Origin of the sequence: Ideonella paludis, from assembly GCF_018069865.1 — a bacterium.
In the GTDB taxonomy this organism is placed as follows: domain Bacteria; phylum Pseudomonadota; class Gammaproteobacteria; order Burkholderiales; family Burkholderiaceae_C; genus Ideonella; species Ideonella paludis.
In genome coordinates this window covers 678,428-731,559 of the sequence record NZ_JAGQDG010000001.1, presented here as the reverse complement: position 1 = coordinate 731,559, position 53,132 = coordinate 678,428, and the positions used below count along the sequence as shown (strand labels likewise).

Genomic DNA, 53,132 nt, shown 5'->3' with positions numbered 1-53,132 from the left:
CCCAAGACATTGCCCGGATTGCTGGCCACCAAGGTCTCGGCGCCGGTGCGGACATGCACGCGGTAGAGATCCATGGCTTGCTTGTCACGCTTGTTGTGCTGTACCAGCACATGGTCCGGGTCGTCTTCCAGGTTGTCGACGATCTCGGCGCGGGCACCCTCATGAGGTGTCAGGTCGACCACCTTGCCCGTGGCCACATCCACCGCCACGACGTGGAAGTTCTCATCGCCGCCAAAGTCCTTTTGGTAGAGCAGGGTGCTGCCGCCCTTCCAAAAGTAGTTGTTAATGTCGCGCGCGCTTTCGCGAGTCATCTGTTTGGGGGAGGCGGTGGGCTTGCTGCCCTCCAGCGCTTGCACAAAAATGTTCATGCGGGGCGTGCTGCCCCCTTCTCCCACGGCCGGCTGCATCCATGACAGCCAGCGACCATCATCACTGATGCGAAAAAAGGCCTGGGCTGGGTTGGCGAAAAAGTCTCGCAGTGGCACCACCGCCGGCACACCTGGCTTAGGCGGGGACACCGCTTGCGCCAAACCGGGCACGATGGCCGCCAACGCTACCGCCGCAGCGGCCACCCCTGAAGCGCCTATCGGCGCTGAGCGACGAAGTCTCATGCACACCTCCAATGATTCGAAGCGCTGATGGTGGCAGAGCCCTACCCAGCGCAACAGGACGCTGCGACCAAATGCAGCCCCAGCGGTATGAACGGTTGTCACACAGGATGGTAGTGAATTAAGGCTCACTCTGATGCACCTAAACCACAACAATGATCTCAACCAGAGGAGTTGACAGCATGGGAGACGTGACCGTGCTGCTGAACGCCGCTCGCCAAGGTGAACCCTTGGCGATGGGGCATTTGTTCGACCTGCTTTATCCAGAATTGCAGCGCATTGCACATGCCCGCTTGCGCTGGCAAGACGATCGCCTGCTGATGGACACCGGCATGCTGGTGCACGAAGCCTTCTTGCGTCTGCACAGCAAGGAGCGCCTGGAGGCCCAAGACCGCGGCCACTTCCTGGCCTATGCCGCACAGGTCATGCGCTCGGTGGTCGTGGATACGGTCAGGCAACACTCGGCGCAGCGGCGCGGCGGCGGCTTGGCTGCCCGTGTGACCCTCAACACCGAAGCCATGAACGCCCTGCCGCAAGGCGAGGACGAAATCCTGGGGGTGCACGAAGCGCTGGAAGCCTTGGGGGAGATAGACCCGCGCTTGGTCCAGGTGGTGGAAATGCGCTACTTCGTGGGGCTGTCCAACCAAGAGATTGCCGACGCGCTGGGCGTGACCACCAAGACGGTGGTGCGCGACTGGAACAAGGCACGAACCTTTTTAAGCATGGCCTTGCGCAAAGACTGAATGTCCCTTCTGTCCGGCACTTTGCGTGTCCTGCCACAAGACCATGAAGCCCCTTGATACCTCAGGGCTCAAACCCAGCCAGTGGCGTGAGTTGCTGGAATTGGCTGAGCAAGCCCAAGAACTCCCCCCCGAAGACCTGCAGCCTTGGCTGGACAAGCTGCGTCTGGACGCCTCGGCGCACCAAGTGCTGCAGCATTTGATGAGTGAGCGGGCGGCCGTTGAAACACAAGACTTTCTTGGCCGGCTGCCCACGGCCTTGGCCGATGCTGCCAGCACCACCGGGCGACCGCAGGCCGGGCAAATGATCGGGCCCTGGCGCTTGCTTGAGCCCCTGGGTGAGGGCGGCATGAGCACCGTCTGGCTGGCCGAGCGCGCCGACGAGCAAGTCCAGCGCCAAGTCGCGCTCAAGCTGCCGCATGCCGGCCCGGGCCAAGACGTGCTGGCCGCGCGCTTGCTGCGCGAGCGCAACATCCTGGCCAGCCTGGAGCACCGCAACATTGCCCGGCTCTATGACGTCGGCCTGAGCGACAGCGGATTGCCCTACTTGGTGATGGAGTACGTGCAAGGCCAAACCTTGCTCGAGCATGCAGACGCCCAACAGCTCACGCTGCGCCAACGCTTGGCCCTGTTCCAACAAGTGCTGCGGGCCGTGCAATACGCCCACGGCAAACTGGTCTTGCACCGCGATCTCAAGCCCAGCAATATCTTGGTCAACGAGGCGGGCGACGTGAAGCTGCTGGACTTTGGCATTGCCAAGCCCTTGCAGCTCGACACCCCCCAGACGGAGCTGACCCAAGCCATGGGGCGGCACCTCACGCCAGGCTATGCCAGCCCAGAGCAGTGGCGTGGAGAAGCCCTGGGCACCACCAGCGACATCTACGCCCTGGGCATCGTGTTCTACGAATTGCTGGTGGGCCAGCATCCGTTTCACCATCACCTGCTGGGCAGAGCTGGCGCCGCCATCAACCTGCCTTGGGACGACGTGCGCCCTCCAAGCAAATGCGTCCCCCCTGCCGCTGCAGTTCGCCAACGCAGTGCGGACCCCGCCGCTCTGCGGCGCGCCCTGCGTGGCGACCTCGACACTTTGTGTCTCAAAGCCTTGGCGCCACAGGCCGAGCATCGTTATGCCTCCGCAGAAGCCTTTAACGCAGACATCACACGCTGGCTGGCGGGCGAGCCGCTGAGTATCCGCCCCCCCAGCGCCGGATACTTGTTCAGCAAGCTGGTGCGACGCCACCCCTGGGCCACAGCACTGGGCAGCTTGAGCGTGCTGGCCTTGACGAGCGTGTCTTTGGTGGCCACCGCGCTGGGCCTGCAGGCCCGGGAAGAAGCAACCCGCGCGCAGTCCGCCTACCGCTTCATGACGGACCTGTTCTCCAGCGCCGACCACGATGCCTCGACCGACCAAACCTTGTCGGCCAGCGACATCTTGCGCGCCAGTGGCGCCAAACTCCGCGCACTCAAGACAGAGCAAGATCGACACTTGGCCATTGAGCTGTTGAGTGGGATCGCGATGGGCCAGCGCCGCCTTGGAGACTATGAAGGGGCCGCAGACAGCCATCTCCAACGCCTGAACTACCTCTCACCTCATGAGCAAGCGACAGAGCGTGTCATGGCCCTGCTCGACCTGTGCATCGGCCATGTGGATCTGGGCAAGTACCAGGAAGCCCGGCACTTCCTTAGGCAAGCGCTAGATGAAAGTCCGCGTGCTGAACCCAGCCGCCGTCTGTTCAGACAGATGAGTGCCGCCGCTGGCTATCTGGCCCAGCACACCCAGCAATTGACCTTGGCCCAGCAGGCTCTGAACGTCTACCTCGAACTGGCCGCCAAAGACCCGGAGGACGTCGACGCTGAAGCCCTGATGCAAACCCATCTGGACATCGCCCAGATTGAGACACTGCGTCAACAGCCTGAATCGGCCCGTCGCCACCTTGCCGCCGCCGAGCAATTGGCGCAGGTCCATACGCAGGACTTTCCTTGGGCACGCTTCAACCCGGTGGCCATCTACCGCGTCAACATCGAGATGAATGAAGGCCGCTATGCGCACACGGTCGCTTGGCTGGCGCCCACCGTCAGTGCCTGCGGCGAGGCCATGGGCGCCTCCAGTGCAACGTGCAGCATGCTGCGCGCAGAGCTGCTGGCTGCCTACCAAAAAATGGGCCATATCGACCTGGCTGCCCAAGCCAGACCGCTGCTACTCAACCTGGACCGCAGCAAGGTCACGCCCGCCTTTTTCCGCGACATCTTGGCCTCATTGGCCAAGCTGGCCGGCATGCAAGGTGCGCCCGCCCACCATGAAGACCTGCTCGCTCTGGCCCAAGCCGCCAAAGATGCGGCCGAAAGCTCTGTAGACGCCAGCCTTGAACTGCCCTTGTTCAACGCCCTGGCAGAAGCCCATCTCTGGGCCGCTCGGCCGCAGGAGGCCAAACCTTGGGTCCAACGCGCACGCCAACTGCTGCAACAGCATCCTGGGCTTTCCGCCAGCCGCGAGTCCCTCAAGACCGGCCTGTACGAAGGTCTGATCCTGCAGGCTCAGGGCCGCTATCAAGAGGCACTGAGCGCGATGGGGCCGATCTGCCAGCCCTCGTGGCTGAACACGCCTACACCCCACCGTGTTCTGACCCATCTCAACAGCCTCAACTGCGTGCCCACCCTCGCGGCCCTGCAGCGCAAGGACGACGCCATGGCACTGGTCAATGCGGCGCTGCCGCTGCTGGAGCAAGCGATGGGCGCTGACAGCCCCGTCATGCAAAGGGTTTCGGCCCTGAAGGCAGATCTCGACAAAGTGCCAACGATTGCCCCCAAGCCGCGGCCCACCCTACCCTTCTTTTAACCGTGAGTAACTGAACATGCCCCAAGACTCCAAGCCCAGCGCCAAAGGCAAAGTCGGTGGCCCGCTGCGGCCGCGCACGCCGCCCAATTCGCCAAAGGGCATGCCCACCACGGTGAGCGTGGTCACGGAGGGTGCACGCTGGTCCGTGCCACCGGCGGCGGCCAACGGGGCCTACCTCTTTGTGCGCTCCAGCAATGGCGTCTTTATCACCAAGGCCGCACGCCAGAACGTAGGCTCGATCAACCCCTGGCCCCAACCAACCCCCAGCACGGCAGAGATTGGCCCAAGCAACGTCGCCATCGGTAGCCTGATCGACCCCGCTGCACTTCCGAACCCAACGCCAGAGGGAATGGTCTGGACCTACCTCGCACTGCCTGCGGGTGCCACCATCACCTTGCCCAATGACCCTTCTGGGCAGATACCAGGGGATGCATTGTTCTGGTTCTCGGCAGCCTGAGTCCCCTCAAGCAAATCGTTACATGCCTCTTTCAATGCCTGATGTCTCTTGCACGCGTCTCTTAACGTGTCAAAGAAGAGGCCCGCTGTGGGTCGCTCATCAAGGAGCTAGAGGCCATGCTGTCCCCCGTCAAACACAGGGTCGCGGACTGGAGCGCATTCGAGTTCGCCGTCCCTCCTGCTGCCAAATCTGCGCTGAACTACGCCATGACCGGCCTGCCTGGCCTCCACGCCGAGCCTTTTGCGGTGGCGACGCGTGACCTGGGGGGCCTGCACTACAGCTTTTTGTGCCGGGTCCAGCAGCGCGGCTGCTCGGGGTCTGAGACCATCAAAAAAGTGCAGGTCTACGCCCCGGAAGCGGGCGCACCCTACCTGACTCAGTTCTTGGATGTTCGGCCCTGAGGCCGGTCAGTCGACAACCTGCACGCCGCGCCCAAAGGCCACTCGGCCTTTGATCTCCGACGCGGCTTCAGTGGGTTCCGGATAGAACCACACCAAGTCAGCGCCCATCTCGCCGTTCACAAACAAGCTCATGTAATGCGCTTGCCCCTTCCAGGCACAGCCCGTGCGGTGGTTGCTGAAAGTGGTGTATTCCTTGCGCAGCGAGGACTCCGGGAAATAGTGGTTGCCCTCCACCACCACGGTGTCCTCACTCTCGGCGATGGTCACGCCCTGCCAAATGGCTTTCATGGTTCATTCACCCCTTGTGTTGCTGCTGTGGAGCCTCACGCCTTGATCACGCCTTCACACACCGATTTTTGCCCACCCTCCGTGGGCAGCTTGGCGCAGACAGGGGTGATCTGCTGGCGCAGGCGCTGGATCACGTCTTTGTGCTCGCCCTTGCCATTCCAAGCGGCCAGCTTCTGGCCCACACGCTGCAATGAACGAGCACTGCGCTCATAAAACGCGCCCTGCTGGTTGGCCGCCTCGGTGATGAGCTGGCTGGCCGTCTGCTCAATGCGCTTGGCATCTTGGGGTGACATGTCGACCAAGGCACTCAGATAGCTGGAACCCCATTGCAAACGCGTGGCCGGGCCTTCGCTCTTGGCAAAGGCTTGGCTGTACCAATCCAGCGCGTCCGCCGTGCGACCCTGCTTTTTGGCATTGCTGCCCAACTGGCTCATCAGGTAGTAAGGAGAATGACTCTTGCTCAAATTGGCCTTGAGCAGGGCATCCGACTCCTTCCACAAGCCTGCTTGCCCCAAGAGGTGCGCGGCCGAGGTGATGACTGCCTGGCGCTCATAGCCATCAGTGATCTCCGTATCGGCCTTGCTGACCTCGGCTTTGACCTGCTGGGTCAAGGCGTCGGCCAGCTTGGGCTGCACCGTGTCTTTGGGCATGTCGATGCGAGCCAGCTCCACCCGACCGATCAAGGCGGACATGCGGTCGGAGCGTGACAAGCTCTTGTCACCCTGCAGACGCTGCAAGGCGGCATCGAAAGCCTCGACCAGTTGCTTGCGTTCCGCACCGGCTTGCGGGGCAAGACCCCGCACCACATCGGCAGAAGCATTCACCACCACATCCATCTGAGCGCGCGTGGCCACGGGGTCGGCGAGCATCTTGCGGACCTTGTCGCGCAGCGCTGCGTCGGGCTTGACACCCTTGCCCTCGTCACTCTCCGCCAGCGACTTCAACAGCAAGCGCATCGCCGTGTCGGCTTCGGCCGGCGGGCAGGCCGCCGCAAGCTGCGCCAACAAGCCCGGCCGCTCCGGCGCGGGCACCAGTTGCGCTTCATCGGTGTCCCAAGAGTAATACGCCAACATGCGCCACTCATTAGCCGTCACGGGCTTGCCCGCCCGCGCCTCAGCCAACACCGTCTTGACGGGCCGCCCACCGGCCAAGCCCATCTGCAGCACATTCATCACCATGGGGGCATCCACCTCGCCGGGCAGGCGGGTGATCTCCGCACCGTCAGGGCTGAACAGAATCATGGTGGGATAACCCCGCACCTTGAAACGTGAGCCCAGCTTCTGGGCCCCTGGCAAGTCACCATCGATATTCACCGCCACAAAGTGCTTGGCCCGCTCGGCAAAGTCCTGGCGGTTGAACAAGGTGGCCTTGAGCTGGTTGCACGGCGGGCACCACTTGGCGCCCCAGTACACCAACACTGGCTTCTTCTCAGCCTTGCCCTGCGCAAAAGCCTTCTCGATGTCAGCATCTCCCGCAGCCGCCAGCCACGTGATGGTGCTGGAAGGCGCGCTATAGCCCGCCGGGGCAGCAGCATGGGCCTCTGGGGCATAAACCCCGGCCCAAAGCGCGACCCCCAAGGCCACAGCAGAAAGCGAGAACGAAGCAGTGCGGGTCAGCATGAGGGTCTCCTTGATCAGGCGGTGACGGTGGCGCAATGGGTAATGGCCACGTCTGAGAACAAGCTAGGATTGTGCGGCCAAGTGGGCCCTCTGTTTTTGACCGGCCCCTATCTCGAAGCCTGGGAATTCCCCGAGCCGACGCAGATGCGGCATCATCCCAATCTTCTCGCTCAGCGACCGACCTCAAGCCTATGTACGCTCTCGCCACCTTTGCCACAGCCCTGTCCTTGTCGGCCGGCTTCATCACTGCTGCGTGGGCCACTCCAGTGGCGGCAGACTGGCAACGCTGCCGCCAAGTCAGCGAGGCCTCCGCACGCTTGGCGTGTTACGACAAACTGGCCGACATGGCCGTTGCACAGCCCGCCGCCCCGGTGGCCGCTGCGATGCCGGCTGTCCCTCTCCCTGTTCAAACGCCTGCTGAGCGCTTTGGCATGGAACAAAAGGTCGCACAAGAAGGCGCCGTCGACACCATCACCAGCATGCTGCCTGGCGACTTTGAGGGTTGGGACGCTAAAACCAAGTTCACCTTAGCCAACGGCCAGGTTTGGCAGGTCACCGACGGCAGCCGCGTGTATTGGCCGGCTAAGAACCCCAAAGTCACCATTCGTCGCGGGGTTTTGGGGGCGTTTTACTTGCAAATTGAAGGCCTGAATACCACGGCCAAGGTCAAGCGTCTGCAGTGAACCCCTAAGGGTTTAGACGATTACCCCGGCGTCCGGCCTCTTTTCTCCTCTTTTCCGGCACCACGTTCGCGCAGACTGCGTGAACTTCGCCGCTGCCTCGCAGGCAGCGGACATTCGGCCCCGAAAGGACTAAAGGCGATGGACGCGACCAACACCCCGACCCGAATTTCAGCTCGGGCAGACCGACTGATGAGTCTCGCCCTCTTGGTCTCTACGGTGATCGCCGTGGCAACCGGCTGGCACTTCAACCAAGTGAATCTCGCCTTGATGGTGGGATTGCCGCTGCTGGTGGTCGGTTTAGGCATCGCCCGGCTCTTTCCCGGTAGCTTGGCCTCCCGCCTGACACTGGCCGCGACCCTGATGGGCAGTGTGGCTTTGCACATTCAATTGGCCCGAGGCATTGTGGAGTTCCACTTTGGCGTGTTCGTGGTGCTGGCGTTTCTGCTGTCCTACCGCGATTGGCGGCCTTTGCTCCTGGGTGCCGGGCTGGTGGCAGTGCACCACATTGCCTTTGACCGCCTGCAAGCAGCGGGCTACGGAACGTACTGCCTTACCGAGCCCGACTTCGCCCGGGTCTTGGCCCATGCCGGCTACGTCGTTGCCCAAACCGCCTTCGAGATTTACATGGCCGTGCTGCTTCGCCGAGATGCCAACCAAGGCGACGAGTTGAGTTTGCTGGTGAGCAAGGTTCAAACCGATGCCCACATCAGCCTGGATGTTCGTGACATCGACACCAGCACGCGTGCGGCCACCGCGCTCAAGCAAGCGCTGCTGCAACTGCATGGCTCTATGGCCGCAGTGCACCAGACCATTGGCAGCATTCAATCGGCTTCCGCCGAGATTGCGGGTGGTAACGCAGACTTGAGTCATCGCACAGAACAAGCTGCCGGCCATCTGCAGCAGACCTCTTCGTCAGTGGTGGAATTGACCAGCACCGTCAAGCAAACCGCCGAGTCCGCGCGCACGGCCAATGACCTGGCCGCCAGTGCCGCACAGGTGGCCGAACGCGGCGGCGAAGTGGTGGCCGCCGTGGTGAGCACCATGCAAGACATTCAACAGAGCTCTCGCAAGATTGGCGACATCATCGGCGTGATCGATGGCATTGCATTCCAAACCAACATCCTGGCCTTGAATGCCGCGGTAGAAGCCGCCCGCGCAGGGGAGCAAGGTCGCGGCTTTGCGGTGGTGGCTGGTGAGGTGCGCTCCTTGGCTCAGCGCTCGGCAGAGGCTGCACGCGAAATCAAATCCCTCATCAGCGCCAGTGTGGACAAGGTCGAGAGTGGGACGCGCTTGGTTCAAGATGCCGGCACCACCATGACCGACATCGTGGGCTCCGTCCAGCGCGTTTCACACATCATCAGCGAGATCACCGCGGCCACGGGCGAACAACGCGACGGCCTGGTTTTGGTCAATGACGCCGTGCATCAACTGGATGCCGTCACCCAACAAAATGCCGCCTTGGTTGAGCAAAGCGCAGCCGCTGCAGAAAGCCTGAAGTCTCAAGCCAACCAATTGGCTCAGGCCGTCTCTTCGATTCGCATTTGAAGCCAGTCTCGGCGGTAGCATGCCGCCATGAGCACCACCTTCGGCACCCAAGAGACACCCCGCCACCGACGCCCTGTCGCCTGGTATTCGCCGCCGGTGCTGTGGCAGGCGGGGCGCGAATTGCTGCAATCCGCCAGCTTTCAGCGCAATCTGGATCGACGCGAAACCTTTTCGCCGGTGCTGCAGCCCTTGGACTTTTCCCAGCGCAGCGCCAGCCGTGAAGAGCCCTTTTGGTTCGACTTCCTGTCCGACACCGGCGACGGGGGTAACGCCAGCTTCACCGTGGCTCAGGCGCTGCTCAAGCGAGAGCTGGAAGTCAGCACCGGTGCGGGCCATGAAGATCGGCTCACTTTGCCGGAGGGAGAGTTGCTGGTCTTGGGGGGTGACCTGGCTTACCCCACCGCCAGCCCTGAGGAGTACCAATACCGCTTCATCGAGCCCTTTGCACTGGCCCGAGACCCACAGAGCCGCTTTGTCCGCCATGACCCGGAGGCCGCCGCAACAGCCCAAGGTCCCCACAAATTCATCGCAGGAATTCCGCAGAACCACGACTGGTTTGACTCCGCCTCCACATTTTGTCGTTACTTTGTGAACTACGACAAAGGCGCTGTGAATGGCGCACGCACACCGCAGCGTCAAACCTGGTTTGCGGCCCGCCTGCCCCAAGGCTTTTGGCTGCTGGGTCTGGACTTCGCCTTGGTGGGTGACATCGACCGTCAGCAGCTCGAAGCCTTCACGGCTCTGCTTCAAGCCGGCCGCGATGGCGGCGGCATTTGTGCCGGCGACGACGTGATGCTGCTCTACCCGGAGCCCTTTTGGACCCGCCCCTTGGGCGATGGTGCCTCTGCAGGCTACCCCAAGCGCTACCAGCGCTTGGAAGCCGCCATCGAGGCCGCAGGCGCACGCATTCGCCTGCGCTTGGCGGGCGACCTGCATCACTATGCCCGCGAGACCTTGGCCTGCGACCCGCTGACCCAGCATGACAGCCACTTGGTGACCTGCGGCGTGGGTGGCGCCTTTGCCCATCCCACCCATTGCCAAGATGTGCAGGCTCCCAAGGTGCTGAACCGCGAGCCCGAACCCCATGCTGTCAGCCCTGACTTGCAGCAGCGCGTCCGAGCCGGGCGGGTGGACATCATCGACCCCACCCTGCCAAAGTTCGAACCCCAAGCCGTGTGGCCCCACCCCGCAAGCAGCCGCCGGCTGGCCTGGGCCAACCTCTGGGCAATGTTTCGCATCGGCTTCAGCCGCTCACCTTTAAAGTTAGGAATGAGCAAGACCCTGGACGAGATTTGGAACTCCAATGTCGGCTTTGCGCTGTGCCTGGGTGTGATCTATGGGCTCAACGCCTATGTCAACTCAGGCGTGTTCCAGGCGAGCTTCGCCCAAGACGGCTTTGCGCCAATGGCCACCCTGCCTTTTGGAGACGCTGCCGTGCTGTGGCTTAAAGCCATGGTCTTCAGCCCCTTTGCAGCCTTCATCAATATGGGCTTGCTGGCAGGCTGCGTGCGCATCGCCTGGGAAGGGCCCGGCCCCCAAGCTTGGCGCCTTATCAGCGGTTTGCTGCATGGCATGGCGCATGGCTTCTTGATCTTTGCGCTCTATTGGCTGAGCTGCGTGGGCTTGCAGCAAGCCGGGCTGGAAGCCCTGGGTGTCAAAGACACCATGGGCCAATGGCTGCCTGGGCCCTGGCTGGCCACCGCCGCCGCCCTGGCCACGTGGGTCAGCGTCGGGCTGATGGGCGTGCTGGGTGGCGGCCTGTTGTTTGGGGCTTATCTGGCGCTGATGTGCGGCGCCTTTGCTCAGTTGCCCAACAACGCCTTTGGCTCGCTGGCCATTGAGGACTACAAAGGCTTTCTGCGCTTTAAGCTCACCGAAGCCGGGCTGGAAGTGTTTCTCATTGGGCTGGACAAAGTACCCGCGCGCCCCAGCTTCAGCGACCCCCTGCCCACGGGCTGGCGGGTCGTGGATCGCTTCGAGATCAAGAAGTAGGCGTTACCGCGACAAAGGGCCGGATGCCGATCAAGGCCGCATGGCCCCACATGGCAAACACAGCCCACGCGCCCACGCCAATGGCCACCGTCAACGACGTTGCTGCGGCGGATGGTGCCTGCGCCGTGGCCAGCGGCTCACGCCGCCGTGCCGAACGGAAGCAGAGGATGGCCCACACCAAGAATCCTCCGAACAGCAGCAGATCGGCCAAGGTGTTGTTGGCCAACAGGTGCGACAAAGCCCACACCTTCACGCCCAAAATCATGGGGTGTTGCAGCCTGGCTTTAAGTGCATTACGCGGCACATAGGCCGCCACCAGCAACACAAAAGACAACAGGGTCAACAAGGCTGCGAAGTGGCGCGTCCAAGTGGGTGTATCCCACAGCACCACGGGGGCCTGTCGGGCCAGACCATAGCCCCAGATGATCAAGCCCAGCCCCACCGCCGAGACCACCGAGTACATGCCCTTCCAGGCGTTCTCACCCATCGCGGCACGTCTGGCAGTGCGCCAGTCTTCGGCAAAGACACGCACCGAATGAATGCCAAGAAACAGCACAAGGCCCAAGATCAACGCCAGCATAAATGCCTTTAAGGGTCAGGAAAGAAGAGATCTTAGCGAGAGGAACACAAGCGAGCCCTCAGGCTTGCCATTACAAAGCGTCAGGGTACTGACAATGATGAGAAGCCCCTCAGGTAGCTCAAGGCTTGCCGATATAGACCAACCCCACCGTCACATTGCCCCCCACCCGTTGCTGGGTCAAGGGGCTGTCCGCAGCCGGCCCCAGCAAGGTGCTCACACCAGCTGCAGCGCCAGCGCGCCAATGCGGCGCAAAGCGCCAAGTCACGCCGACACCCGCCCGCGCACTGTGCAAGCCCGATGACGGTTGGTAGACCGGCCAGGCGCTGGTGGTGCCAGGCGGAATGCCGTGATAACTGTTCATATAAGTAGCGTCTGCTGCTTGCAGGCCCACGCCGGCGCTCCAGCGCCACTGAGGGGCCAAGCTGCCTCCTCGGCCATAGTCCAAGCTCAGCAAAGTGCCACCCCGCTTGTTGGCCACATCAGTCGACAGGTTCAATCCCACTCGCGCATCCTCAGTGAGCCGGTACTCGGCCAGCAGCCGCAGCCTCAAGGTGGGATCAATGTCTGGAAGGCCTTGCAGCTCCGGGGCGTCCTTGGACTTGCGGCCAGCATCGACGCGCAACGCTGCATCAAAACGCCAGCGGTCAATGCTGCCCAATTCCACACTGGCCCCAGGCAAAGCACCCTGGCCGCCACTGCGCTCCACTAAAGAGGCGCGAGAGGTGGCCAGCCTGAATCGCCCATACTGCACGCCCCACACCGGCCGCAACTTGACCGTCTGCTTGGAACTGCCCGAGTAAGAGGACCCCCAAATCATGGCCACGCCCACCTGGTAGTCAAAGCTGGCAGGCTTGTCTTCAGGGCGGGGTGCCTCCCCGGGCTCGGCACTCTGATCAGTTGCGTGGGCTGCCGGCGCTTGTTCTTGCGCTTGGGCCATCGCCCCGCTCCACATCAGCACACTGGCAAACAGCCAAGGTTGAACCCCAAGGTAGCGCTGAGAGACAGAACTGCCCCTCTGACGCCAGGGCTGAAGCCACAAGAACAGCTGGGTGTGAGTCATATCGGCCATGGTGCCTTAAGGTCATGAGCTGCATCTTAAGTACAAGCCATGTTGGCAAGCCAGAAGCCTGCTGCGATCATGGGCTTTCATCCTCGCCCACCTCCAGGAGTTGCCATGCGCTTGTCCGCCAAAGTTGCCATCGTCACCGGAGCCGCCAGCGGCTTTGGCGCCGAAATCGCCCGCCAATACATTGCCCAAGGTGCGGCCGTGGTGCTGGCCGACATCAACGAAGCCGGCGCCCGGGCCCTGGCGCTTGAACTGGGCCCGCGGGCCTTGGCCGTGCGCTGTGACGTGACCCAACGGGCCGACATCGACGCGACAGTAGCCGCCACCCTGGCCCAATTCAAACGCCTGGACATCGTCGTCAACAACGCCGGCTGGACCCACCGCAACCAACCCCTGCTGGAGGTGGACGAAGCCACCTTCGACAAGGTCTATGCCATCAACGTCAAGTCCATCTTCCACATGACCCATGCCGTGGTGCCGCTGATGCGCGAGGCCAAGGGCGGCGTCATCATCAACATCGGCTCCACCGCAGGCATCCGGCCCCGGCCGGGTCTGACTTGGTACAACGGCTCCAAAGGTGCGGTCAACATCTTGTCCAAGTCCATGGCGGCTGAGTTGGGCCCTGACGGCATTCGCGTCAACTGCATCTGCCCGGTGATGGGCGTCACCGCCCTGCTCGAATCCTTCATGGGCCTGCCCGACACCCCAGAGAACCGCCAAAAGTTCCAGGCCAACATCCCACTGGGGCGCCTCTCCACCCCCAATGACGTGGCCCAAGCGGCTGTGTTCTTGGCCAGCGACGAGTCGTCCTTCATCACCGGCGTGGAGTTTCCGGTGGATGGGGGGCGCTGCGTCTGAACGAACTCCCTCAACATCGCCGGGCATTTTCAAACGCACCGGTGCTGCGGGTTTGGCCATGGTGCCGTGTTGTCGAAACGCCAGGCGGTGGAACTCGTTGGGACTCCGGGTAACGCTAAAGCTCCAACGTGAGGGAGTGCCCCACTTTCACGGCCTGCCATTGCATGGTCAGCGCTTCAATGGCTGTGCGAACGGCCTCAATTTCTTTGGCTTCAATGGGTAGCGCCGGGCAAGCTCTTGCAGAGCAAGTCACGGCATACAAGGCCATCATCTCGGCAGCGGCTGTGGTTCCACCGGACCAGGCGTCTCCTTGAAAAACCTCCACCAGGCGTTCGACGGCATCACTCTGCGCCTCGGCCTCCATGTGGAACCCTGCTGCTTCGCCCTCTTTGACTCGGCCCAGAAACCCTCGCTGCTTCAAGGTGTGCTCCACAGCGTAATGGACCATGTCATGCGGAATGATCCCCTGCTTAGGACAATCCATTCGCTCGATCCTGCCACCCGGCCGGACTACATCCAAGGTGTCAAACTTGCCGCTGCCTTTGGTGAACACGAGCTTCATGAATAACGCTGCCAGAAGGATTGCTTTCAATAAAGAACAACGTCAATTCAGCACTCAGGGTCAAACATGAACGGCCTGAGTTCTTGAGCACAGCGGCATCCCGCAGCAATCTTCGCAGCCCAAGCTTCGGCCTCTTCCCGGGTGCTGACTTTGACCACACAAAAGCCGCCGTTGAACTTGGCGGTCTCTGGGTACGTCCCCACAGAAACCTGTCCCTCGCCCGTGACCATCACCGGTGAAATGGACTCGTCAATGCCACCGCCAAACACATACACCCCCGCCGCCTTCGCTTCGCGGATTACCGCATGGGCAGTGTCCGAAACCGCAGGCATCTCGCTTGCCGGAATATGACTCATGGCCGAGGCGGGGAAGGAGATCAGATAGTGTGTCATTGAAGCCTCTCGTCTCAGAGTTCGTTCACCAAACCAGAGAGCATGCTCGCCCGCCGCAGTGTGCTTCTGGCCTTGAGTTTGCGCTCCAGCACCGCATTCGAGAACTTGCTCTGTGATTGCTTGGTTTGGCACAGCCAATAGACCTCTCGCTCGCCCAGCACAAAGTCGTCGATATCGGTCTTCAATTGGTCAAATTCAGCCCGTTGCGCAGCACTCAAGGGGGCTTAAAGAAAGCAGACATTGATGTCGCCCTCATTGCTCACACGAGCCTTCAGATCATTCGCCACAGCAGAGATCGCCTTGACCTCATCCCCGCTGCGCAAAAACACCTCCGACCGAAAGCCGATCAGCGGCTCAAGCTGCTGCTCCAGCGAATTCTGCAAGGTCTGTGCAGAATCACTTGATGCACTGAATATGACGTTACCCGAATTGATAAAGGTTCGCGCATCGGCATGTTCTAGCTGATGAAAGGCCTCAGCCAAGGCGCTCATTTTCAGGAAGCGGCCGGTGACGTTGATGGCGCGAAGGAACGCGACGTAGGTGGGCATGAGATCTTCGTTAACCTTGGCCTGAACGCCGCCGACAAACCCCAGAATCCTTCAGGGTGCGTGCAACAAGCTCCAGCAGTTTTGCTTGCGCTTCCAAGTCGTCGACAGAGAAACGGCTGAACGCCTTTCCATCTAGTTTCACATCAGCAAACAAGCCGCTGGGGTCTTCGTGAAAGTGCAAGAAGGCCGAAGCCCCACGGTAAAAGATGCCAAGCTTTGGCTCCCTCAGGCCGCCAATGGCCCTGATCTCCTCAAGCAGAGGGCTGAGTTGCTGAAGGCTTGCTGGCCCGGCGTGCTTCATGGTGCCATGGTGATGCAGGGAAACAAGCTTGATGTTCAATGCTGTCCAGAAACAGCCGCTTCCAGCAGTCCCCGCAAGCACTGCTTCCTGATCCCAAACTCCCTCATCAGGCTCTCAGCCTCTTGCCAAGCCTGCTCACGTCGCTTGGCTTCGGCAGCGGCTTGGGTGGTACTTGTGCCCACCGTGCGGCGCAGGGCCAAGATCATCTTGTTTTTGCTGGTGGCTTCGGGTGAGATGAACTCGAAGACCTTGGTTTTGTAGCCTTGGCTTTCCAGCAGCAAGGCACGCAGGGTGTCGGTCAGCATTTCGGCCTGTTGGCTTTGGTGGATGCCGTGGCTCAGCAGCGCCTTCAGGGTGGCGGGCGCCACCATTTGTGGCCGCAGCTCTTTATGGCAGCACGGTGAGCTGATGATCACCGCCGCCTGTGCGCGGATGCCGGTGTGCAGCGCATAGTCGGTCGCCACATCGCAGGCGTGCAAGGCAATCATCACGTCGATGCGCTCGGGCACCACGCTGCGCACATCGCCGCACACAAACTCCAAACCTGCCAGCTTCAGACCGCGGGCAATCTGGTTGGTCTGGGCCACCAAGCCTTCGCGCAGTTCTACGCCGGAGGTTCTCAGACGCAAGTGGTGCTGGCGTTGCAGGTGCTGATGGGCCGCAAAAGTCAGATAGCCCTTGCCTGCGCCAAAGTCCACCATGTGCAGCTCGCGCCCTGGGGTGGCCAGCAGGCCGGCTTCGTCCACCGCATGGTCCAGGACTTCGACAAACTTGTTGATCTGCCGCCATTTGCGCGCCATGGCTGGCACGAGTTGGCCCGATTTATCTGTCACGCCCAAGGCTTGCAAAAACGGCTCGCTCTGCTTGACCAAATGCTGCTTTTGGCGGGCGTGGCCAATGCGGTCGTCGTCTTCATCACCAGCGTCTGAAGAAGCAGCATCGTCCTGCAAAGCACCCTCATCTAAAGCAGTTTTGTCGGCTTCGTCGTCGTGGGGCTCTACGCGTGAACGTTGCAGAGCCACTTTGCCGCGCTTGGAGATCAACAACTGAAGGGTTTCATCCCGCGTGAAGAGGTGGGCATGGCTGAAGCTGTCGCCCACCAGGGTTTGCAGTTGCACCAAGGCTTCCGCCAGCGGCGGGTTTTTGGTGATGTCGCGGGTTTTGTGTTGGTACAGCAAAGACAAGCAAGCTTGGCCTTTGATCTGCACCCGCTTTACGTCCACCCGTTGCAGCTGCTCGGCCACCGCCGGTCCTCCACTGCGCGGTTTGGACAACAAGAGCCGCTTGAAGCGGCCGCTCTCCAGGCTTTGACTCACCGCCTCAAAAAACCGCTCGCGACGGGCCAAGTCGGCCAAGGCCTCGGTCTGATCGCCCACATGGCTTGTGGCTGAAGGGCTGGGCGTGGAGGGTGAAGACGGATCGTGCGCTGTCATGCCTTGGATTGTCCGGCAGGGCGCTGTGGGGCTGAGCCCGAAGTTTGGAGCCTGTGGCAACAACGCGCCGCCGTCGAAAAAAAGAGGGACCCTGTTATTCAACTGAATTCTTTAAATTCTTGAATTGGTAGTACTGGTAGAGGGCGAGCGAGTCTGTGGATAAGTGCAAAAACATCAATTTTTTCAAGCGCTTAGGAGATTTTTAACCCTGTGCGTGGAGCCCTTGAATGCGCCCCGCTGATGCGACAACAACTTCGGCTTTGGCCACTCGGCCTGTGGATAAGCCCCTGGATGTTCAAAACTTGTCCACAACTCTGTGCTTTGACAGCGGTTTTGGGGCGGGGTACACCGTCACTTCGCTGCGGTTGGTCTGGCCGTGGCTCAGCTGTTTGCGGCCAAAAAGGAGTGGGTATGAAGAGCTGGCGGGGGTGGATGAGCGTGTGGGCGCTGCTGTGGCTGTGCACCGTGGGGGCGGCTTGGGCGCAGGGCGATGCACGGCCGCCCGCGGACCAACGCTTTGTGGTGTTCCACAAGCCGGGCCCGGCTTGGCAGCCGCAGACGCCGCTGTTTCAGCAGCCGGGCTTGGACAAACACATTGCCCATTACCGCCAGTGGCAGCAACAGGGTAAGTTGAGCCTGGGTGGCCCGTTCATGGACAGCGGCTTTGGCGGCATGATGATCTCGGAGTCGGGCTTGACGGAAGACGAGGTGAAGGCCTTTGCGGTGGCAGACCCGGCCGTCCACAGCGGCTTGTTGACCTTCGAAGTGCGACGCTGGCTGGTGGGCATGAAGAGCGGCAAGTAAGGCTCGCCCATGGCCAGACCCAAGCCCGCTTGGCGGCCGGCGCCCAAAGAGGGGGTGTCCGCCAGTTGCGTGGTCACCCCCGACGGCGCCCAGCCCAGCATGCTGAGTTTTTTGGTGCAGCGCCTGCCGGTGTTGAATGAGGCCGAGTGGCGCGCTCGCCTGCTGCGTGGCGAGGTGCTGGATGCCCAAGGCCAGCCCTTGGCGGTGGACGCACCCTATGCAGCGCGACAGCGGCTTTGGTATTGGCGCGAGCTGCCCGACGAGCCGGACCTGCCGTTTGCCTCACCCCTGCTGTATCAAGACGAGCACCTGGTGGTGGCCGACAAGCCGCATTTCTTGGCCACCGCGCCCAAAGGCCGCTACGCCCGCGAAACCCTGCTGGCTAGACTGCAGCGTGAACTGGGCCTCACCACCCTGGTGCCCTTGCACCGGCTGGACAGAGAAACCGCAGGCGTGGTGGTGTTTGGCGTGCGGCCTGAGGAGCGTCATGCCTATCAAAGCCTGTTCAGGGACCGTGCTGTGCACAAGGTCTATGAGGCGGTGGCGCCGCTGAACCCAAATTTGAATTGGCCGCTGCTGCGAGAGAGTCGCATCGAGACCTCTGCGCAATTCATGCAGATGCAAGAAGTGCCCGGCGAGCCCAATGCCCGCACCCAGATTGAGCTGCTGCGCAGCGATGGCGAGTGGGGCCTCTACCGTTTACACCCAGAGACCGGCCGCACCCATCAGCTGCGCGTGCACATGTTGGGCCTGGGCTTGCCGCTGCGCGGTGACCGCATCTATCCCACCCTGCTGCCCGAAGTGCCTGCGGGCCAAGTGGAAGACTATGACCAGCCGCTCCAGCTCTTGGCGCGCGAGTTGCGTTTTACTGACCCGGTGACCGGCCAAGCGCGCTGCTTTCGCAGCCAACGCCAGCTCACTTTGGCTTGAGCATCGCCTCGACGCGCGCCTTGGCGCGGTTGCTCACCAAGGCCCGCTCCACAAAGTTGGCGTCCTTATAAGTTTTCTGACCTTCACTTTGGCAGGCCTGCAGCAAGGCTTGTTGCTCGTCCGGGCTTTGGGCCTTGAGTGCGGCTTCGGCTTCTTCTAAGAGCTTGTCGGCCTGGGGCTTGCGCAAGCCTTGTTTATAGGCCGTGCCGATCAGCGCAAAGCTCCATTCCGCCAAGCGCACCATGTCCGGCTCAACCTGGCGCTTGCCCGCCTTGTGTTGCTCGGCCAAGCCCACGATCTCACGCTTCATCACGGCCACGCAAGCTGAGGTGCGCTTCCACGAGCCCAGCTTGGGGTCGTCTGCAGGTGTGCTTTGCGCTCTCACCCCAGCGCTGCCGCTGGCCCACAGCACAGCAGCGCAAGCCAAAGTGAGGCTCAAAGCGCGAAGGCGAAGCGTGTGTGGCATGGTCACAGTATCGCCTTGGTCCGTGTGGGGCTTCAACGCCTTAGCGCATGTCCACCACATCTGCTTGGCCCGTGGTTCTCTGCTGCGCATGGGCGCGGATGTGAGCGGGCAGCCTTCTGAGCATCCAGCGGATCACCGCTGGGATGATGATCAAGTCATCCACCACGCCCAAGACGGGGATGACATCCGGGATCAGGTCTACCGGCGAGAGTAAATACAGCAGCAACAAAGCCGTGCCCACCTTGAGCCAGCCAGGGGCTTCGGGGTGACGCAAGGCATGGAACAAGCGCGTGGCATCGCCCCGCACCACCGCCCACAACGCCAACAGTCGCTTCCACATGGCTTCTAGCCCTCCAAGTGCCCACACCATCATCGGCGCGGCCCTCCTTAACTGTGGGGGCGGCTGCGGGGATGACAAGCCTTGGCCAGAACTTGGCTCAAGATTGTTGGGTGAAGACCTTGTAAACCTGCACCCGCTGCCCGTTTTGATCCGCCTCAGCGCACCAAGCCCAGCCTTCACGCTCCAACAGACGCTGGGCGGTGGCCGTGCCGCAGTACAGCGTGTCATGCCCTTGTCGGGCTGCCTCTTGCACCAGGCCGCGCAGCAGGGCCGCGCCCAGGCCTTGGCCACGCAGCGAGGGCGGCACAAAGCCCGCCGCCGCCCAAGGGCCCCAGTGCGCAAATGCATCTATCGACTGGGCTTTGAGTGCCGCCACGCCACACACCTGGCCGGCGCTCAACACCACCACGCCCAAGGGCAGGCCCTCTGAGCGGGCAAAGGCCTGCAGGTCGGCTGTGGCGTCACCTGGGCCACCCGGGCCATACCACTGGGGCCACTGCTGCATAAAGCCCTCTGCCATAGCGGGGATGGCATCGCGGTGGTGGATCAAGAGATCAGTTTGGAGAGGCATGGTCTGATTGTCGCTACAGCCACTGCGCGGCTTCACTGGGCGGATGGCCAAACCACTGTCGATACTCGCGGCTGAACTGGCTGGCGCTGGCATAACCCACCGCAAAAGCGGCTTGGGCCACGCCAAAGCCTTGGAGTGCCATCAACTGCCGGGCCCGCTGCAAGCGCATTTGCTTCAGGTACTGCAGGGGAGAGGCCCCCAACTGCCGCTTGAAGGCTGAGTAAAAGGCGGACTCACTCATGGCCGCTGACTTGGCCAAGCGGCTCATGTCTCGCGTTTGCTGGAGGTTGGCACGCATGTGCTGCACCACCCGCCACAGCGCCCAGGCCTTCGAGCCTGCCTTGGCCATCTGCCTGAGCAGGGCGCCCGCCGGGCTGCACAGCGCGCGATAGTGCAGCTCGCGCCGCAAAGAGGCGCCCAAGACCTGCTGGTCGAGTTCCGACGCCAAGCAGTCCAAGAGGCGAGCCAGGGCAGACTGCTCGGCTGCGCTTTGGGCGGCGACAGTGCTCTCGGTGGCGGGCTCTGCCGGAGGATCTTTGAGCGAGCTGGTGCTGAGAATCAACTCGGCCACCAAGTCCATGTCGATGCTCAAGGCCATGGCCAAAAAAGGATCGCCTTGCAACTGGCTGGTGTCGCAGCTCATCACCTGCGGCAGGTGGATCAACAGCCACTCACCCGCGTTGACTTCAAAGTACTGACTGCCCAACTGTCCGCACTTTTGGCCTTGCAGCACATAGACCAAGGCCGGCTCATGCCACACGCTGCTGGGCGGCGCTGCGGCCACGCTGTGCAACAAGGTCAAGCCCAGTGGCTCATAGCGACGTTCGCCCGGCCGGGGCAGGTGCTGCAAAAACTGAGAAAGGTCGATGGCGCTCATACCCCATCACTGTATCGCCGTGCAGGAGGCACCCCTGGCGCCCGCCGCGTCTGTGGAGGATCAGGCATGTCTGCTGGTCGTTCAGGCATTCACAGCCGCAGGCCGGCTGCGTCCAATCAGGGGCTTCAACCATTCAACCAGGACGTCGTGATGAGCACACCCTCGCGGACCCCAGAGCAAGAACCCAGCCCAGACCGGGCCGAGTACAACGCCTTCTTTCCTTCGCCCTATTCCTTGAGCCAATTCACTGCGTCCCGCACGGGCGCCCAGCCTGTCGTCTACGACAACGCCAACCCCGGCGGCCGCTGGAAGGTGCTGATGGTGGGGACTGATGAGCGCTATATGACCATGGCCAATGGCCGCAAGTTCTCGACAGGCAACCACCCGGTGGAGACACTGCTGCCGCTCTATCACTTAGACCAAGCCGGCTTTCAGGTGGATGTGGCCACCATCAGCGGCCAATCGGTGAAGTTGGAGATGTGGGCCATGCCCAGCGAAGACGAGTTGGTGACCGGCACCCATCAGAAGTATCTGGCCAAGCTGGACAACCCGCTCAAGCTGTCCGACGTGGTGCAAACCGCCTTGGGTCCGAACTCACCCTATCTGGCGGTCTTCTTGCCGGGGGGACATGGCGCCATGCTGGGCCTGCCCCAAAGCCCCGAGTTAGGCCAAGTTCTGCGCTGGGCTGTGCAGCACGACAAGTTGGTCATCGCCTTGTGCCATGGCCCGGCCAGCTTGCTGGCGGCCCAGGTGGGTGCGGAAGGCCAAGCCTTTGCATTCGAGGGCTATGAGATCTGCGCCTTCCCAGATGGCATGGACAAGCAGACCCCCGCCATCGGCTATGTGCCTGGGCCTATGCCTTGGTACATGGGCGAGCGGCTCAAGGCCTTGGGGGTGAAGATCCTGAACACCGACATCACAGGCCGTTGCCACCAAGACGGCTTGCTGGTGACCGGCGACAGCCCCTTGGCCTCGGATGCGCTGGGCCGCCTGGCCGTGCAGGCCCTGCGCCAGCGCGCCGCTTGATCAGGGTACGACGGCCGTCACCTCAATTTCAACTTTAGCCCGGTCTTCCATCAGGCCTGAAACTTCGACGGCCGCCATCGCCGGGTAGTGGGCGCCCATGACCTCGCGATAGGCTTGGCCCACCTCGCGCAGCGCACCCAGGTACTCGGCCTTATTGGTCACATACCAGGTCATGCGGGCCATGTGTTCGGGGCCGGCGCCGGCCTCGCGCAGCACGGCCAGCACGTTTTGCAGCGCTTGGCGGGTCTGGGCGGCAAAGTCGTCGCTGTGGAAGACGCCTTGGGCGTCCCAGCCCACCATGCCCGCCACAAACACCCAGCGGCCCTGGGCCGCAATGCCATTGGCATAACCCTTGGGCCGGGGCCAGCCTTCGGGCAAGAGCGTGGTGTGAACTGTCATGAGATGTCCTTCAGACGGAAGCGTTGCAGTTTGCCGGTTTGGGTGCGGGGCAGCTCGGTCAAAAACTGGAGGGCGCGGGGGTATTTGTAGGGGGCGACTGTGGCTTTCACAAAGTCTTGCAAGGTGCGCACCATGGCCTCGTCAGGGGCGTGGCCTGCGCGCAGCACCACAAAGGCCTTCACGATCTGGCCGCGCTCCTCGTCGGCCACGCCGATCACACCACATTCGGCCACGGCCGGGTGCTGCATCAAGGCCTCTTCGACCTCGGGTGCGGCGATGTTGTAGCCAGCCGAGATGATCATGTCGTCGGTGCGGGCTTGATAGTGAAAGTAGCCATCGGCGTCCATCACATAGGCATCGCCGGTCAGGTTCCAGCCCTCGCGCACATAGTTGGCTTGGCGCTCGTCGTCCAGATAGCGGCAGCCCGTGGGCCCCTTCACGGCCAGCTTGCCCACCTGGCCCACGGGCACCGGCTGCATGTGCTCGTCCACCACACAAGCTTGGTAGCCCGGGATGGCTTTGCCGGTGGCACCGGGCCTGGCACTGGCTTCATCGGCCGAGATGAAGATGTGCAGCAATTCGGTGGAGCCAATGCCGTCGATCATCTCAATGCCCGTAGCGTCCTTCCACAGCGCGCGGGTGCTGGCGGGCAGGGCTTCGCCGGCCGACACACACTTGCGCAAGCTGCCGCCTTGGGGGGCCGAGAGCTTGAGCGCCGCCGCCTGCGGTGCCATCACCCGGTAGCTGGTGGGTGCGGTGAACAGCACGGTGGCTTTGAAGCGCGCGATGGCCTCCAGCAAGTTGGGCGGTGCGGCCTTCTCCAGCAACACCGTGCTGGCACCCACGCTCATGGGAAAGAGCAGCATGCCGCCCAAACCAAAGGTGAAGGCCAGCGGCGGGCTGCCGATGAAGACATCGCTGGCCTCAGCGCGCAGCACATGCGGCGGCCAGCAGGCGCAGATGGCCATCACGTCCCGATGAAAGTGCATGGTGGCCTTGGGCACGCCGGTGGTGCCCGAGGTGAAGGCCAGCAAGCAGGTGTCATCCGCGGCGGTGTTCACGGCCGTGAAGCGGTCGCTGTGGCGCGCCATGTCGGCCTCCAGTGACTGCGGTGTGCCGCCCAGGCCGCGCCCCTCAAAGCTGCGCCACTGGGTCAGCGTGCGGGCGTTGTCTTGGGCCAGCACCAGGCTGAACTCTTCGAGCAAGGCGGCGTCCACCAAGGCATGGCTGATCTGGGCGCGTTCGATCATCACGCCCAGCTCTTTGGCGCGCAGCAGCGGCATGGTGCCCACGGCCACGCCGCCGGCTTTGACCACGCCAAACCAGCAGGCCGCCAGCATGGGGTTGTTGGGCGCGCGCAGCAGCACGCGGTTGCCGGGCACCAAGCCCATCTCGTGCACCAAGACTTGCGCGATGCGGTTGGCTTGAGCCTGCAGCTCGGCATAGCTCCAGGTCAGCGTGCCTTCGGGCGTGGGCGCATGGATGCAGGGGGCCGCACCGCGGCCCTGCTCAACCGCTTTGTCCAGCAGTTCTACCGCACAGTTGAGCTGCTGAGGGAACTGCAGCTCGGGCAGGCTGAACACAAACTCCGGCTGCTGCGCGGGCGGTGGCAGGTGGTCTCGGGTGAAGGTGTCGAGGTGGGCAGTGGGCACAGGTCACTCCTTCAACAGTTCGCGGGCGATGATGAGCTTTTGCACTTCAGTCGCCCCTTCGTAAATGCGCAGGGCACGGATCTCGCGGTAGAGCCGCTCGACGGGCTCGTCGCTGACCACGCCACGCCCACCCCAAAGCTGAACCGCCGCGTCAATCACCTGCTGCGCCCCTTCGGTGGCCGCCATCTTGGCCATGGCCGCTTCTTTGGTGACGGTCTTGCCGCAGTCGCGCAGCCAAGCCGCGCGGTAGGTCAGCAGGGCCGCGCCGTCCAGCGTGGTGGCCATGTCGGCCAGCTTGGCTTGGGTCAGCTGATAGTCGGCCAGCACGCCGCCAAACATGGGCCGGGTCTTGGCGCGGTGCAGCCCTTCTTGCAGCGCGCGGCGGCCAAATCCCAGGGCGGCGGCGGCCACCGAGGTGCGGAACACATCCAGCGTGCGCATGGCCACTTTGAAGCCCTCACCCGCGCCGCCAATGCGGTGGCTCAGAGGGATGCGGCAGTCGCTGAAGCACAGCCGCGCCAGCGGGTGCGGCGCGATCACGGCGATGCGCTCAGCCACCTCAAAGCCGGGGGTGCCCGCCTCCACCACAAAGGCGGAGATGCCCCGCGAGCCCCGCTGGGGCTCGCTCTTCGTTGACTCGCCGGGGGCCTCACCCGTGCGCGCAAACACCACATAAAAATCGGCAATGCCGCCGTTGGAGATCCAGGTCTTCTCGCCATTGATCACCACCGTGTCGCCCTCGACCCGGGCCGCGCACTGCATGGCGGCCACATCCGAGCCGGCGTCGGGCTCAGACAGTGCAAAGGCCGCCAGGGCTTCGCCCCGCGCCACCGCTGGCAGCCAGCGGGCTTTTTGCGCGTCATCCCCGGCTAGGCTGATGGCGCCCGAGCCCAAGCCCTGCATGGCAAACGCAAAGTCGGCCAGGCCGTCGTGGCGGGCCAGGGTCTCGCGCAGCAGGCAGATGCTGCGGGTGTCTATGGTCTCTGCCGCCCCACCCCAGGCCGTGCCGCCCACGGCATGGCGCAGCCAGCCGGCTTGGCCCAGCGCTTTGACGCGGGCGCGGCAGGCCGCATCGGCCGCCCGCGCACCCAGGGCCATGTCTTCATGCGGCAGCGAGGGCAAGGTTTCTGCGGCCCACTGATCGAGAGCGTTAGCCAATTCGCCATGCCGGGCCTCAAAAAAAGGCCAGTCCAGATGCTGCAACCCAGGGTGGCTCATGGCTCAGTTTCCTTGGAAGATGGGCGCTTGCTTGGCCACAAAAGCCTCATACGCACGGCGGAAGTCTTGGGTCAGCATGCACAGGGCCTGGGCTTGCGCCTCGGCCTCAATGGCCTGCTCAATCGTCATCGCCCACTCTTGATGCAGCATGGTCTTGGTGATGCCGTTCGCAAAGGTCGGCCCGGCCACCACACTCTGGGCCAAGGCTTGAGCCTCGGCCAGCAGGCCTTCTGGCTCCACCAAGCGGTTGAAGAAGCCCCAACGCTCGCCTTCCTCACCCTTGAGCGCACGGCCGGTGTAGAGCAGCTCTGACGCCCGGCCCTGGCCGATGAGACGCGGCAAGATGGCGCAGGCGCCCATGTCGCAACCGGCCAGGCCCACGCGGTTGAACAAGAAGGCCGTCTTGCTGCGGGCGGTGCCCAAGCGCAGGTCGGCGCTCATGGCGATGATGGCGCCAGCCCCGGCGCACACACCGTCCACCGCCGCCACAATGGGCTGCGGGCAGGCCCGCATGGCCTTGACCAAATCGCCCGTCATGCGGGTGAACATCAGCAGCTCATGGGTGGGCAGCTGCAGCAGCGGGCCAATGATCTCGTGCACATCACCGCCCGAGCAAAAGTTGCCCCCCGCGCCGGTGACCACCACCGCATGCACATCCGGCGCAAGGCTGAGCGCGCGGAAGTAATCCCGCAGCTCGGCATAGGAGGCAAAGGTCAGCGGGTTCTTGCGCTCCGGGCGGTTCAGCACCACGGTGGCCACGCCGTCTTGGCAGCTCACCGCAAAGTGTTGGGCTTGATAAGCGGCCATGGGGCGGCGGTTGCCCTCTTGCAGCTGAGCGAGGTGAGGGGCGTGGGGTGAAGAGGTGTCTGACATGGTTTCTCGCCTACTCAATAGAGTCGTTATCTTGAAGGTGCTGGCGCAGCGTGCCCAGCAGGCCGTACATCTGCCGCAGCTCCTGGGCTGATAAGCCCGCAAACAGCTCGACGATCCAGCCCTCGTGCTCGGCCGCCATGGCCTCAAAGCTGCGCTGGCCTTCGGGCGTCAGGCGCACCACCCACACGCGGCGGTCGGCCGCATCGGCCAGGCGAGTGACCAGGCCTTCGCGCTCCAGCTCGTCGGTCAGGCCGGTCACATTGCCGCCCGTCACCATCAGCGCTTTAGAGAGCTCGCGCATGCGCAGGCCCTCGGGGCGGCGGTGCAATTGGGCCAGGTAGTCAAAGCGGGCCAGCGACACGCCGTGCTGCTCGCGCAAGCGGCTGCGGATCTCGCCTTCAATCTCGCGCGTGCAGGACAGCAGGCGCAGCCACAGCTTCAGCGCTGCATGGTCGCTGGCTACCACGCGGGCTTCCAGGCCGGTGCCCGGTGGGGCGGCGGGCTTTTTGGCGGTGCTCATGCCATCACCTCGCCACCGCTGACGGACAAGGCCTGGCCGGTGATGGCCACGGCCGCGTCGCTGGCTAGCCAGGCCACCATGGTGGCCACGTCTTCGGGCTGCACCAGGCGCTGCTGCGGGTTGCTCTTGGCAAACTCGGCGCGGGCTTGCGCCGAGCTGCGGCCGGTCTTGGCCACCACATTGGCAATGCTTTCGCGCAGCAGGTCGGTCTCGGTGTAGCCGGGGCACACCGCATTCACGGTGATGCCCTTGCGCGCTACTTCCAGCGCCACCGAGCGCGTCAGCCCCAGCACGCCGTGCTTGGCCGCTGCATAGGCCGCCACATAGGCATAGCCGCGCTGGGCCGCGGTGCTGGCCACATTGATGATGCGGCCCCAGCCGGCGGCCTGCATCGCGGGCAGGGCCTCGCGCGTGCACAAGAACGTGCCCGTCAGGTTGACAGCCAGCATCTGCTGCCACAGCGCCATGCTGGTTTTGCCCAGCGGTGCGCTCTCGGCTTGGCCTGCGTTGTTCACCAACACCGCCACCTCGCCGCGCTCGCTGCGGGCTTTCGCAAACGCGGCGGCCACCGCCGCTTCATCTGCCACATCGGCCACAGCCCAGCCGTGGGCTTGCGGGTTGGGCAATTGCGCCTGCAAGGCCTGCAAGCCGGCCTCGTTTCGACCGACTAAGGTCAAGCTGTAGCCTTGTGCAGCCAAGGCTTGCGCAATGGCGGCGCCAATGCCCCGGCTGGCGCCGGTGATCAGGGCATGTCGGTGGGCGCCCATCTCACAGCCCCGCCGCGCGGTTGGCCTGCTCGGCTGCACTCAAGCCCGGCACGGCAGCCGCTTGCGCCTTCTCGCGGGCGAACAGGCTTTCCATCTGCGACTTGCCCGACACATAAGCGCGTGGCCACTCCACCGGTGTGTAGCCAATCTTGGCGGCTTCGGTCAACGTCCAGGCCGGGTTGGCCAGGTGCGGGCGGGCCACGGCGCAGAGGTCGGCCCGGCCGGCGGCGATGATGCTGTTGACATGGTCGGCCTCGCTGATGGCGCCCACCGCGATGGTGGCAATGCCCGCCTCTTGGCGCACGCGGTCGGCAAACGGCGTTTGGTACATGCGGCCATAGACCGGCTTTTGCGCGGGGCTGACCTGGCCGGAAGACACGTCGATCATGTCGGCGCCGGCCGCCTTGAAGGCGCGGGCCATGGCCACCGCATCATCGGGCGTGATGCCGCCTTCCACCCAATCGTGCGCTGAAATGCGCACCGACAGCGGCAGGTGCGCCGGCCAGGCCGCACGCACCGCACGCAGCACCTCCAGTGGGTAGCGCAGGCGTCTCTCTAGTGAGCCGCCGTAGTCGTCCTCGCGGCGGTTGGTCAGCGGCGAGATAAAGCTGGACAGCAGATAGCCGTGGGCGCAGTGCAGCTCCAGCCAGTCAAAGCCGCACTCGGCCGCGCGGCGGGTGCTGGCCACCAGTGCGTCGCGCACCGCGTCCATGTCGGTGCGCGTCATCGCGCGGGGGACTTGACCGTCGGGTAGGTAAGGCAGGGCGGACGCCGCCAGCAGCGGCCAGTTGGCGTCTGGCCCGCCCGCCGGCAGGGCCTGGTCCATGCCGCCGCCCTGCCAGGGCGCGCAGGTCGAGCCCTTGGGGCCGGCGTGGCCCAGTTGCAGCGCGATCTTGGCGCTGCTGTGCTGGTGCACCCAGCGCACGATGCGGGTGAAGGCAGCTTGCTGTGCGTCGTTCCAAAGCCCAGGGCAGCCGGGCGTGATGCGGCCTTCTGCATTCGGGGCCGTCATCTCCACCATTACCAGCCCGGCGCCGCCCAGGGCGCGCGCGCCCAGGTGCACCAGGTGGTAGTCGCCCACGACGCCGTCCACGGCCGAGTACTGGGCCATGGGTGAGACCATCACGCGGTTTTTCAACGTGGTGCCTCGCAAGGTATACGGCGTAAACATGGGGGGCACGGCTTGCGGGACATCCAGCCCCGCTTGCGCCGCAAACCAGCGCTCATAGCCTTCCAGCCAGGCCTTGTCGCGCAAGCGCAGGTTCTCGTGGCTGATGCGCTGGCTGCGGGTCAGCATGGAATAAACCAACTGCGGCGGCGGCAACTGGTCGCAATAGCGTTCGCCGCAAGCCTCGAACCACTCCATCGCATTCCAGGCGGCGTTTTGCAGGCGCAGCACGTCCACCGCGCGCAGGGCTTGGTAGCGGGCCAGCACTTCGGGGATTTGCGCGGGCGCGTCCCCCAACTCCTTGAACTGCCGGGTCAGCTCAATCGCGTCTTCAATCGCCAGCTTGGTGCCCGAGCCAATCGCGAAGTGGGCGGTGTGCACCGCATCGCCCATCAGCACCACGTGCGAGCGGCCGTTGAAGTGCGACCACTGCGCGCACTTGACCCGCTGAAAGTTCAGCCAAGCCGAGCCGCGCAGGTGGCGCGCATTGGTCATCAGCGCATGGCCTTGCAGGTTTTGCGCAAAGAGCTTTTCGCAAAAGGCAATGCTCTGGGCCTGGTCGGCTTGGTCCAGCCCATGGGCCTGCCACACCTGCTCGGGGCACTCGACGATGAAGGTCGAGGTGGTCTCGTCAAACTTGTAGATATGGGCCTGGAACCAGCCGTGCTCGGTCTTCTCGAACAAGAAGGTGAAGGCGTCGTACAGGCGCTTGGTGCCCAGCCAGATGTAGCGGTTGGGCCGGGTGACGATGTCGGGCTTGAACACCGCCTCATAGCGGCCACGAATGCGCGAATTGATGCCGTCGCTGGCAATGATCAGGTCGGCGTCGGGGAAGTCCTCGTCCGACTGCACATCGGCCTCGAACACCAGCTTCACGCCCAGCGCCTCGCAGCGGGCCTGCAAGATGTTCAGCAGCTTTTTGCGCCCAATGCCCACAAAGCCATGGCCGCCCGAGCGGATGACCTCGCCCTTGATGTGGGTCTCGATGTCGTCCCAGTGGTTAAACGCCTGCTGGATCTCGGCCGCCGAGCTTGGGTCCCACACCCGCATGTTGTCCATGGTGGCGTCCGAGAACACCACGCCCCACCCAAAGGTGTCATAGGGCTTGTTGCGCTCCACTACGGTGATGTCGTGGGCCGGGTTGAGCTTTTTCATCAACAGCCCAAAGTACAGCCCCGCCGGGCCCCCGCCAATGCAGACGATCTTCATGCAGCCTCCGTCCAGGCGCCACCCCACCCACACAACGCGGGCTCAGGCAGCGCAATAGCTGCAATGTAAAAGGTTTAGTTCTAAAGTAATTTGGGGGTTTGTACGGGGTTCCGGGCAGACAAGCCAAAGCGCGGCGAGCCCCGGTGGTCCTGCAGCAGAATCCATCCAAACCCCCTGAGCCTGTCCCCTGGCAGGATTGCCGTGACTCAAGCCCCCCACACCGCCGCCGCTCGCCTGCTCGTCCGCCCCCTGCAGCCCGCCGACCTCCACCCCTACCGCAGCCTGATGCTGCACGCCTATGCCTCGGCGCCCGACGCCTTCACCTCGACACCGGAAGAGCGTGCGCAAGAGCCCGAGGCCTGGTGGTTGCGGCGCATCGCTGACCCGTCGGGGCTGAGCATCGGCTTTGGGGCGTTTGTGGGGGACGCGCTGGTGGGCACGGTGACGATTGAATTTGCCGCCAAGCCCAAGACACGGCACAAGGCGCATGTGATCGGCATGTTTGTCAGCGAGCCGGCTCGGGGTAGCGGCGCGGGGCGGGCGCTGATGGCAGCCGCGCTGGACGCCGCTCAGGCGAGGCCCGGGGTGAAGCTGGTGACGTTGACGGTGACCGAGGGCAATGCGCCGGCCATGGCTTTGTATGAGGCTTGTGGCTTCCAAATCTTTGGCATCGAGCCGATGGCCATCTGGACGGGCAGCGACTACCGGGCCAAGGTGCATATGTGGCGGGCGCTGGGCTGAGGGCAACGCAGGCAGCGCCCCGCGCTCACACCGTCACACCCACCTCATGCCGCCGCATCTGCACCCCCGCCGCACCGGCCTCCACCGTCACCACCGCGCCATCGGGCAGCATTTGCCAGCCGGGCTCGTCCTCGCACAGCGGCTCGCTGGCGATGATGGTGCCGGTCTCGCAGCGGCGCAGATAAAGCGTGGGGGGTTGGGCGTCGCTGGCGATGCGAAAGGCGTGCAGGCGCTCGCCGTCGGCCAGCACGGCGGCAAAGCGCAGCGGGGCGGTGATGCTGCGCTCGCGCATCAAGGCCAGGGTCTCATCCAGGACCTGCAGCACCGCGTCCTGCGCCGGGGTGCCCGCTTGCATGCGCGCCAGCATCAGCAAGAACAGCAGCTCAGAATCGGTGCCACCGCGCCGCTCGCCATACAACTCGTCGGGCAGTTGGGCTTCCAGGCTGCGGCGCAGCAGCGGGTAGCCGCCAATCTGGCCGTTGTGCATGAAGAGGTAGCGGCCCCAGCGGAAGGGGTGGCAGTTTTGCCGGGCAATGCCGCCTGCGGTGGCGGCGCGCACATGGGCAAAGAACAGGCGTGACGAGAGGGTTTGCGAGAGCGCCAGCAGGTTGTCGTCGCTCCAGGCGGGCATCACCTCGCGGTAGACGCCGGGCTGCTCACGCTCGCCATACCAGCCTATGCCAAAGCCGTCGCCGTTGGTGACGATCTTGGCCTCCTCGGCGCGCAGCGACTGCCGCATCAGCGAGTGGCGGGGTTTGGCGATCAGCTCTTCCAGGAAGAGCGGCTCACCGAGGTAGGCGGCAAGACGGCACATGGCGGGGCCCCGAAGTGGTGGGGTGGGTGTTCGGTTTTCGGCCCATTTTGCGGCGAGCTTGAGCCGTGGACGCCCGGAGCGCCTCAGACCACAGGGTCTCCCCTAAAATCCTCGCTCTTTGACGCCACCACCGCCCGCCACATGCCAGGGGCCTTGGACCCCGGCCTGACTGGCACTCTCTGCACCAGCACACACGATAGATAGGAGCGAGCGATGGGCGCGCAATGGAAAGCAAAGCATAAAGACCTGGCGGCCAATGCCAAAGGGCGGCTGTTCGGCAAGCTGGCCAAAGACATCATGATGGCCGCGCGCCATGGGGCGGACCCGGCGGCGAATGCGCGCTTGCGCCTGGTGGTGGAGCAGGCCCGCAAGGTCTCCATGCCCAAGGACACGCTGGATCGCGCCATCAAAAAGGGCGCGGGCCTGACCGGCGAGACCGTGCACTTTGAATACGCGCTCTACGAAGGCTTTGCGCCGCACCGCGTGCCGGTGATGGTGGAGTGCCTGACCGACAACGTCAACCGCGCGGCGTCTGACATGCGGGTGCTGTTCCGCAAGGGGCAACTGGGCACCTCGGGCTCGGTGGCCTGGGACTTTGACCACCTGGGCCTGATCGAAGCCGAGCCCAGCGCCACGGGCGCCGACGCCGAGATGGCCGCTATTGAAGCTGGTGCGCAAGACCTGGAGCCCGGCGAAGACGGCGCCACGCTGTTCCTGACCGACCCGACCGACCTCGACCTGGTGAGCCGCGCCCTGCCCGCGCAAGGCTTCACCGTGCTGTCTGCCAAACTGGGCTACAAGCCCAAGAACCCCGTTGCCGCGAGCAGCCTCACGGCCGAGCAGCTCGACGAGGTGGAAACCTTTTTGGCCGCGCTGGACGCCAACGAAGACGTGCAAAACGTCTTTGCCGGCCTGGCCGACTGAGCCTCTTTCTGACTCTTCATCACCGACACCATGACCGACGCCAACGCCGCTTCCAGCACCTCCGCCACCGACAAGCCCGCCCTGCCCGACCGCCTCTCAGTGGACCCGAAGAGCCCGCATCATGTCGCGGCCATTTTTGAGCACGACATCGGCATCCGCTTCAACGGCAAAGAGCGCTTTGACGTGGAGGAGTACTGCTTGTCTGAGGGCTGGATCCGCGTGCCTGTGGGCAAGACGGTGGACCGCAAGGGCCGGCCCATCACCGTCAAACTCAAGGGCACGGTCGAAGCGTTTTACCGCTGAGCACTGGGCTCAACGCAAACCGTAGCGTGCGATCAGCGCCTCACGCTGGCGCGGGCAGAAGTTGATCCGGCCGGCATCCCGCCCCACCGCCGCCAGCAGGCGCGGGTCCATCACCGCAAACCACAGCGGCGGCACATAGGCCAGCAAGAACATGCCGAAGTAGCCGCTGGGCAGGCGCGGCAAATCAGGAAAGTCGCGCAGCGACTGATAGCGCCGCAGCGGGTGGGCGTGGTGGTCTGAATGCCGCTGCAGGTGGAACAGCGCCCAGTTGCTGAACACATGGTTGCTGTTCCAAGAGTGGTGCGGCTTGCAGGTCTCGGGCTTGCCCCGCGCGTCTGTCTGGCGCAGCAGGCCGTAGTGCTCCACATAATTGGCGCTGGTCAGCTGAAACCAGGCCCACACCGAGCTGGCCAGCAAGTAGGGCCACACGCCCACGCCCAGCCACAGCGCCAGGCCAGCCCACAGCAGCAGCGTCACCGCAGCGGGCTGCAAGATCTGGTTGTGCCACGACCACAGTGCCAAGCCGTCCACCTCCAGCCGCTGGCGCTCCAGCGCCCAGGCGCGGCGGGCGGTGCCGGGCAGCTCGCGCAGCGCAAAGCGCCAAATGCTCTCGCCCATGCGTGACGAGGCCGGGTCTGCCGGTGTGGCCACGTCGCGGTGGTGGCCCCGGTTGTGCTCGATGGTGAAGTGGCCGTAGCCATAAGGCGCCAGGGCCAGCTTGGCCAGCCAGCGCTCAAAGCTGCTGCGCTTGTGGCCCAGCTCATGCGCCAGGTTGATGGCATAGCCGCCCACGGCGCCGCCCGTCAACACCATGGCCAGCCAGCCATGCCAGGGCAGCTCATGCCGCGCCACAAACCACGCGCAACACAGCATGGTGGCCCACAGCACCGGCAGCGTGGCCCAGGTCACCCATTGGTAATAGCGCTCAGCCTCCAGGCGCGGCACCGCCTGCTCGGGCGGGTTGGAGAGGTCTTCGCCCAGCAGCGCGTCCATCAGCGCAATGCCCAGGTAGTTCAAGGCCAGCGGCAGCCACAGCCACGCCGCCTCGCCCGTGGTGAACCAGCCCAGCGGGCCCAGCAATGCCGTGGTGGGCATCAGCACCGACAACAGCCAAGCGGGGCGCTTGCGGTCCCGGTAGGCCGGCGGAGGCGCGCTGGGCAACTCAACAAGAGTGGACATGTGGGTGGATGACAGCGTTGAGGATGACACGCAGTGTGGCCGCGGCGGCGAGGGGCAACCACCGATGCACCTGCCACCGCATCGTCATAAAGTGACAAGACTAAAGCGCCCTCATGCACACGCCCGCCCCCGAACCCACCACCGCCCCCGTGCCCGCCATCTATGCCCGGCTGCTGCGCATGCTGCTGCAGCATGCCGACGTGGACGGCGACCAAGTGCTGGCCGCCGCCGGCCTAGACTGGCCCAGCTTGCTGCAGCGCGAGGCGGGTTTGACACTGGCCACGGTGTCGCGCCTGGTGGAAGCGGCCGTGGCCGCCACGGGCCGGCCCTGGCTGGGGCTGGACTTGGGCGGCCAAGCCCCCATCTCGGCCCACGGCCCCATGGGCTATGCGGCGGTCACCGCCCCCACCTTGGGCCATGCGCTCATGGTGCTGGGCCGCTATGCCGCCCTGCGCAACGACACCCTCATGTGGCAGGCCCAAGCCGGCCCACAGGGCCTGCGCTTGCAAGCCACCGAGCTGCTGCCCTGGGGCGCGGCGCGCGGCGTGATGGCAGACACCATGGCCGCCGCCATGCTGCGCATCGTGGAGGCCGCCGTTGGCCACCTGCCGGTGGGCTTGGTGGTAGACCTGCCCGGCCCACGCCCGCCCTGGGCGGCGCAGTACGAGCGCTTTGCGCCGGTGCGGTGGCGCTTTGAGCAGCCCGCCTTGGCGGTGGAGGCCCCCAGCACCACGCTGGCGCTGCCCGTGCTGGGCGCCGACGCCGCCGCACACGCCGCCGCCACCCAAGCCTGCGAACAAGCCCTGGCCCAACACACCCCGCCCAGCATGAGCCAACAAGTGGCCGCCCACCTGGCCCGGGTCGAGCATGGCCGCTACCCCAGCCTGGTGGACATGGCCGGTCTGCTGGGCATCTCCCCCCGCACCCTGATGCGGCGGCTCGCCGCCGAAGCCACCTCGTTCCAAACCTTACTCGACCAAGCCCGCCAAGCCCAAGCCTTGTGGATGCTGCAACACACGCAATGGACAGTGGACGAGATCGCCGCCCGCCTGGGCTATGCCGACACCTCCAACTTCAGCCGCACGGTGCGGCGGTGGTGGGGGCAGACGCCCAGCGGGTTGCGGGCCAACCCGCCTACGGGCGGCTGACGGCTTGGCGCTGCAGCTTGACGATCACCTGCTGCGTCTTGGGCGTGTGCGTGTCCGCCAGGGTGTGCGCATCCAGCGCGGTGTAAAACGCGTCCAGCGCCTCATCCAACAGCGGCTTGAGCCCGCAGCGGCGGTGCAGCGCGCAAGGCGGCTCGGCACAGTCGATCAGCGGCACATCGCCTTCCAAGGTGCGGATGAGCTGGCCCAGCCGATAGTGGCTGGGCGGCTGCGCCAGCGCCAAGCCGCCGCCCTTGCCCCGGCTGGTCACCACCCAGCCCTGCTGGGCCAAAAACTGCACCACCTTGTTGAGGTGGTGACGCGAGACCTCAAACCGCTCCGCAATCTCCGCCACCGTGACGGCCTGCTCGCGCGCTGGCGCACAGAGGTACATCAGCACACGAAGGCCAAAGTCGGTAAAGCGAGTGAGTTGCATGGTGGGGCTCTGGGGGAGCGAAGGGTTTGAGCATACGGCACGCCACGGCTGAGCTCGGCTATTTGGCCGTGGGTGAGCGCACCTTGCCAACGGCCTGTTGGAGCAGCCAGAATCAGGCCTAGGGAGGGTGCCGCATTTGGCGGCCGGATACGCTGCTTGAAAAATCCGGAATCAAAATGCAAGTCATTGCTGGCGTGTGCTTTGTTGAACAAGGTGCGCCCGGAATTGCATGGACAGGCATTGTTGTTATGCGGCAGTCCTGTCTCCCCAAAACACGGTTAAACGGCATGAAAAGAACTTGCGATTCGTCAATGCACCGAGAGCAGCTACTCGCGAGCGAAGTAGCGGCTTGCTATTACTGCTTGTCTGAGTTTTCTCCACAGACAGTTATCGAATGGTGTGATGGCGATTCACAAGACCAAACTGGAATTTGCCCGCATTGCGGGGTTGACGCTGTTGTCGGATTCAACGGTTCAGTTGACGATACGTGGATGAGGATGGCTCATGAGCGTGGATTCAAATAGCAAGCCCAGTTGCAGCTGTGCTACTGACCGTTTAACAGGCCGCTGCATCGGATTGCCTTCGGCTCTCGCTGAGTGGCGAAGTTGGGTCATTCACGGAGGAAATTGATGTTTGAGACCAGCATAGAAAAAGCGATCATCATTGCCGCGATTGTCCTCTGGTTTGCTCATGGCTGGTATCTGAACGAACGCCTGAAGCACGTACACGAAAAACTAGATCGCGTTCTTGGGGCATTCGAAGGGTTGCGCGACTACCTCTATGAAATAGACCCACAATTCGACGATGAGCGAGAAAGCCGTCAGGCCTTCGAAAACGGAGATTCCATGTTCGCAGGGATGAACAACATGGAACTGATCAGAAGAAAAGAGCAGGAAGGTAAAAGAACACTGAATACGCCACTGGTGCGATGAGTGTTCCCACCATCCATAAACACGGATGGGCTTACAGCGGGCTTCGCCCGCTTCGTGCCAGCCAGTTATGTCAGACGTTGAATCGCAGACCGACACCGACGCAACGCTGACCGGCACTTACGACCCTTGGCCATCCAAGGCTGAGCTGTTGAGCGCTATTCAAGCTAGCGGCTTCCGGGTTGTCTCTACCGATTTTTCGATTCGCGTGAGCGGCTCGGGCAGCATTGTGTTCCGCCACCTTGTCGGTGATGTTTGTCCGCCAGCTATCGACGGTGACGCGTCAACAACTGCGGAGTTTTTGCGCGACGCAGCGGTTGTGTCCTCTGCACTTGCTGCGGCAGGTATTCGCCATCGATTGGAGATTTACGATGATGAACAAAACTGCGCTGGCTGCTTTCATCATCAGTGGCCCTCTGCGGCTTAGTTTGCCACTGCAGCCGACCCGCCCCTCCTTCGTTTTATTGGTCTGATGAATTGAAACGTTATCCGTTATGCCTCTCACCATTGACTATCGTCTCGTTGGCTCCGGCTGGGCCGAATGTACTGTGACGTCGGGTGAAGCAACCTGCGAAATCAGCGCTTCGTATTTGTCAGATGCTCTAGGCAACTTGGTCTTAGCAGCTACCGCCATCCTCGCTGGGGCGCATAGCATCTCTGTCGGTTTCGACGAAGAACCAGGTGAGTACAGGTGGGTGCTCGAATGGTCTGGCAGCAATCAAGTCAAGCTCCGAGTGCTGGAGTTCCAAGAACTCTGGAGCAATCGACCAGACGCAGAGGGGCAGCTGCTGTTTCAAACTGAAGTTCATCCTCTCGTGTTCGGCGAGGCCGTCTCCTCTGCGGCAGGGCGTGTCTTCCACAAATTTGGCGCCGCCGGTTACAAGAAGGATTGGGTGCAACATGAGTTCCCAACTCGCCAGCTCGAACTCCTTGACCAATACATTGATAGCTGGCGAAGAAATGGCGGCTAGCCTTTGAGGCCGGGCTCTTCGTTAAACGCCATGCGAGAAATTGCACCGCTTCCCCCATCGCGCCGGTCGCTGCTGAGCTGCGCGTCACTCACGGTTGTGGCCGGTTTGATCGTCTTTGCGGGGTTGAGCCCAGATGTCAACTGCGGCGCAGGGTCATGGAGTTGTGCAACCTTGAGTGGCGTTGCGGTGGTCTCCGCCATCTTTGGTGTTGGGCTTGGTCTTGGCGCGACGGCATTGCTTGTTCTGCTCTTGTCAGGTCTGAACCGCATCTGAACCTCAGTGCCAACGCTTGAGGTCCACGGCAGAGCTTGGTCGGTGGCTTGTCTGTTGTGGCTCTCTCATATTGGCGTCTTTGCTGTCCTCAATGTGCTGGGCCTGCTACCCCCAGACTGGCCCTGGTGGCTAGGTACGCTTGGAGTGCTGGGTGTTGTACCGAGCGGCACACGGGTCTACTTGATCCAGTAGACCAAGCGCGTCCGTTCACTCAAGCGTTAAGCCAGTAGTGAACCGCCCCAGCCAGAAGGCGCATCAGCGCTGTCAACCCACGCCAAAACTTTCCTGATGCAACTGCTCGCTCGGCAACCCCGCCGCCAGCAAAGCCTCCCGCTGCGCCGCCATAAAGCCCAGCGGCCCGCAGAGGTAAACGTCTGCGCGGGCCAGCAACCCGGGCGGAAGATCGCCCACATTCAGCCGCCCAGCCTGCGCCCAAGGCTCGGCCGGCGCATCGGCTTCAAAGGCCACGCGCCAGTGCGCGTTCGGAAGGTGGGCCAGATGGGCTTGAACCTCGGCCGCAAAGGCTTGATGCCGGGGGCTTTGGCAGGCGTGCCAGAAGTGCAGCTCGCGCGGGCTGCGGGTGGCGGCCAGATGGGCCAGCATGGACATCATGGGGGTGATGCCCACGCCGCCGCTCAGCAGCAGCAGCGGGGTGCTGCGGTCTTCGTGCAGCACAAAGTCGCCCGCCGGGGCGCTGACGGCCAGCACATCGCCTTCTTGTACGCGCTCGTGCAGCGCGGTTGAGACCTGGCCCATGGGGCAGCCGCCTTGGGGCCGCTCGCGCTTCACGCCAATCTCCAGGCAGTCTCCGCCAGCGGCGCCGACCAGGCTGTACTGGCGCCACTGCTGCAGGCCCCAGCTGGGTACCCATTGGCTGACGCTCACATACTGGCCTGGGCGGTAGTGGGGCAGTGGGCCGCCGTCGGCGGGCACCAGCTCAAAGCTGCAGATGGCCTCGCCGTGCGGCGTTTTGCGCCGCACGCGCATGCTGCGTGCGCCACTCCAACCGCCGGCTTGTTGGGCTGCTTGGGCATAGAGCGTGCGCTCCAGGTCGATCAAAACCTCAGCCAGCTGCGCATAGGCCGCACCCCAGGCGGCCAGCAGCTCGGGGGTGGCGGCGTCGCCCATCACGTCGCTCATGGCGGCCAGCAGTTGCTGGCCCACCAGTGGGTAGTGCTCGGGGCGGATGCCCAAAGACACATGCTTGTGCGCAATGTGCAGCAGAGCGGGGTGCAGCGCGCTGGGGTCGTCGATGTGTTGGGCATAGGCCAGCACGGCGGCGGCCAAGGCTTGCTGCTGGCTGCCAGTGTGCTGGTGGCCTTGGTTGAAGACCTCCTTGAGCATGGGGTGGTGGCTGAACAGGCGTTGATAGAAGTGGCGGGTCAAGGCCTCACCGTGGGTAGCCAGGGTGGGCACGGTGGCCTTGACCAAGGCGCGGGTGGTGTCGTCGAGCAAGGGTGTGTTCTCCAAAGCGCATCGCTCCAAATGGCGATGTTGTTTAAACAAGTATTGCAAATACCTATTTAACAGCGCTGGAGTAAGGGCATTGCCTGAAGTTCAGTGACGCCCGGTCAGGCGCGCCAGCGTGCGAGCTTGGGCGTCACCACCGGAATGGTCAGCATGGTGCTGCCCACCGCCATCAGCAGCAGGGCGGTGAAGGTGTCGGCGGTGATGATTTGTTTGTCCAGCAGCACGTTGGCAAAGATGATCATGATCAGCGCCTTGGTTTGCAGCAGCCAGCCAATCAAGGAAGCCTCGCCGGGCTTCCAGCCCAAGATGCGGCCGGCCAGGTGAACGCCGGCCAGCTTGCCCGCCACAGAGGCCAGCAATAGCACGCCGGCCATCAAGAACACGGCCGAGCCGCCCACCCCCCAACTCGTGCGCAGGCCGGTGGAGAGAAAGAACACCGGCATCATCACCAGCAGCACGTGGTGGCGCAGCAGGTCCATCTGATCTTGGTCAAACCACTCGGCGTCCATCACCACACCGGCCAAGAAGGCACCCACCATGTAATGCAGGCCGCACCAGTCGGCGCCGAAGGCGCACACCACCAGCCAGATCAAGGCGACATACCAGCGGTCTTTGGCGGGCAGCTTGAGCATGGCGCGCCGCAGGCCCCAGGCGGCCGCAGCGAACAGGGCCAGAAACAGCGCTTGCTTGCCCACCCGATGCCAGTCCATCAGGATGACGGCCAGCACGCCCCAGATGGCGATGTCGTCCAAGCTGGCATAGCGCAAGATACGTTGGCCTAAAGGCTGGCGCAGGATGGCCAGCTTCTCCATGAACAAGATCAAGATCGGCAGCGCGGTGACGGCGCAAGACATGCCCACGCCCGCCACAAATTGCCAATCCGTCGCTTTGGGGCCCATCCACACGCTTTGCCCCAGCATCAGCGTGGCGGCCGCACTGCCCAGCAGCACGGGCACGCCCAGAGCCAGGCCCGCGGTGATGCCGCTCTCGCGCCTGTCCTTCCAGGCCGCACGCAGGTCCAACTCAATGCCGGCGATGAACACAAACAAGCTCACTGCCCACCACGCAATGCCGTTGAGCGATTGGATGACCGGCGGCGCGAAGACGAACTGGTAGTACTCCGGGAACACCGCCCCTAGCACGCCCGGCCCCAGCGCTATGCCCGTCAAGATTTGCACCACCACCAGGGGCGCAAAGTGCTCGGTGCGCCCCAGCCGCCACACCGCATAGGGCACGGTGAGAATGATGAGCATCGCGATCAGGAAGACTTCGGTGGTGTTCATGGCGGCTCCATTGTCGCCGCCAGGAATTGGCCCCAACAATGCCTTAGGGAATCTGCTGAAGCGCCGCCGCCAAGGCTTCATCCACCGGTGTGGCCGGGGGCAGGGCCAGGGCTTCGTGCATGGCCTGCCCGTCCAGCGCGTGGGGCACGTCCCACAGGTAGGCCATCTCGGCCACCTCGCGCCACATCGGCACCAGCAGCCCGCCCCAGCGCAGCAGGGGCCACGGCATGCCGCCCACCTTCCAGCCCTGGGCAGGGGTGACGCCCAAGCCCGCAGCAGCCCGCTGCAAGGCCCCCAGGCATTCTTGGCCGGTGAGGGTGTGGCCCGCAAAGTGCCAGCGCTGTAGCCCCACGTGGGGCACGGCCAGCGCTTGCCGCGCAGCGGCCACAAAGGCCAGCGCCAGGTCCGGCAAATAGGCCCAGGCATGCGGGCGGTCCAAGGGGCCGGGGTAGACCAGCTTGCCCTGCCGCCACTGCTTGGCGATGACCAAATCCAGCCAGGTGCCTTTGGGGGCGCCGTAAAAATCTCCCGCACAGATCAGCACACTGCGCAGCGTGGCGTGGCGGGCCAGCAGGCCTTCCATCTGGGCGCGAATGGCGCCTTTGCGGGTGCTGGGCTGCACGGGGGTGTCGGGCCGCAGCAGCGGGGGCATCTGCGCCCCAAAGGCATAGACATTGCCGGGGAACATCAGCAGCGCGTGCAGGTGCTCGGCCACGGCCATGCCTTGTTGCAGCCCGGGCAGGGCCTCGGTGGCCCAGCGCGTGTAAGGCGGGTTGACGGCATGCACCACCACCTGCGCCCCCTGGGCCGCACGGGCCAAGTCAGCCGGCTGGGCCAGCGGCGTGGTCACGGGCTGCACGCCTGCAGCTTGCAGGGCGGCGGGCAGCGGCCCACGGGTGTGGCCCAGCACGCGCCAGCCGCTGTGGGCAAAGGCCAGTGCCAGGGCTTGGCCCAAGCGGCCGCGAACGCCCAGGATCAAAACGGTGTGGGTCATGGAGGTGCCATCACAAGGGTCAAGAGAGACCTCAGTGTGGGCGGCTTCATGGCATACGACAATCCACGATCCATTCAACCCAGGTATGCAAAATCGTATGAGCCAGCCTCACTTTGATTGGACCCTGGTGCGCAGCTTTTTGGCGGCGCTGGAAGCCGGCAGCCTGATGGGGGCGGCGCGCAGCCTGGGGGCGCACCAGCCCACGCTGTCGCGCCACATCAGCGAGCTGGAGTCTCAACTCGGTGTGGCCCTGTTCGAGCGCACCGGCCGGGGGCTTGCGCCCACCACCGCGGCCCTGGCCCTGGCCGATGCCGCTCGCCAGATGCAAGCCGGTGCGCTGGCGCTGGGCCAAGCCCTGGCCCGCCGGCAGCACAGCACCCAGGGCACGGTGCGCATTGCGGCCAGCCAGGTGATGGCCAGTTGCGTGCTGCCGCCTTTGCTGGCCGAGCTGCAGCAGGCCGAGCCCGGCATCCAGGTGGAGTTGGTCGTCTCCAACGGCCTGGCCAACCTGCTGCGCCGCGAGGCCGACATCGCCGTGCGCATGCTGCGTCCGCAGCAGGCGTCTTTGGTGGCGCGTAAGGTGGGTGAGATGCAGGTGCACCCTTGTGCCCACCGCCGCTACCTGCAGCAAGCGGGTGTGCCGCAAACCCCGCAAGACCTGCTGAGCCACCGCCTGCTGGGCTATGACCGCGACGACACCATCTTGCGCGGCTTTGCCCAGAGGGGCATCGCCCTCACGCCCCAGCACTTTGCCCTGCGCACCGACGACCAGATCGCCTACGGCCAGCTCATTGCCGCCGGCGCAGGCATTGGCTTCACCAGCGCGCAGCAATGGCGGCAGTGGCCCGAGGTCCAGCCGCTGCTGCCCCAACTCAAGATCCCACCTCTGCCCTGCTGGCTGGCCGTGCACCGCGAGATCCGCGGCAACCCTTTGGTGCGCTTGGTCTATGACCATTTGGCGCAAGGGTTGGGGCGGGCGCTGCAGTAGCATCGCTCAAAGCCTCACCCAGACGGATGCCTGCGCCATGTCCCTCACCTCACTCTCTTCCCTCTTCGCCCAAAAGTCCTGGGCCAATAACGAACTGTTCAGCGCACTGGCGGAGGTCGATGCCCAAGCGCACCCGCAGGTGGTGCACATGGCGACTCGCATGCTCAACCACATCTATGTGGTGGACCGGATCTTCCGGGCGCACTTGCTGGGCGAGCCGCATGGCTACAGCGCCACCAACACCGAGGCCACGCCGGAGCTGGGCGCCTTGCAGTTTGAGGTGGCTGAAACCGATGGTTGGTACGAGGCCTATGTGGCGCAGTTGAGCGAGGCGCAACTGGCCGAGCGCATTCACTTTCGATTCACCGACGGTGACGGCGGCACCATGAGCCGCGAAGAGATGCTGACCCACATCGTGGTGCATGGCTTCTACCACCGGGGCAATGTGGGGCAGATGCTCAAGAGCATAGAGGTGGCACCGCCACGCGATCTCTACACCAAGTTTTTGCACTTGCGCGAGCCTGAGCGTCGGGGCTGATGGAGCCCCAGGCGCCGGCTCAGACTAGGCGGTCGCCCCGCGCCGCCACACCAGCGGCACCCACTGGGCGGCCACGATACACACCAGGATGAGGGAACATCCGGCCCAGCCCAACAGGCTCAAGCGATCCCCCATCAGCAGGGCACCGAAGAGCGCCGCAAACACGGTTTCGCTGGATAGGATGATGGCCGCATCGGCTGGGTGGGTGTAGCGCTGCGCCACCACTTGCGCGGTGTAGCCCACGCCCACCGAGATGAGGCCGGTGTAGGCAATGGCTCCGGCTGCGGCTTGAATGGCCGACCAGCTCAATGGCTCCAGCCACCAAGCGGTGGCCAAGCCCAAGGCCGAGCACATGGCGAACTGCACGCAGGCCAAGCGATAAGGCGCGTTCCAGCGCTCGGCCACCCAGCCCACCAAGGTGATGTGCAGCGCCCAGGGGATGCAACTGGCGATGACCCACCAATCCCCGGCGGCGATCTCCACCTGCTTGGCCCCAGCCAAGAGCCAGGTGCCCAGCAAGCAGCCCAGTGCCGCAGGCCATACCACCGGGTGCGGCGCTCGTTTGAAGAACCACCAGCCCAAGATAGGCACCAGGGGCACGTACAGGCCGGTCAGAAAGCCGGCATTGGTGACGCTGGTGCTGAGCAAGCCCATTTGCTGCATGCCGGCACCGGCAAAGATCAGCACACCCAAAGCCGACATCCACAGCCAGAGGCCGCCGGGCAGGGCCGGGCCGGGCGCCGCCGCTTCGGCTTGGGCGGTTTGGCGGTGTTCCCGCCAAGCCAGCGGGGCCACCACCAGCGCGCCCAGTGCAAAGCGAAGGCCGGTAAAAGCCATCGGCCCCATATCGGCCATGCCCCAGGCCTGCGGCACAAAGGCCAGGCCCCAGATCACGGCCACGGTCAGCATGACCGCATTCGCTTGCGTGCGGGTCATGACAGCGCGTACTCCACTTTGCCATTGGCGCTGACGCTGAGGTGCCCGGCGCGGGCCAAAGCCAGCAGCAGCGCGTCCACTTGCGCGGGGGTGGACTGCTCACCCAGTGTGGAGGCCACATAGCGCTGCAGCGGTGCCAGCTTGGTGGGCAGGCTGTCGCCCATGCGGCGCAGCGTGGCCAGCAGCTTGCGCTGGGCGGCGGCGCTGGGCTCATCAGCACTGGCCGCCTTTGCCGCGGCTTTGGGGGAGGGCTCGCCCCGGCGCTTGGTGGCCGGCTGAGCAACTGCCTTGGCGGCGGGTTTAGGGGTGCGCGCCGGTGCTTTGGTGGCGCTGGCAGCGGTTGTTGGGGTGGCCGCAGCGTCGGCCTTGCTTGGGCTGGCGCGGCCCCTGCTGCGCGCAGGCTTGGCCGGGGCTTCGACCTCCCGCTGCGCGGTGACAGGCGCGGCCACGGCGGGTGCTGATGTGGCCGCTGTGGTGGATGCGGCTGGGCTGGCCGCCTTGCGGCGCGAGCGCTTTTCGGGCGCGGCTGGGGCCGCAGGCGATGCTGAGACCTCATTGGTGGCCACCGCTGGGCTGAGGTCTGTGTCGTTGGTTTGGCCGCGTGTTCGGCGGGTGGCCTTAGCGGGCGCTGCGGCCGGGCTGGCTGATGTGCGCGGGGCCGGGGCTGTGCTGCGCACCGCTGCGTCTGCGGCTGCGCCGGCAGGCTGCGCACGTGTGCGGCCGCTGCTGCTGGCACCACGGCCGCGCGGCGTCTTGGCGGCCACCTTGGCCGCCGCCTTGCCACGCGGCATGCCCACGGCCTGCGCGTCAAAGCCCAGCGCGCTGGCATGGGCCAGCATCGGTCCATAGCCCTTGTCGTTGGAGAGCACCACAAAGTGCGCCTCCGGGTGGCGCGAAGCGATGTAGCCCATGTAGAACGAGAGATGAAAATCCAGCGCGTTCTTGCCGGTGTGGGTGATGGGCACCAGGGTCAGGTGGTCGCCAAAGCCGGCAAAGTTCAGGCGCTCGGCCTTTTGGTGCTGGCCGTGGAACAGCCACACATGCGTGGCGGCCGGGATCAGCGCCCGCAGTTGGGCCTCGGTGGGTTGGACGTTCTCATAGTCCACCAGCACATGGGTTTCGGGTGGCGCTTCGCGCCCAGGGCCAGCCACTTGGCCGGGACGCAGCGGCGGGTACATGCGGGCGTTCTTTTGCAGCTTGCGGCCCACAGCACGCTTCAGGTCGACCTGGGTGTGGTCGGCCAGTTGCAGCAAATACAGCAGGACATCAGCCACCTCGTCGCTGACTTTGTCGTGCATCACCGCATCGTCGCTGAGCAGAGCGCTTTGCTCCGGCGTCAGCCACTGAAACAGTTCTACCAATTCCGCCGCTTCCACCACCAAGGCCATGGCCAAGTTCTTGGGTGTGTGAAAAGGCTGCCAGTCGCGTTCGGCGGCGAACTGGCGCAAGGTGTTTTGAAGGGCTAACAGGTCCATTCAGCAGCACAGCGGCGGGCGCCACTGTGTCGTATTCAAACAAAGGGTGCAGTGTGCCTCAACGCAAAATGCCGGGGTAATTAGATAGCCCCCTCTCACCATGACTCGCTCTTTCACCGGCCGCAGCAGGCGTGCTCTTTCCGTCACCGCGCTGGCCTTGGCGGGACTGGCGGCACCGCTGCACGCTGCCGACCGCGCTGCGGCGGATGCAGCCGTGTTGCTCAAGGCCATTCAGGACCACGCGGCCACAGACAAAGAGTTTGCGCTGGAGAACGCCTTGCGTGCCTTTGAGGCGCCAGGCGTGGTGCAAATCGATACGAAACGCAAGGGTGAGTCGGATGACCAGCAGTGCGTCTGGCCCGCGCGCAAGCCTGCCGCCGTGACGGACGATGAGTGGCAAGCGCTGCGCCGGTCGGTGGAGCCACAGCCCGGCGAGATGGGATGCAGCACCTATTTGCTGATGGACATGGACGAGGACGGCCGCCGCGACCTGTTGCAGCGAACTTATGTGGGGGGCACCGGCCTGTTCACCGAGTACAGCGCACTCAAGCGGGTAGGCCGGGGCTTCGTGAGGCCTTCGAAGGGCGACACGCAGAGCGCCAAGGGCGGTATCGTCCTGGACCCAGAGCTGTTCTCCACCAATGACCGCGGTGCTCACCAATGGTATGACTTGGTCAAGCTGCAGGGCCGCTTCTACGTGGCCTATGTGGAGGGCAGCTTCGGGCAGGACCATGTCGCGCTGCTGCGCCCCACCGAGCTGCCCGCGGGCGTTGCTGCCATCACGGTGGACTACCGCTATCAGTTCTCGGTGCCGCGCCGCCAGACCTTTGGGCCCGAAGGGCAAGCGCGCAAGGTGGAGCTGCGCCCGGCCTTGCAAAGCACTTTGGAGGCAGCCTTGGCGCGCTATGCCAGTGGGCGGCCTGCGCCAGCCCTGGCCCAAGCCTGCCCCGCGCCAGCGGGGGCCAGTGAAGACGAGGCGGCCCGCTATGCCGGCTTTGGGCCGGTGCACTACAGCATGGAGACAGCCGCGGACTTCCCCTTCCACTGGCAAGGCCACTGCCACCTTGCTCAACTCAACACCTGGTTCGGTCGCTACGACCGCAGCTCTGGCTTGTTCAATCAGCTGAAGGTGCGGCGTGCAGACCGCGATGAGGAAGGGCTGGAGTATGAGGTGTTGGCCCGGCGGCGATTTCTCAAGGCGAGCGTCGTGCCCTGAGCGCCAGACGCAGCCGCTGCGCCTGGCTCAGGGAAGGCGCGCTTGAAGCAAAACCGGTGGGAGCGTATGGTGTGGGCACCATCGGTTCGAGGCATTGGCAGCCGTGCTGTCGATGCCTCCATTCAAGAGGAGACCCCCATGGCCCATGTGCTGAATTGGTTTGAGATCCCGGTCACGGACTTTCCGCGCGCCCAACGCTTTTATGAGGCGGTGCTGGGCTTCAAGATTGAGCCCTTTGTCATGGGCCCGATGACCATGGGCATGCTGGGCACAGACCACGAGTCGGTGGGCGGCGCCATCGTGCAGGGCGAGGGCGGCCAGCCCGCGCAAACAGGCACGCTGGTGTACCTCAACGGTGGCGACGATCTGGCCCCCATGCTGGCGCGGGCGGTGGCGGCCGGCGGCACCGTGGTGGTGCCCAAGACCGAGATTGGCAACAACTTCGGCTACTTTGCCCACTTCATTGACACGGAGGGCAATAAGGTGGGCTTGCACTCCATGGCCTAGCGCCTGGTGAGGGGCGCGCAAGCGCGCCCCGCAGGCGCCGGCTCAGCGCAGGTTGCCTTGGCCGAAGGCTTGGTAGACACCTTCCTTGGCAAAGGCCTCAAAGAAGCCGGCCGAGGCGGGGTTCTTGTAGTTGCCCAACATGCTGGTGATCATGGGGGTCACGGCCATCACTTCAATGCCTGCTTTGTGCAGCAGGTCGCGTGAGTTTTGAGCCGCCATCTTGGTGCACGCCGCCGAGATGTCCAGCAAGGCCACCACGTTGAAGCCCTCTTGCTTGGCCGACAGTGCGGGGGGCACCAAGCAGACGTCGGTGGTCAGGCCACCCATCAGCAGGTTCTTCTTGCCTGTGGCGCGCACGGCCTTCACGAACTGTGGGTCGTCCCAGGCATTGATCACTCCCGTGCGTTGAATGCGGGCCGCGTACTCTGCCGGCAGGATCTCTTTGAACTCTGGCAACAAAGGGCCTTGGGCCTCACCTTCCAGGCTGGTGGTCAGCACGACTGGCATGCCTGCACTCTTGGCAAAGCGCGCCATCACACGCACCCACATTTTGAGCTGCTTGCGTTCGTCATCGTTGGCGAGTTCACCGGCCCAGCCGATGGTGCCGACTTGGTGGTCGACCAGCACCAAGGCGGTGTTGTCGACATTGAATTGCGTGTGTTGGAAGGGGGTCATTGGGTGTTCCTTGCGAAGGGGTTTGTGGGTGGTTGGTGCAGCTAAGGCTGCACCCGTGCTCAGTGCTGTAGCGGTGGCGACAGTGGCTGCGCTAGCGCTCAAAAACTGGCGACGAGGTGTAGATGACATGGTTTCTCCAAGAGGTTGACATCGAGTGCTGGAATGCTAGAGAGCTTCACCATTGAGATAAATAGATCGAATGGAACGTGTTATTCCATAGGCGGGATAATCTCGCCATGACACGTCAACTGTTGAGCGACATTGGTTTGTTTGTGGAAGTGGTGCAGGCCCAAAGCTTTACCAAGGCTGCCGAGCGTTTGGCGCTGCCTGCCTCTACCCTGTCACGTCGCATTGCCGCGCTAGAGGCCTATCTGGGCGTCAAGCTGTTGACGCGCACCACGCGCCGCGTGGCTACGACTGATGAAGGGTTGGCTTACTTTCAGCGTTGTGCCCATTTGGTCGAAGAAGCGCGCCTAGCCCATGAGCAGATCTCTGAGGCGGTTCATGTGGTCTCCGGGGTGGTGCGGGTCGCTTGCACGCCCGACTTTGCCAACCTCTATCTGGCGCCACTGCTGGCTCGCTTCACACAGCACTACCCGATGGTCAAGGTCGAGATGCTGCTCAGCTCGCGAGTGGAAGACTTGCTGTCCAACAACCTGGACCTGGCCATCCGCATGGGGCCCGTGCGGGACTCTGACCTCATTGCGCGGCCTCTGGGCAGTTTGGCCCAAGGCTTGTATGCCAGCCCCGACTTCTTGCGGAGGCTGAGTCGGCCCTTGCGGTCGCCGCAGGACTTGGCTGCGGTTGAGTGCATCCGGCTGCGCCCCGGTGAGCCGGGGTCGGTGTGGTCCGTGCGGCGCAGCGATGATTCGCTGGCCCCCAGAGAGCGGATCACCGTGCAAGGCCGTTTGGTGGCCGGTGGGCCACATCTGGCATGCCAACTGGCCTTGGCGGGCTGCGGGGTGGGCTTGTTGGATGAGCATTTGGCCGCCGTCTATGTCGGCACGGGGCAGTTGCAGCCCGTCTTGAAGGGCTGGCAGCCCAGTCCGGTGCCGGTTCACGCTTTGACCACCACACGCCTGCTGCCCGCCCGGGTCCGACGCTTTGTGGAGCAACTCGCCGACGTCCTGACAGCGTCTGACCGTTCGGGCAGGCATGGCGCGTGAGACGGCGTCTGGCCTGGTCCTGAGTTTGCCTGCCTCACCGCTGTCCGCCATCGACGTCAATGACCGCGCCGGTCGTAAAGCCGTTCTCCAACAGAAACCGCACGGCATGGGCCACGTCTTGAGGCGCGCCAGCACGTCCGACAGGCAGTGACTGCCCCACCTTGTCGAAGTGGGCCTGCTGCGCTGCCGCCCCCAGGCGTGCATTCCAGAGCGGGGTGTTAATCATCCCAGGCGTCACCACGTTGACGCGGCGCGGTGCTAGTTCCAAAGCCAAGGTGCGCCCCAGGGCCTCAATGGCGGCATCGACGGCGGCCAAGGTGGACACTCCAGCCATGGGCTTGCGACTGATCCAGCCTGAGAACAGCACCACGGACCCCCGCGCCGCTAACTGCGCGGCGGCGTACTTGGCGCAGTGGTATTGGCCCCAGTACTTGCTCTCGAACAAAGCCCGAGCCTGAGAGACTGGCAAGTCCACGACGTTGCCGCGCACCGTCCCGGCAGCGGCGGTGACCAGGTGATCCAGCGGGCCTAACTGGCCGAAGAAGTCCGCCACGGCCTGCTCGTCGCTGACGTCGACACTGGCCACCTGCACCGGCCCTTGGACTTGCGCTGCGGCCTGCGACAGCTTGTCGGCGTCTCGGCCCACCAGGGTCAAGCGGGCACCCCGCTGGGCCAAGTCCTGGGCCAGGCACAGCCCAATGCCACTGGAGCCGCCAGTGATCACGACGTGTTGATGCTTAAAGTTTTGTTCAATCGACATGGCTTTCTCCAGTGGGTCAGACGACGGGGACTTTTCAATGGCGGCCGGCGCCGTCAAGGCGCTTTCTTCGGAGCCTCTGGAAACACGATGTCCCGGCTGCCGTCGAACTGGATGATGTTGATGCAGGCCTGCGGGCCGACGCAGCGGTCGGCATGCAGCTCATTGGCGCGGATGCGCACAAAAGCATCTTGTCCGGTCACCACCGTGTGGCCGTGTCCGTCGATATGGGCCCACTGGCCTTGGATGGCGAAGCCCCAATAGTCTTTGGTGTGGAGGTGCGGCGGGATGGCGACGCCGGGCTGCAGACGGAAAGCCCACACCGCGTTGCCCTTGGCTTCATCGCCCCACAGCACTGCCATCTCGGCACCTTTCAGGCCCGCGGGTTGCCAGGCCACTTGATCCAGCTTGAAGACATGGCCGTCTTGGGCCTGTGCCAAGGTGGCGACAGCCGTCAAGGCGAGTGCAGCGGTGATTCGTTTCAACATGGAATGACTCCTTTAGTCAGGTGAGGAAAAAGATAAATCTCAGAATAGGTATCTATCGATAGATAGATGTTGGGCGCAAAAAAAGGGGAGGTATGGTGGAGCACCTTCCGTGCCTCACTCGACGCCCAACAAGAGCTTCAAAGACTCGGCCGCATGGGCCACGCGCTGGGGCTCGCCCTGGCTGCGGGCCAGCAGCAAAGCGCCCTCCAGCATGGCCATGGCCGTCTTGCCCAAGCGCAGCGCGGCAGCAGGCTTGAGCTGCGGTTGAAGCAGGCGGGCTTGCGCCGCCAGCCAAGCTTCAACTTCGTTGAAAAAGCGCCGTACCTCGCTCTGCAGGCCGTCGCCCAAGGTCTCGAAGTCGCTGGCCAACATGCCAGCCACGCACCATTGGTCGCCGTGGGCGGCGGCTTCTGAAAACAAGCGCGTGAACCGGTCCAGGCGCTGGGCGACAGGCAGGCCCTCCAGAGAGGACAGCAAGCCCATCACTTCCGCGCGGTACTCCGCCACCAAAGCCAAGCCAATATCCTCTTTGGTGGGGAAGTGGTAATGAACGGAGGAAGACTTGACACCGACCAAGGCTGCCAAGTCTCGGTGGCTGAAGGCATTGAAGCCACGCGTGCGCAGCAAGGCCCGGGAATGGGCCAGCACTTCGGCGCGGCGATCAACAGCGGGTGAGGACATAGGCTTCGCAGTCTATCTATCACCAGATAGATGCGCAAGCCCTAGCGCAAAAGCCATACGAAAGCCAGGGCTTCAGACCCGAACTTGGGCGACTAGGGATGCTGAGCGGGGTTGGCTGGCTTGGCGCGGCAGTAAGCCGGCGCATCCTTCTCTTGGGCCAGATAGGCACAACCGCGCGCTATCTCTTCCTGGATCAAGGCGCAAGGGTTGTTGGCATGGCAGGGCGGGTTGGTAGCCGGGGAGACAAAGATGCAGCGCTGCACCAATTTCTGCGCGGCCTTGTGGCCGATCTCCGCCTTGCAGGACTGCTCTGCCGCGAACGCCGCCACGTGGCCCCCGAACGCCAAGCCTACGAGCACACCCACTCGGACCCAAGCTCGCGTGACCGTGCCCATCTCAGCACCGCCCTGAGCGGCGGCTGCGCGGGTTGAGCTTGTCCAGCTCCGTGATCTGCTGCTTGAGCAAGAGCAGCAAAGAGCGCGCATGTTCCACGGGGATGCGCACCACGCTGGTGGGGGTGCCTTCGTCGCGCAACGGGCGCGGCTGTACCAGCGCGTCGACGGCGACTTCAATCATGCCGTGGTCATGCCGCATGGCCTTGAGGCGTTGCACCTCGACGTCATAGGTTTTCAAGGAGTTCTCCGGGTGGGGCTGGGGCTCAGATTATCCCGGAGCAATCCGCTCATCAGCTCGCGCACCAGGCTTAAGCCCGGTGCTTCGGTGCGGCGGGCCAAGGTCACCAAGCCCAGACGGGCGTTCGCGGCCAGCTCCGGTGTCAGGCGCAGCTCGACCAAATCGGGCGCTGCCGCACGGATGGCCAGCAGGACGGTGTCGCTGTGGCGGGCCAGCTCCACCAAGCTGGGCAGCTCGTCGCAGCGCAGCGTGACGCTGTGGCTGGGGTGGGCTTGCGGGCCATAGCGCTCCACCAGCACGCGGCACACCTCATCCGACAGCGGGGTGGAGGCGAGCCCAAAAGCGCAGACCTCTTCAAAGCTCAGCGTGCGGCGTCGCTTGGCCAAGGGGTGGCCGCGCCGCACCATGAAGGCTCCGCGCAGCTCGTGCAGATGCTGCAAGTGCAGATCAGGCGCGGGGCGCAGCGAGCGGGCGTCCACCACCAGGGCATCCAGTTGCCGCGCGCGCAGGGCTTGCACCAACAGCTCGGTGCCGGCGCGCGCCACCTCCAGCTGCAAGCCCGGCCCATGCTGGGCCACGGCCTGCAGCAGCGGGTTCATCAGCAGTGCGCCCGGCCCTGAGCCCATGCCCACCCGCAGCCGCCCGGACAAGCCGCCTGCGGCCCGTTGACCAGCGCGGCGCAACTCATCGGCCGCTTGCACCAGCTCGCGGGCGCGGGCCAGGGTCTCGTGGCCAAACGGGGTCAGCTCGCTGACCCGCCCCAGGCGGTCGAACAGGGCCTGCCCCAGCTCCGCCTCCAGGCTGCGGATGCTGCGGCTCAGCGCCGGCTGGGTGAGGAACAGCAACTCGGCCGACTTGCTGAAGGACCCGGTCTCGGCCAGGGAGATCAGGTGACGCAACTGCACCAAGGTCATCGCACAGTCCTTCCAAAATGCATGATGTCAAACTCATAGTAAACGAGATCAATATGCATTGGACGCGAACCTGAGCCGCTTCTACATTGGCGCTGCTAACCCCCAAGCCCGAGCGCGCCAGCGCCTTAAGGAGTGCCCATGTCCAAGCTCACTGTCTCCCTCGCGATGGCCGCCCTGGTGGGTGCGCTCTTCAGCACCCCCACCCAGGCCCAGACCTATCCGGCCAAGCCCGTCAACCTGATGGTGCCCTACCCTGCGGGCGGGCCGTCGGACGCCATTGCCCGCATCTTCAACAACGCCCTGGGCAAAGAGTTGGGCCAGCAAGTGCTGGTGGAAAACCTGGGCGGGGTCAGCGGAGCGCTGGCGGCCCAAAAGGTGCTGGCCGCACCTGCTGATGGCTACTATGTGTTCCAAGGCTCGCCCAATGAAGTGATCCTGGCGCCGCTGGCCAATGCGGCCGTCAAGCTCAAGACCGAAGACTTCCGCCTGGTGCACCCGGTGGCCGACGCGGTGATGGTGTTTGTGACCCGCAAAGACCTGCCCGCCAACAGTGTGGATGAGTTGATCGCGCTGGCGCGCAAGTCGGCCGACAAGCCGCTGACCTACGGCAGCGTGGGCATTGGCTCGCTCTACCACCTGATCCTGGAGCAGGCCCAGGCCAGCACCGGCGTCAAACTGGCCCACGTGCCCTACAAAGGCAATGCCCCCTTGTTGCAAGACCTGGCGGGCGGCCAGGTGGACTTTGCCGTGCTGGTCTACAGCGCGTCCATGGGCGCGCTGGCCGAGCAGGGGCGGCTCAAGGTGATTGGCCAACTCGGCGCCCAGCGCTCCGAGCTGCTCAAGCAAGTGCCCACTGCCAGCGAAGGCCAAGCGCTGAAGAACTTTGCCTACAAGATCTGGACCGGCTTCATGGTGCCCAAGAACACCCCAGAAGATGTGGTGCAACGCCTGCATGCCGCCATCGGCA

At 64.1% G+C, this 53,132-nt stretch carries 61 protein-coding genes (2 of these 61 running past the window's edge); 24 read left to right on the top strand and 37 right to left on the bottom strand.

The window, feature by feature from the left end:
* Positions 1-611, bottom strand: the start of a protein-coding gene (locus tag KAK11_RS03340; protein WP_210806119.1) for an alpha/beta hydrolase family protein. The gene continues 1,354 nt to the left of window position 1, outside the view; 611 of the gene's 1,965 nt are visible here — the first part of the coding sequence; its start codon is at positions 609-611; its stop codon lies beyond the left edge, outside the window.
* Between the two features lie 179 nt (positions 612-790).
* On the opposite strand from KAK11_RS03340, the gene KAK11_RS03335 reads away from it, so the two are divergent.
* The 4 genes from KAK11_RS03335 to KAK11_RS03320 all read left to right on the top strand — a co-directional run bounded on the left by KAK11_RS03335 (position 791) and on the right by KAK11_RS03320 (position 5,042).
* Entirely contained in the window at positions 791-1,351 is a 561-nt protein-coding gene (locus KAK11_RS03335) for an ECF-type sigma factor (RefSeq protein WP_210806117.1), read from the top strand.
* A 43-nt stretch (positions 1,352-1,394) separates the two neighbouring features.
* Positions 1,395-4,184, top strand: coding sequence for a serine/threonine protein kinase (locus KAK11_RS03330; protein WP_210806114.1), 2,790 nt, complete (start codon positions 1,395-1,397; stop codon positions 4,182-4,184).
* A 16-nt stretch (positions 4,185-4,200) separates the two neighbouring features.
* A complete protein-coding gene (locus KAK11_RS03325; protein WP_210806112.1) occupies positions 4,201-4,641 on the top strand; it encodes a hypothetical protein in 441 nt (146 codons plus the stop codon).
* Between the two features lie 116 nt (positions 4,642-4,757).
* Positions 4,758-5,042, top strand: coding sequence for a hypothetical protein (locus KAK11_RS03320; RefSeq protein WP_210806109.1), 285 nt, complete (start codon positions 4,758-4,760; stop codon positions 5,040-5,042).
* 6 nt (positions 5,043-5,048) lie between these two features.
* Here the strand turns inward: KAK11_RS03320 and KAK11_RS03315 are convergent, their stop codons facing one another.
* Together KAK11_RS03315 and KAK11_RS03310 are read right to left on the bottom strand one after the other, a co-directional pair.
* On the bottom strand, positions 5,049-5,330 hold the full coding sequence (locus KAK11_RS03315) for a DUF427 domain-containing protein (RefSeq protein WP_210806108.1): 282 nt from the start codon (positions 5,328-5,330) through the stop codon (positions 5,049-5,051).
* Between the two features lie 35 nt (positions 5,331-5,365).
* Positions 5,366-6,949: a thioredoxin family protein gene (locus KAK11_RS03310; protein WP_210806106.1), complete on the bottom strand. Its 1,584-nt coding sequence runs from the start codon at positions 6,947-6,949 to the stop codon at positions 5,366-5,368.
* Between the two features lie 191 nt (positions 6,950-7,140).
* Here KAK11_RS03310 and KAK11_RS03305 point away from each other — a divergent pair, with 191 nt between their 5' ends.
* From KAK11_RS03305 to KAK11_RS03295, 3 genes are all read left to right on the top strand, one after another.
* A complete protein-coding gene (locus KAK11_RS03305; RefSeq protein WP_210806104.1) occupies positions 7,141-7,632 on the top strand; it encodes a hypothetical protein in 492 nt (163 codons plus the stop codon).
* A gap of 189 nt (positions 7,633-7,821) precedes the next feature.
* Positions 7,822-9,177 carry a methyl-accepting chemotaxis protein gene (locus KAK11_RS22140; protein WP_310737733.1) on the top strand — a complete coding sequence of 452 codons (1,356 nt, stop codon included), beginning with the start codon at positions 7,822-7,824 and terminating at the stop codon, positions 9,175-9,177.
* Positions 9,178-9,204: 27 nt separating this feature from the next.
* Positions 9,205-11,169, top strand: a complete 1,965-nt coding sequence (locus tag KAK11_RS03295; RefSeq protein ID WP_210806097.1) for a hypothetical protein — start codon at positions 9,205-9,207, stop codon at positions 11,167-11,169.
* Here KAK11_RS03295 and KAK11_RS03290 read toward each other — a convergent pair.
* Both KAK11_RS03290 and KAK11_RS03285 read right to left on the bottom strand, forming a co-directional pair.
* A complete protein-coding gene (locus KAK11_RS03290; protein ID WP_210806095.1) occupies positions 11,159-11,749 on the bottom strand; it encodes an NnrU family protein in 591 nt (196 codons plus the stop codon). The two genes, KAK11_RS03295 and KAK11_RS03290, sit on opposite strands and share 11 nt — an antisense overlap.
* 118 nt (positions 11,750-11,867) lie before the next feature.
* Positions 11,868-12,809, bottom strand: a complete 942-nt coding sequence (locus tag KAK11_RS03285) for a MipA/OmpV family protein (protein ID WP_210806093.1) — start codon at positions 12,807-12,809, stop codon at positions 11,868-11,870.
* 114 nt (positions 12,810-12,923) lie between these two features.
* Between KAK11_RS03285 and KAK11_RS03280 the strand changes: the two genes are divergently transcribed.
* Entirely contained in the window at positions 12,924-13,673 is a 750-nt protein-coding gene (locus KAK11_RS03280; RefSeq protein ID WP_210806091.1) for an SDR family oxidoreductase, read from the top strand.
* Positions 13,674-13,788: 115 nt separating this feature from the next.
* Here KAK11_RS03280 and KAK11_RS03275 read toward each other — a convergent pair whose 3' ends face one another.
* The 6 genes from KAK11_RS03275 to KAK11_RS03250 are packed head-to-tail and all read right to left on the bottom strand — an operon-like array spanning position 13,789 to position 16,909.
* The gene (locus KAK11_RS03275; RefSeq protein WP_246498252.1) at positions 13,789-14,235 is read right to left on the bottom strand and encodes a hypothetical protein; all 447 of its coding nucleotides are present in this window, start codon (positions 14,233-14,235) and stop codon (positions 13,789-13,791) included.
* 47 nt (positions 14,236-14,282) lie between these two features.
* Positions 14,283-14,627: a YciI family protein gene (locus tag KAK11_RS03270; protein WP_210806087.1), complete on the bottom strand. Its 345-nt coding sequence runs from the start codon at positions 14,625-14,627 to the stop codon at positions 14,283-14,285.
* Between the two features lie 14 nt (positions 14,628-14,641).
* Positions 14,642-14,845 carry a hypothetical protein gene (locus KAK11_RS03265; protein ID WP_210806085.1) on the bottom strand — a complete coding sequence of 68 codons (204 nt, stop codon included), beginning with the start codon at positions 14,843-14,845 and terminating at the stop codon, positions 14,642-14,644.
* A 6-nt stretch (positions 14,846-14,851) separates the two neighbouring features.
* On the bottom strand, positions 14,852-15,175 hold the full coding sequence (locus KAK11_RS03260; RefSeq protein WP_210806083.1) for a DUF1697 domain-containing protein: 324 nt from the start codon (positions 15,173-15,175) through the stop codon (positions 14,852-14,854).
* A gap of 10 nt (positions 15,176-15,185) precedes the next feature.
* Positions 15,186-15,515, bottom strand: a complete 330-nt coding sequence (locus KAK11_RS03255) for a hypothetical protein (protein WP_210806081.1) — start codon at positions 15,513-15,515, stop codon at positions 15,186-15,188.
* The gene (locus tag KAK11_RS03250; RefSeq protein ID WP_210806079.1) at positions 15,512-16,909 is read right to left on the bottom strand and encodes a class I SAM-dependent methyltransferase; all 1,398 of its coding nucleotides are present in this window, start codon (positions 16,907-16,909) and stop codon (positions 15,512-15,514) included. The genes KAK11_RS03255 and KAK11_RS03250 overlap by 4 nt, the downstream gene beginning before the upstream one ends.
* A 411-nt stretch (positions 16,910-17,320) precedes the next feature.
* On the opposite strand from KAK11_RS03250, the gene KAK11_RS03245 reads away from it, so the two are divergent.
* Both KAK11_RS03245 and KAK11_RS03240 read left to right on the top strand, forming a co-directional pair.
* Positions 17,321-17,713 carry a YciI family protein gene (locus KAK11_RS03245; protein WP_210806077.1) on the top strand — a complete coding sequence of 131 codons (393 nt, stop codon included), beginning with the start codon at positions 17,321-17,323 and terminating at the stop codon, positions 17,711-17,713.
* Between the two features lie 9 nt (positions 17,714-17,722).
* Complete coding sequence (locus KAK11_RS03240) at positions 17,723-18,643, top strand: pseudouridine synthase (RefSeq protein WP_210806075.1); 921 nt, start codon at positions 17,723-17,725, stop codon at positions 18,641-18,643.
* On the opposite strand, the gene KAK11_RS03235 is transcribed toward KAK11_RS03240, so the two are convergent.
* The 4 genes from KAK11_RS03235 to KAK11_RS03220 all read right to left on the bottom strand — a co-directional run bounded on the left by KAK11_RS03235 (position 18,630) and on the right by KAK11_RS03220 (position 20,897).
* A complete protein-coding gene (locus KAK11_RS03235; RefSeq protein ID WP_210806073.1) occupies positions 18,630-19,109 on the bottom strand; it encodes a hypothetical protein in 480 nt (159 codons plus the stop codon). The genes KAK11_RS03240 and KAK11_RS03235 overlap by 14 nt on opposite strands.
* Before the next feature lie 40 nt (positions 19,110-19,149).
* Positions 19,150-19,449: a YkvA family protein gene (locus tag KAK11_RS03230; protein WP_210806071.1), complete on the bottom strand. Its 300-nt coding sequence runs from the start codon at positions 19,447-19,449 to the stop codon at positions 19,150-19,152.
* 97 nt (positions 19,450-19,546) lie between these two features.
* Positions 19,547-20,020, bottom strand: coding sequence for a GNAT family N-acetyltransferase (locus tag KAK11_RS03225; protein ID WP_210806069.1), 474 nt, complete (start codon positions 20,018-20,020; stop codon positions 19,547-19,549).
* 13 nt (positions 20,021-20,033) lie between these two features.
* The gene (locus KAK11_RS03220; RefSeq protein ID WP_210806067.1) at positions 20,034-20,897 is read right to left on the bottom strand and encodes an AraC family transcriptional regulator; all 864 of its coding nucleotides are present in this window, start codon (positions 20,895-20,897) and stop codon (positions 20,034-20,036) included.
* A gap of 150 nt (positions 20,898-21,047) precedes the next feature.
* Here KAK11_RS03220 and hchA point away from each other — a divergent pair, with 150 nt between their 5' ends.
* Entirely contained in the window at positions 21,048-21,923 is an 876-nt protein-coding gene (gene hchA, locus KAK11_RS03215) for a glyoxalase III HchA (RefSeq protein ID WP_210806065.1), read from the top strand.
* Here hchA and KAK11_RS03210 read toward each other — a convergent pair whose 3' ends face one another.
* From KAK11_RS03210 to KAK11_RS03180, 7 genes are read right to left on the bottom strand one after another with little or no spacing between them, the layout of a single operon-like run.
* Entirely contained in the window at positions 21,924-22,322 is a 399-nt protein-coding gene (locus tag KAK11_RS03210; protein WP_210806063.1) for a RidA family protein, read from the bottom strand. It abuts the gene before it with no gap.
* Entirely contained in the window at positions 22,319-23,974 is a 1,656-nt protein-coding gene (locus KAK11_RS03205; protein ID WP_210806061.1) for an AMP-binding protein, read from the bottom strand. Before KAK11_RS03205 ends, KAK11_RS03210 begins: the two co-directional genes overlap by 4 nt.
* Before the next feature lie 3 nt (positions 23,975-23,977).
* Positions 23,978-25,192: an acyl-CoA dehydrogenase family protein gene (locus tag KAK11_RS03200; RefSeq protein ID WP_210806059.1), complete on the bottom strand. Its 1,215-nt coding sequence runs from the start codon at positions 25,190-25,192 to the stop codon at positions 23,978-23,980.
* A gap of 3 nt (positions 25,193-25,195) precedes the next feature.
* Positions 25,196-26,065: an enoyl-CoA hydratase family protein gene (locus KAK11_RS03195; protein WP_210806057.1), complete on the bottom strand. Its 870-nt coding sequence runs from the start codon at positions 26,063-26,065 to the stop codon at positions 25,196-25,198.
* A 10-nt stretch (positions 26,066-26,075) separates the two neighbouring features.
* Positions 26,076-26,585, bottom strand: coding sequence for a MarR family winged helix-turn-helix transcriptional regulator (locus KAK11_RS03190; protein WP_210806055.1), 510 nt, complete (start codon positions 26,583-26,585; stop codon positions 26,076-26,078).
* Positions 26,582-27,352: an SDR family NAD(P)-dependent oxidoreductase gene (locus KAK11_RS03185; RefSeq protein WP_210806054.1), complete on the bottom strand. Its 771-nt coding sequence runs from the start codon at positions 27,350-27,352 to the stop codon at positions 26,582-26,584. Before KAK11_RS03185 ends, KAK11_RS03190 begins: the two co-directional genes overlap by 4 nt.
* A 1-nt stretch (position 27,353) precedes the next feature.
* On the bottom strand, positions 27,354-29,729 hold the full coding sequence (locus tag KAK11_RS03180) for a bifunctional salicylyl-CoA 5-hydroxylase/oxidoreductase (RefSeq protein ID WP_210806052.1): 2,376 nt from the start codon (positions 29,727-29,729) through the stop codon (positions 27,354-27,356).
* Between the two features lie 201 nt (positions 29,730-29,930).
* Between KAK11_RS03180 and KAK11_RS03175 the strand changes: the two genes are divergently transcribed.
* Positions 29,931-30,470 carry a GNAT family N-acetyltransferase gene (locus tag KAK11_RS03175; protein WP_210806049.1) on the top strand — a complete coding sequence of 180 codons (540 nt, stop codon included), beginning with the start codon at positions 29,931-29,933 and terminating at the stop codon, positions 30,468-30,470.
* A 25-nt stretch (positions 30,471-30,495) separates the two neighbouring features.
* On the opposite strand, the gene KAK11_RS03170 is transcribed toward KAK11_RS03175, so the two are convergent.
* On the bottom strand, positions 30,496-31,284 hold the full coding sequence (locus KAK11_RS03170) for a class II glutamine amidotransferase (protein WP_210806047.1): 789 nt from the start codon (positions 31,282-31,284) through the stop codon (positions 30,496-30,498).
* Positions 31,285-31,497: 213 nt separating this feature from the next.
* On the opposite strand from KAK11_RS03170, the gene KAK11_RS03165 reads away from it, so the two are divergent.
* A complete protein-coding gene (locus tag KAK11_RS03165; protein WP_210806045.1) occupies positions 31,498-32,208 on the top strand; it encodes a YebC/PmpR family DNA-binding transcriptional regulator in 711 nt (236 codons plus the stop codon).
* 30 nt (positions 32,209-32,238) lie between these two features.
* On the top strand, positions 32,239-32,511 hold the full coding sequence (locus tag KAK11_RS03160) for a DUF3297 family protein (RefSeq protein ID WP_210806044.1): 273 nt from the start codon (positions 32,239-32,241) through the stop codon (positions 32,509-32,511).
* Between the two features lie 9 nt (positions 32,512-32,520).
* On the opposite strand, the gene KAK11_RS03155 is transcribed toward KAK11_RS03160, so the two are convergent.
* Positions 32,521-33,690, bottom strand: coding sequence for an alkane 1-monooxygenase (locus KAK11_RS03155; RefSeq protein ID WP_210806042.1), 1,170 nt, complete (start codon positions 33,688-33,690; stop codon positions 32,521-32,523).
* Positions 33,691-33,803: 113 nt separating this feature from the next.
* Between KAK11_RS03155 and KAK11_RS03150 the strand changes: the two genes are divergently transcribed.
* Complete coding sequence (locus KAK11_RS03150; protein ID WP_210806040.1) at positions 33,804-34,838, top strand: AraC family transcriptional regulator; 1,035 nt, start codon at positions 33,804-33,806, stop codon at positions 34,836-34,838.
* Here KAK11_RS03150 and KAK11_RS03145 read toward each other — a convergent pair.
* Positions 34,825-35,271, bottom strand: coding sequence for an RrF2 family transcriptional regulator (locus tag KAK11_RS03145; RefSeq protein WP_210806038.1), 447 nt, complete (start codon positions 35,269-35,271; stop codon positions 34,825-34,827). The genes KAK11_RS03150 and KAK11_RS03145 overlap by 14 nt on opposite strands.
* 629 nt (positions 35,272-35,900) lie before the next feature.
* Between KAK11_RS03145 and KAK11_RS03140 the strand changes: the two genes are divergently transcribed.
* The 3 genes from KAK11_RS03140 to KAK11_RS03130 all read left to right on the top strand — a co-directional run bounded on the left by KAK11_RS03140 (position 35,901) and on the right by KAK11_RS03130 (position 37,171).
* Complete coding sequence (locus KAK11_RS03140; RefSeq protein WP_210806036.1) at positions 35,901-36,203, top strand: hypothetical protein; 303 nt, start codon at positions 35,901-35,903, stop codon at positions 36,201-36,203.
* A gap of 67 nt (positions 36,204-36,270) precedes the next feature.
* Positions 36,271-36,627, top strand: a complete 357-nt coding sequence (locus KAK11_RS03135) for a hypothetical protein (RefSeq protein WP_210806034.1) — start codon at positions 36,271-36,273, stop codon at positions 36,625-36,627.
* 67 nt (positions 36,628-36,694) lie between these two features.
* Positions 36,695-37,171, top strand: coding sequence for a hypothetical protein (locus tag KAK11_RS03130; RefSeq protein WP_210806032.1), 477 nt, complete (start codon positions 36,695-36,697; stop codon positions 37,169-37,171).
* A 537-nt stretch (positions 37,172-37,708) separates the two neighbouring features.
* Here the strand turns inward: KAK11_RS03130 and hmpA are convergent.
* The 3 genes from hmpA to KAK11_RS03115 all read right to left on the bottom strand — a co-directional run bounded on the left by hmpA (position 37,709) and on the right by KAK11_RS03115 (position 41,191).
* Complete coding sequence (gene hmpA, locus KAK11_RS03125; RefSeq protein ID WP_210806652.1) at positions 37,709-38,899, bottom strand: NO-inducible flavohemoprotein; 1,191 nt, start codon at positions 38,897-38,899, stop codon at positions 37,709-37,711.
* Between the two features lie 116 nt (positions 38,900-39,015).
* Positions 39,016-40,197 (bottom strand): cation:proton antiporter, encoded by a 1,182-nt coding sequence (locus KAK11_RS03120; RefSeq protein WP_210806030.1) that lies wholly within the window; start codon positions 40,195-40,197, stop codon positions 39,016-39,018.
* Positions 40,198-40,240: 43 nt separating this feature from the next.
* Entirely contained in the window at positions 40,241-41,191 is a 951-nt protein-coding gene (locus KAK11_RS03115; protein ID WP_210806028.1) for a Rossmann-fold NAD(P)-binding domain-containing protein, read from the bottom strand.
* Between the two features lie 97 nt (positions 41,192-41,288).
* Between KAK11_RS03115 and KAK11_RS03110 the strand changes: the two genes are divergently transcribed.
* Together KAK11_RS03110 and KAK11_RS03105 are read left to right on the top strand one after the other, a co-directional pair.
* Positions 41,289-42,179 carry a LysR family transcriptional regulator gene (locus tag KAK11_RS03110; RefSeq protein ID WP_210806026.1) on the top strand — a complete coding sequence of 297 codons (891 nt, stop codon included), beginning with the start codon at positions 41,289-41,291 and terminating at the stop codon, positions 42,177-42,179.
* Between the two features lie 37 nt (positions 42,180-42,216).
* Positions 42,217-42,717 carry a DinB family protein gene (locus tag KAK11_RS03105; RefSeq protein WP_210806024.1) on the top strand — a complete coding sequence of 167 codons (501 nt, stop codon included), beginning with the start codon at positions 42,217-42,219 and terminating at the stop codon, positions 42,715-42,717.
* 24 nt (positions 42,718-42,741) lie between these two features.
* Here KAK11_RS03105 and KAK11_RS03100 read toward each other — a convergent pair whose 3' ends face one another.
* Together KAK11_RS03100 and KAK11_RS03095 are read right to left on the bottom strand one after the other, a co-directional pair.
* The gene (locus KAK11_RS03100) at positions 42,742-43,653 is read right to left on the bottom strand and encodes a DMT family transporter (protein ID WP_210806022.1); all 912 of its coding nucleotides are present in this window, start codon (positions 43,651-43,653) and stop codon (positions 42,742-42,744) included.
* Positions 43,650-45,128, bottom strand: a complete 1,479-nt coding sequence (locus KAK11_RS03095) for a nucleotide pyrophosphohydrolase (RefSeq protein WP_210806020.1) — start codon at positions 45,126-45,128, stop codon at positions 43,650-43,652. Before KAK11_RS03095 ends, KAK11_RS03100 begins: the two co-directional genes overlap by 4 nt.
* Positions 45,129-45,228: 100 nt before the next feature.
* Between KAK11_RS03095 and KAK11_RS03090 the strand changes: the two genes are divergently transcribed.
* Positions 45,229-46,344, top strand: a complete 1,116-nt coding sequence (locus KAK11_RS03090; protein WP_210806018.1) for a hypothetical protein — start codon at positions 45,229-45,231, stop codon at positions 46,342-46,344.
* A 138-nt stretch (positions 46,345-46,482) separates the two neighbouring features.
* Entirely contained in the window at positions 46,483-46,851 is a 369-nt protein-coding gene (locus KAK11_RS03085) for a VOC family protein (RefSeq protein ID WP_210806016.1), read from the top strand.
* 42 nt (positions 46,852-46,893) lie between these two features.
* Here the strand turns inward: KAK11_RS03085 and KAK11_RS03080 are convergent, their stop codons facing one another.
* A complete protein-coding gene (locus KAK11_RS03080; protein ID WP_210806014.1) occupies positions 46,894-47,526 on the bottom strand; it encodes an isochorismatase family protein in 633 nt (210 codons plus the stop codon).
* A 236-nt stretch (positions 47,527-47,762) separates the two neighbouring features.
* Between KAK11_RS03080 and KAK11_RS03075 the strand changes: the two genes are divergently transcribed.
* Positions 47,763-48,692 (top strand): LysR family transcriptional regulator, encoded by a 930-nt coding sequence (locus KAK11_RS03075; RefSeq protein WP_210806012.1) that lies wholly within the window; start codon positions 47,763-47,765, stop codon positions 48,690-48,692.
* 34 nt (positions 48,693-48,726) lie between these two features.
* On the opposite strand, the gene KAK11_RS03070 is transcribed toward KAK11_RS03075, so the two are convergent.
* The 6 genes from KAK11_RS03070 to KAK11_RS03045 form a co-directional block, all read right to left on the bottom strand.
* Positions 48,727-49,452 (bottom strand): SDR family oxidoreductase, encoded by a 726-nt coding sequence (locus KAK11_RS03070; protein WP_210806010.1) that lies wholly within the window; start codon positions 49,450-49,452, stop codon positions 48,727-48,729.
* Positions 49,453-49,505: 53 nt separating this feature from the next.
* A complete protein-coding gene (locus KAK11_RS03065) occupies positions 49,506-49,937 on the bottom strand; it encodes a cupin domain-containing protein (protein WP_210806008.1) in 432 nt (143 codons plus the stop codon).
* 114 nt (positions 49,938-50,051) lie between these two features.
* The gene (locus tag KAK11_RS03060) at positions 50,052-50,618 is read right to left on the bottom strand and encodes a TetR/AcrR family transcriptional regulator (protein WP_210806006.1); all 567 of its coding nucleotides are present in this window, start codon (positions 50,616-50,618) and stop codon (positions 50,052-50,054) included.
* Positions 50,619-50,710: 92 nt separating this feature from the next.
* Positions 50,711-51,013 (bottom strand): hypothetical protein, encoded by a 303-nt coding sequence (locus tag KAK11_RS03055; RefSeq protein WP_210806004.1) that lies wholly within the window; start codon positions 51,011-51,013, stop codon positions 50,711-50,713.
* Position 51,014: 1 nt separating this feature from the next.
* Positions 51,015-51,251, bottom strand: coding sequence for a hypothetical protein (locus KAK11_RS03050; RefSeq protein WP_210806002.1), 237 nt, complete (start codon positions 51,249-51,251; stop codon positions 51,015-51,017).
* The gene (locus KAK11_RS03045) at positions 51,248-52,165 is read right to left on the bottom strand and encodes a LysR family transcriptional regulator (RefSeq protein WP_210806000.1); all 918 of its coding nucleotides are present in this window, start codon (positions 52,163-52,165) and stop codon (positions 51,248-51,250) included. Before KAK11_RS03045 ends, KAK11_RS03050 begins: the two co-directional genes overlap by 4 nt.
* A gap of 138 nt (positions 52,166-52,303) precedes the next feature.
* On the opposite strand from KAK11_RS03045, the gene KAK11_RS03040 reads away from it, so the two are divergent.
* Positions 52,304-53,132: the 5' portion of a tripartite tricarboxylate transporter substrate binding protein gene (locus tag KAK11_RS03040; protein ID WP_210805998.1), read on the top strand. 155 nt of this gene lie beyond the right edge of the window; 829 of the gene's 984 nt are visible here — the first part of the coding sequence; it begins with the start codon at positions 52,304-52,306; its stop codon lies off the right edge, out of view.

What these genes read in the sequence shown, in the direction of transcription:
- KAK11_RS03335 (WP_210806117.1), top strand. Translation starts at nt 791, where the DNA reads ATGGGAGACGTGACCGTGCTGCTGAACGCCGCTCGCCAAGGTGAACCC.
- KAK11_RS03330 (WP_210806114.1), top strand. Translation starts at nt 1,395, where the DNA reads ATGAAGCCCCTTGATACCTCAGGGCTCAAACCCAGCCAGTGGCGTGAG.
- KAK11_RS03325 (WP_210806112.1), top strand. Translation starts at nt 4,201, where the DNA reads ATGCCCCAAGACTCCAAGCCCAGCGCCAAAGGCAAAGTCGGTGGCCCG.
- KAK11_RS03320 (WP_210806109.1), top strand. Translation starts at nt 4,758, where the DNA reads ATGCTGTCCCCCGTCAAACACAGGGTCGCGGACTGGAGCGCATTCGAG.
- KAK11_RS03315 (WP_210806108.1), bottom strand. Translation starts at nt 5,330, where the DNA reads ATGAAAGCCATTTGGCAGGGCGTGACCATCGCCGAGAGTGAGGACACC.
- KAK11_RS03310 (WP_210806106.1), bottom strand. Translation starts at nt 6,949, where the DNA reads ATGCTGACCCGCACTGCTTCGTTCTCGCTTTCTGCTGTGGCCTTGGGG.
- KAK11_RS03305 (WP_210806104.1), top strand. Translation starts at nt 7,141, where the DNA reads ATGTACGCTCTCGCCACCTTTGCCACAGCCCTGTCCTTGTCGGCCGGC.
- KAK11_RS22140 (WP_310737733.1), top strand. Translation starts at nt 7,822, where the DNA reads ATGAGTCTCGCCCTCTTGGTCTCTACGGTGATCGCCGTGGCAACCGGC.
- KAK11_RS03295 (WP_210806097.1), top strand. Translation starts at nt 9,205, where the DNA reads ATGAGCACCACCTTCGGCACCCAAGAGACACCCCGCCACCGACGCCCT.
- KAK11_RS03290 (WP_210806095.1), bottom strand. Translation starts at nt 11,749, where the DNA reads ATGCTGGCGTTGATCTTGGGCCTTGTGCTGTTTCTTGGCATTCATTCG.
- KAK11_RS03285 (WP_210806093.1), bottom strand. Translation starts at nt 12,809, where the DNA reads ATGACTCACACCCAGCTGTTCTTGTGGCTTCAGCCCTGGCGTCAGAGG.
- KAK11_RS03280 (WP_210806091.1), top strand. Translation starts at nt 12,924, where the DNA reads ATGCGCTTGTCCGCCAAAGTTGCCATCGTCACCGGAGCCGCCAGCGGC.
- KAK11_RS03275 (WP_246498252.1), bottom strand. Translation starts at nt 14,235, where the DNA reads ATGAAGCTCGTGTTCACCAAAGGCAGCGGCAAGTTTGACACCTTGGAT.
- KAK11_RS03270 (WP_210806087.1), bottom strand. Translation starts at nt 14,627, where the DNA reads ATGACACACTATCTGATCTCCTTCCCCGCCTCGGCCATGAGTCATATT.
- KAK11_RS03260 (WP_210806083.1), bottom strand. Translation starts at nt 15,175, where the DNA reads ATGCCCACCTACGTCGCGTTCCTTCGCGCCATCAACGTCACCGGCCGC.
- KAK11_RS03250 (WP_210806079.1), bottom strand. Translation starts at nt 16,909, where the DNA reads ATGACAGCGCACGATCCGTCTTCACCCTCCACGCCCAGCCCTTCAGCC.
- KAK11_RS03245 (WP_210806077.1), top strand. Translation starts at nt 17,321, where the DNA reads ATGAAGAGCTGGCGGGGGTGGATGAGCGTGTGGGCGCTGCTGTGGCTG.
- KAK11_RS03240 (WP_210806075.1), top strand. Translation starts at nt 17,723, where the DNA reads ATGGCCAGACCCAAGCCCGCTTGGCGGCCGGCGCCCAAAGAGGGGGTG.
- KAK11_RS03235 (WP_210806073.1), bottom strand. Translation starts at nt 19,109, where the DNA reads ATGCCACACACGCTTCGCCTTCGCGCTTTGAGCCTCACTTTGGCTTGC.
- KAK11_RS03230 (WP_210806071.1), bottom strand. Translation starts at nt 19,449, where the DNA reads ATGTGGAAGCGACTGTTGGCGTTGTGGGCGGTGGTGCGGGGCGATGCC.
- KAK11_RS03225 (WP_210806069.1), bottom strand. Translation starts at nt 20,020, where the DNA reads ATGCCTCTCCAAACTGATCTCTTGATCCACCACCGCGATGCCATCCCC.
- KAK11_RS03220 (WP_210806067.1), bottom strand. Translation starts at nt 20,897, where the DNA reads ATGAGCGCCATCGACCTTTCTCAGTTTTTGCAGCACCTGCCCCGGCCG.
- hchA (WP_210806065.1), top strand. Translation starts at nt 21,048, where the DNA reads ATGAGCACACCCTCGCGGACCCCAGAGCAAGAACCCAGCCCAGACCGG.
- KAK11_RS03210 (WP_210806063.1), bottom strand. Translation starts at nt 22,322, where the DNA reads ATGACAGTTCACACCACGCTCTTGCCCGAAGGCTGGCCCCGGCCCAAG.
- KAK11_RS03200 (WP_210806059.1), bottom strand. Translation starts at nt 25,192, where the DNA reads ATGAGCCACCCTGGGTTGCAGCATCTGGACTGGCCTTTTTTTGAGGCC.
- KAK11_RS03195 (WP_210806057.1), bottom strand. Translation starts at nt 26,065, where the DNA reads ATGTCAGACACCTCTTCACCCCACGCCCCTCACCTCGCTCAGCTGCAA.
- KAK11_RS03190 (WP_210806055.1), bottom strand. Translation starts at nt 26,585, where the DNA reads ATGAGCACCGCCAAAAAGCCCGCCGCCCCACCGGGCACCGGCCTGGAA.
- KAK11_RS03185 (WP_210806054.1), bottom strand. Translation starts at nt 27,352, where the DNA reads ATGGGCGCCCACCGACATGCCCTGATCACCGGCGCCAGCCGGGGCATT.
- KAK11_RS03180 (WP_210806052.1), bottom strand. Translation starts at nt 29,729, where the DNA reads ATGAAGATCGTCTGCATTGGCGGGGGCCCGGCGGGGCTGTACTTTGGG.
- KAK11_RS03170 (WP_210806047.1), bottom strand. Translation starts at nt 31,284, where the DNA reads ATGTGCCGTCTTGCCGCCTACCTCGGTGAGCCGCTCTTCCTGGAAGAG.
- KAK11_RS03165 (WP_210806045.1), top strand. Translation starts at nt 31,498, where the DNA reads ATGGGCGCGCAATGGAAAGCAAAGCATAAAGACCTGGCGGCCAATGCC.
- KAK11_RS03160 (WP_210806044.1), top strand. Translation starts at nt 32,239, where the DNA reads ATGACCGACGCCAACGCCGCTTCCAGCACCTCCGCCACCGACAAGCCC.
- KAK11_RS03155 (WP_210806042.1), bottom strand. Translation starts at nt 33,690, where the DNA reads ATGTCCACTCTTGTTGAGTTGCCCAGCGCGCCTCCGCCGGCCTACCGG.
- KAK11_RS03150 (WP_210806040.1), top strand. Translation starts at nt 33,804, where the DNA reads ATGCACACGCCCGCCCCCGAACCCACCACCGCCCCCGTGCCCGCCATC.
- KAK11_RS03145 (WP_210806038.1), bottom strand. Translation starts at nt 35,271, where the DNA reads ATGCAACTCACTCGCTTTACCGACTTTGGCCTTCGTGTGCTGATGTAC.
- KAK11_RS03140 (WP_210806036.1), top strand. Translation starts at nt 35,901, where the DNA reads ATGTTTGAGACCAGCATAGAAAAAGCGATCATCATTGCCGCGATTGTC.
- KAK11_RS03135 (WP_210806034.1), top strand. Translation starts at nt 36,271, where the DNA reads ATGTCAGACGTTGAATCGCAGACCGACACCGACGCAACGCTGACCGGC.
- KAK11_RS03130 (WP_210806032.1), top strand. Translation starts at nt 36,695, where the DNA reads ATGCCTCTCACCATTGACTATCGTCTCGTTGGCTCCGGCTGGGCCGAA.
- KAK11_RS03120 (WP_210806030.1), bottom strand. Translation starts at nt 40,197, where the DNA reads ATGAACACCACCGAAGTCTTCCTGATCGCGATGCTCATCATTCTCACC.
- KAK11_RS03115 (WP_210806028.1), bottom strand. Translation starts at nt 41,191, where the DNA reads ATGACCCACACCGTTTTGATCCTGGGCGTTCGCGGCCGCTTGGGCCAA.
- KAK11_RS03110 (WP_210806026.1), top strand. Translation starts at nt 41,289, where the DNA reads ATGAGCCAGCCTCACTTTGATTGGACCCTGGTGCGCAGCTTTTTGGCG.
- KAK11_RS03105 (WP_210806024.1), top strand. Translation starts at nt 42,217, where the DNA reads ATGTCCCTCACCTCACTCTCTTCCCTCTTCGCCCAAAAGTCCTGGGCC.
- KAK11_RS03100 (WP_210806022.1), bottom strand. Translation starts at nt 43,653, where the DNA reads ATGACCCGCACGCAAGCGAATGCGGTCATGCTGACCGTGGCCGTGATC.
- KAK11_RS03095 (WP_210806020.1), bottom strand. Translation starts at nt 45,128, where the DNA reads ATGGACCTGTTAGCCCTTCAAAACACCTTGCGCCAGTTCGCCGCCGAA.
- KAK11_RS03090 (WP_210806018.1), top strand. Translation starts at nt 45,229, where the DNA reads ATGACTCGCTCTTTCACCGGCCGCAGCAGGCGTGCTCTTTCCGTCACC.
- KAK11_RS03085 (WP_210806016.1), top strand. Translation starts at nt 46,483, where the DNA reads ATGGCCCATGTGCTGAATTGGTTTGAGATCCCGGTCACGGACTTTCCG.
- KAK11_RS03080 (WP_210806014.1), bottom strand. Translation starts at nt 47,526, where the DNA reads ATGACCCCCTTCCAACACACGCAATTCAATGTCGACAACACCGCCTTG.
- KAK11_RS03075 (WP_210806012.1), top strand. Translation starts at nt 47,763, where the DNA reads ATGACACGTCAACTGTTGAGCGACATTGGTTTGTTTGTGGAAGTGGTG.
- KAK11_RS03070 (WP_210806010.1), bottom strand. Translation starts at nt 49,452, where the DNA reads ATGTCGATTGAACAAAACTTTAAGCATCAACACGTCGTGATCACTGGC.
- KAK11_RS03065 (WP_210806008.1), bottom strand. Translation starts at nt 49,937, where the DNA reads ATGTTGAAACGAATCACCGCTGCACTCGCCTTGACGGCTGTCGCCACC.
- KAK11_RS03060 (WP_210806006.1), bottom strand. Translation starts at nt 50,618, where the DNA reads ATGTCCTCACCCGCTGTTGATCGCCGCGCCGAAGTGCTGGCCCATTCC.
- KAK11_RS03055 (WP_210806004.1), bottom strand. Translation starts at nt 51,013, where the DNA reads ATGGGCACGGTCACGCGAGCTTGGGTCCGAGTGGGTGTGCTCGTAGGC.
- KAK11_RS03045 (WP_210806000.1), bottom strand. Translation starts at nt 52,165, where the DNA reads ATGACCTTGGTGCAGTTGCGTCACCTGATCTCCCTGGCCGAGACCGGG.